This is a genomic window from Cognatilysobacter xinjiangensis, assembly GCF_014651995.1.
GTDB classification, from domain to species: domain Bacteria; phylum Pseudomonadota; class Gammaproteobacteria; order Xanthomonadales; family Xanthomonadaceae; genus Cognatilysobacter; species Cognatilysobacter xinjiangensis.
This window is the reverse complement of sequence record NZ_BMXY01000001.1, coordinates 790,879-845,964: the sequence shown is the minus strand read 5'-3', so window position 1 is coordinate 845,964 and position 55,086 is coordinate 790,879. Positions and strand designations below refer to the sequence as shown.

The window sequence follows — 55,086 nt, the reverse complement described above, 5'->3', positions numbered from 1 at the left end:
GTCGGAACTGGCGGCGGTGGCAGGGCTATCGCGGGCCGGCTTCGCGGAACGCTTCAAAGCCCGCATCGGAAGGCCGCCTATCGAATATGCCGCCGTCTGGCGCATGCGGATCGCCGCTCGCCGGGTGCTGGACGGACACCGCAGCGTCTCCGCCGTAGCACAGGAGCTGGGCTTCCTCTCCGACAGCGCATTCGGCGCGGCCTTTCGACGAGTCCACGGGATATCCCCTGGACGCTACCGGTCCGCCCGCGGGCGGACCGCCTAGCAAAGCTCGGCCACGCGGCGCGCGCCCTGTGCATGCGACTGCCCGCCGCGCCAGTCCGGCCGCGCCACGTCGCCGAACGACGTTGACGGGCCGGACGCACCATCGCGGTGCCGACGCCGAGCAACAGCGCGCCGGACGCGCCAGTGCATTCCTCTGCGGCGGACGGGCGGCAGTCTGCCGTCGAGGCCGTCATCGCATCGCGCAAGCTCGACGATCGATGGCACGCGCTCCAGCGACGCCGGCGCGTGCCACGCGGACGCTGCACGATCAGGCGCGGTTGACGAGCCGATGCAGCAGCAGCCCCGCGAGCAGCGCCGGCACGAACCACAGCGCTTCGATCGAGCCGACGCCGAGGCCCGCCAGGGCGGGCCCCGGGCAGTAACCGGCGATGCCCCAACCGATGCCGAAGATCGCCGCACCGCCGAGCAGGCGTCGGTCGACGCCCTTCAACGTCGACAGATGGAAGGTGTCGGCGAGCACTGGGCTGCCTCGACGCAGCACGAAGCGAAACAGCAGCATCGTGGTGGCGACGGCACCGCCGAGCACGAACATGAGCGTGGGATCGAAATCGCCGAACAGGTCGAGGAAGCCGAGCACGCGGCGTGGATCGGTCATGCCCGACATCGCCAGGCCGGTGCCGAACAGCGCGCCGGAGGCGAGCGCGGCGAGCGAAAGCTTCTTCATACTGGGCCCCCGATGACGTGACGAACCACGGATGTGGTCGCGATCGCGGTGGCCATGAACGTGACCACGGCGGCGAGCGACCGCACCGACAGCCGACCGATGCCGCAGACGCCGTGTCCGCTGGTGCAGCCGTTGGCCATGCGCGTACCGAAGCCGACCAGCACGCCGGCCACGACGAGTCCCGCGCGAGGGAAGTCCATGCGCGGCTGCGGCGCGCCTGGCACCAGCGCCATGTACAGCCCCGCGGCGACGATCAGGCCGAGCAGGAACGTCGTTCGCCACGCCACGTCGCCGCCGTGCGGTAAGAGCACGCCGTTGAGGATGCCGCTGACGCCGGCCACGCGACCGTTGAGCCAGAGCAACAGCGTGGCCGATAGACCGATCAGCACACCCCCGGTCACGGCGAGGAGCCACGTCGCGGTCACTTCGAACCTCCGAGCTGGTCGATCGGCAAGCGCAGGTAGCGGATGCCGTTGGCGTCGGGAGGCGGCAGCTCGCCGGCGCGGATGTTGACCTGCAGCGCGGGCAGGATGAGTTTCGGCGCGGGCAGGGTCGCGTCGCGGGCCGTCCTCATCTGCACGAAGGCTTCCTCGTCGGCATCGCCGCCAACGTGCACGTTGCGCCGGCGCTGCTCATCGAGCGAGCTTTGCGCGCGCGCCTGCCGTTCGGCCGGCGGATAGTCGTGGCAGAGGAACAGGCGTGTATAGGCCGGCAGATCGAACAGGCGACGGATCGAGTGGTAGAGCTTGCGAGCATCACCTCCCGGGAAGTCCGCGCGCGCGGTGCCGGTTTCCGGTGCGAACACCGTGTCGCCTACGAAGGCCGCATCGCCGATGACGTAGGTCAGGCTGTCATCCGTGTGCCCGGGCGTAGCGACGACGCGAGCCTCGAGCGCGCCAACCGCGAAGGTGTCACCGTCGGCGAAAAGGCGATCGAACTGGCGGCCGTCGGTCGCGAATTCCGGCTCCAGGCCGAACAGCGCCTTGAAGCGCGCCTGCACCTGCGTGATGCCACGGCCGATCGCGACCTTCGCGCCGGTTTCGCGCTTGAGGTACGCCGCCGCGGTGAGGTGATCGGCATGCGCGTGGGTCTCGAGGATCCAGTCGACGGTGAGACCGTGCCCGCGTATGAAGCCGAGGACGCGGTCGGCGGACACCGTCGATGTGCGCGCCGACGCCGGATCGAAGTCGAGGACGGGGTCGACGATGGCGGCGCGTCCACCGTCGCGGTCGTAGACGACGTAGCTAAGGGTGAACGTAGCCGGGTCATAGAAGCTTTCGACGTTCGGGTTCATGCCGCTATCCCTTGCCGGGTACTTTAGGCGCACCTAAAGTACGTTCGTCACTACCCCTTGTCAAGCAATAGCTAAAATACTGCCGCCATGCCTCGTTCAGCGAAAGAGTCCAGCGCCCGCATCCTCCCCTCGCCCGAGGAAATGTCGCGTCATGCCGACGAAGCGGCCGCACTGCTGAGGGCGCTTGCCCATCCAGCACGGCTGCTGGTGCTGTGCCAGCTGGTGGAGGGCGAGGCGTCCGTGGGCGAGCTGCAGCCGATCACCGGCCTCAGCATGTCGGCGCTCTCGCAGCACCTCGCCGTGCTGCGCGACATGGCGCTGGTGGAAACGCGACGCGAGGCGCAGACCATCTTCTATTCGCTCGCCGAAGGGCCGGCCGCCAGCGTGCTCGACGCGCTGTACGCCGCCTACTGCGGCAGCCAGGAGGTCGACCGGTGAGCCTGCTGCAGATCCTGCTCGGTGTGCTGGCCGGCAGCGCGGTCGGCTTCACCCTCGGGCTGGTCGGCGGCGGCGGCTCGATCCTCGCCGTGCCGCTGATGGTCTATCTGGTCGGGGTGCACGACCCGCACGTCGCGATCGGCACCAGCGCGCTCGCGGTCGCGGCCAATGCACTGATCGGGCTCACGACGCATGCCCGCAAGCGCAACGTGAAGTGGCGCTGCGCGGCGACCTTCGCCACGGCCGGTGTCGTGGGCGCGTGGTCCGGTGCGCTGCTCGGCAAGTCGATGGACGGGCAGAAACTGCTGGCGTTGTTCGCGCTGCTGATGCTCGTGGTCGCCGGGCTGATGTTCCGCTCGCGCGGGCGCGAGGGCGATCCGACGGTGGTGCTCAACCGCGGCAATGCACCGAAGCTGCTGGGCTCGGGCTCCGCACGATAGGTCTGGAACATACCGAGCGCGATGACGGCCAGCACCGACACCGCAAGAACCGCGGCCTCGGTGGGTTCCCCAAGCGCGAAGTAGAGCGCGACGGCGCCGATCAGGAGCAGCACCATGGGCTCGCGCACTGCGGCCCTAAGCGCCGTGACAAACGGCATCGATGCATCACTCTCGACCCGGTTGGGTCCGTCGGTGATCAGCCGCTGCGCGGCCTGTTCCGAAGAAAGGCCTCCATGCGGCGAATAAGGGTCGGAGCTCGCCTGTGCAGGCACGTCGTCACGCCGAGGTCGGGAGCAGCGGGATCGCCATGTGCGTCGAAGACGGCAAGCGCGCCGAGGGCTGCGGATCAGTGGCGCATCAGCACCGGCCGATTCGTGCACTGCAGGACGTGCCGGGTGACACCGCCGAGAACCCACTCCGAGAATCGGCTGTGGCCGTACGCGCCCATGACCAGCAGGTTGGCGTTTTCCCTATCCGCCGCATCCAGCAGTCGCGCACCGGTCTGGCTCCCGCCGTCCCCGATATCGCCCAGATCGACCACCTCCGCATTCGGTACGTGTCGCTGCAGCCAATCCTGCAGACGGAAGGCCGGCCGCAACTGCGGCGTTTGCCGGCATCCGGACAGGACCACAACTCGCTCGGCTCGCTGGAGAAAGGGGCGCGCGGCGTGAATGGCCCGGGCTGCACCCGGGGAGTCGTTCCAGGCAACGGCGACCGTCGGGAAGTCTTCCTCAACGCCGCACGCCGCCGGCAGTACGAGCGTCGGCAGGCGTGTCGTCACCACGATGCGCCCGACACCACTGGCATTGGCCGACGGGTCGTCGTCGCCCTCGTCCAGGCGGGTCACCAGCAGGTCGTGCCAACCCGCGACGTATTCCAGGGCCGCTGCGGCGTCCCCCGTGGAGGCCAGCCATACGGGATTGGCCGCGCCCATCTGGAGCGCCCACGCACGGAACCGATCCGCATACCCTTCGGCTTCTTGGACCTGCCTGCGCGCCTCCAGAGCGGCTGCGGCGGCCAGCAGGCCGGGGTCATAGGGCGTCACCGGCGGCAGTCCGAGCGGCACGACGTGAAGACCCGTAAGGTTTCCCCGGAACGACGCCGCGATACGAGCAGCGGTTTCGACACTTTCGTCCCAACGCGCCAGCGTTTGGGCTCGGATCAGAACGTCCTGCATGGCTGCACTCCCGGTGGTGACAACGTCACGTTGCCATGCGGCCGGCATCCGGCCTTGACCTGGATCAATCTTGCGAACGCTGCAGACAAACGGCGATTCACCGAGGAGCTCCCGGGTTGGCGCACTGCATTACCCTGCCTGCAGCGACCTGATCGGCTGAACCCACATGACCAGCGAACACCACGAGCAGGCGGCCCGCCACTGGTTCGGACGCGACTACGCGGACCTTGATGACGCGCAACGCAGCGCCGTTGCACGAGCGGCCGCGCGTCGGGTGCTGAGCTCGGATACCAACGCTGCGTTTTCGGAAAGCCTGACGCTCGGCGAGCGCCTCGCCGATCGGGTCGCGCGATTTGGCGGCTCCTGGACCTTCATTGCGCTGTTCAGTGGCGGCCTGGCCGCATGGGCGCTGCTCAACGTCAGCGTCCTTCGCCACCCCTTCGATCCCTACCCTTTCATCTTCCTCAACCTGCTGCTGTCCATGCTCGCGGCCGTGCAGGCGCCCGTGATCATGATGAGCCAGAACCGGCAAGCGGCTAAGGATCGACTCGATGCCGCCCATGACTACGCGGTCAACCTGAAGGCCGAGATGGAAATCATGGCGCTGCACGACAAGCTCGATGCATTGCGCACCGAGCAGCTTCAGCTCCTGATCGAGAAGCAGAGCGATCAGATCAGGTTGGTCGAGGCGCTCGTCGAGCGCCTCGGCGCCGGGCCTCGCGAGTGACGAGGCGCACGCCATGCCCACCGGTCAGTAGCGCAGCGCGAGGCCGATAGCGGGACCGCATGCTGTCGCGAGCAGCACCAGCGGCCACAGATTGCCGTCGTGAAAGCGGTACGCATTGAAGATCTCGGCCCATGACCTACGCCGGGCGCGGCCCAGGCCGCACTCGAACGCGATCGTCATCAAGACCCAACCGACCCCTACGCCGATCGCCTGGACGCCCGTACGGATATCGATCCAAGGGACAGCGAGACAAGCGACGGCCAGTACGACACCGGTGAGGAGCAGGCCGCTGATCGCGAACGCGGTCCGTTTGCCTAGAGCGCGGACCAGCACCGTCTCGCGCAGAGTCCCGTTGGCGAATGCGAGCACGAGTATCCCCGTCCAGACGGCCACCGCACGCATTGCGAGTTCGCTCACGGGAGCCTCCGGCTAGGATGCAGGTGGTACCACCGTTTCGACGTCGATCTGCTGGCGCTGGACGTCGTCGCCGATCGGTTCGTCGGTAAGGACGACCGTCGCGCCAGGACGCAGAAGCGCGTCGATCTCCATGGCGACGCCCTTGGGCACCGTAAGGCGGCCGTCCTCGATGGCGGCACGGACCACGCGCTCGTCGTCCCCTGCGTTCATCAGGTCGATGGCCATCCAGCGGCGGGCGGGGCGCTCGGGCAGTACGGGATTCCGGCCCTCGCCCTGCCCCTCGAGCAGGACATAGGCATGGGTACCAATGCTGAGGCCGGGCGCGACGGTCACCGCGGCCTGTCCAATGCGACGGCCGGCACGGGTGACGACCAGGTGCCTGTCGGAGGTGCTGACCACGACACTGACCGGGCCGTCCGGCGCCTGAGCGGGCAGCCAGTAATCGCCCTCGGACGGTAGCTCACTGCCCTTGCCCAGCGCACGGAGCAGTCCAGTGCTGGCCGCGATCCCCGGTTGGCTGGCCTGGTCGGTGACGATTACGACGTCGCCTGCCCGCGTCGTAGCAAACAGCGCCTTGGCGAAGGCATCCGGTAGACGAATGCAGCCATGTGAAGCCGGATGGCCCGGCAGCCGACCGGCATGCAGCGCGACCCCGTCCCAGGTCAGCCGCTGCATCCACGGCATCGGGGCATTGTCGTACACGTTCGAGTAGTGCTCGGCCTCCTTCTGCAGGATGGTGAACAGGCCGACAGGCGTCTCGTGGCCGGGCTTCCCGCTGCTGATGCTCGAGGCGCCTATGCGCACGCCATTCCGATAAACATGCAACTGCTGCAGCGGCAGGTTGACCACGATGACCAAGGGGCCAGACGGAGCCACCGCGGGCTGCCAGACGTATTCGCCCGGCTTCGGAGTCCAGCGCTCCGGCACGACGGCGAGAGCCACGACCGAGGCGGCCGCGAGAACGGCGAAGGCGACGGCGCGGATGAACGGAGGAAGACGGTCGGTCATGGCGACTGATACTGCTCCCCGCCCCGGGCCGCGACTTGACCCACGTCAATTCGACATCGGCTTGCCCGATCTAACGTAGGCACGACACTCGGAGCCCCTCATGTCGCCACTCGCCTCCACGGTCCAGTTCCTGGGTGCCACCGGCACGGTGACGGGCTCGCGTTACCTGATCGAAAGCGGCGGCGCCCGCATCCTCGTCGACTGCGGCCTCTTCCAGGGCTACAAGGTGCTGCGCGAACGCAACTGGCGGCCGTTCCCCGTCGCTGCGGCGTCCATCGATGCGGTCGTACTGACGCACGCGCATCTCGATCACTCGGGCTACCTGCCACGGCTCGTGCGCGAAGGCTTCCGTGGACCGGTGTATTGCACGCGCGCCACGAAGGACCTTTGCGGCCTTCTTCTGCCCGACAGCGGGAGGCTGCTCGAGGAGGAAGCGCGTTTCGCCGCCTTGAAGGGCTATTCGCGGCATGCCCATCCCGAACCGCTCTACGACGAGGCGGCCGCGCGCGCTGCGCTGCGGCACCTGAAGCCGGTAGCGTTCGAGCAGCCTTTCAACCTGCCGGGTGGCGCCACCGCAAGCTTCATTCCGGCGGGCCACATCCTTGGTGCAGCCCAGGTAACGCTCCGACTCGGCGATCGCCGCCTGCACTTCACCGGCGATCTTGGCCGCCCGCTGGATCCCTTGCTACCGCCGCCCGCCCCGCTTCCGCCCTGCGATGTGCTGGTGTGCGAGTCCACCTACGGCGACCGTAGCCACCCACGCATCGATGGGGAAGCCGAGATTGCGGAGGTCGTCAGGCGGGTGGCTGCGCGCGGCGGCGTCGCCATCGTTCCCGCCTTTGCAGTCGGACGTGCACAGGAGCTGTTGCTCCACCTCGCGCGGCTGCAGCAGCAGGGCACGATCCCGCGCATGCCCGTTTACCTGAACAGCCCGATGGCCGCCAGCGCGACAGGCCTCTATCAGCGCCATGTCGGAGAGCACCGGCTGAGCGCCGCCGAATGCGACGAATTCTTCGGCATCGCGAAGGTCGTCGAGAGTGTCGAGGACTCCAAAGCCCTCAACCGGCGCCATGGGCCAATGATCATCATTTCCGCGAGCGGCATGCTGACCGGCGGACGGGTCCTTCACCATATCGAGGCCTTCGCTGGCGATCCGCGCAACGCAATCCTTCTCTCCGGCTATCAGGCCGGCGGCACGCGCGGCGCCGCGCTTCGAGATGGACAAAGGGCGCTGCGAATGTTCGGAAGAAGCGTCGCAATCCGCGCAGAAGTCGTGCAGCTGGAGTCGTTCTCCGCGCATGCCGACGCAGAGGAAATCCTCGACTGGCTCAGGCGCTCCACCGCACCACCCGAACAGGTCTTCGTCACACACGGTGAGCCCGCGGCGGCGGACGCGCTTCGTGCACGGATCAAGCGGGAGCTCGGCTGGGCCGCGCGCGTGCCCGACCAGGCCGAGACCGTGACCGTATAGATGGCCGGTCAAACTGGGCCGCCGCTCGTTCACTGACGGCATTCCAATCCTGCAAATCGACCGGACCCCGCCAATGCCACCCTCGCACACGGAACGACACAGGACCGCTCATATCGGATGGCTGCGCGCGGCCGTCCTCGGCGCGAACGACGGCATCATTTCGACTGCCAGCCTGATGGTCGGCATCGCCGCCTCGGGTGCGTCCCCGGGGGTAATCCTGACCGCGGGGGTTGCCGGCCTTACCGCCGGGGCCATGTCGATGGCGGCCGGCGAGTACGTCTCCGTCCAAAGCCAGGCGGACACGGAGCGCGCGGACATCTCGCGGGAGAAGCGCGAACTCGAGACCCAGCCGGAATTCGAACGTGCAGAGCTCGTACAGATCTATCGACAGCGCGGCCTAGATGCCGAACTCGCGGCCCGTGTCGCCGACCAACTCATGGCGCACGACGCCATCGGGACGCACGTACGCGATGAATTGGGTATCACCGAGACGCTTCGCGCTCGTCCCGTGCAGGCGGCGCTGGCCTCGGCAGGTTCATTCGCCGCCGGAGCCCTGCTTCCGATTCTCGCGGCGACCTTGGCGCCCGAGACCGCTACCGCCTGGATTACGGGGCTGAGCCTGGCGACCCTCACGACGCTTGGCGGCCTGGCCGCCTATGTCGGCGGCGCCTCGGTGCCGAAGGGAGCGATCCGCGTGGTTGTCGGGGGCGCACTGGCAATGGCGATCAGTGCAGCGGTAGGGCGACTATTCGGTGTAACCGCGTGATCGAGCGCCCGCCCGCAACGATCCGGGTGCGGTGCCCCGTGCAGAGATCGCGTCGTAAACCCAGTTTCCATATTTCAGACCACGACGTTTGCCATCAGGCGCGAAACAGGACTCGCCGCATGTTGCGGCGCGGAATTCCCCTCTGCCCAGAATCACGAGGCACTTTCTAAACGGAAGTTGACCGGCCATTCCGCCCGGGGCTAGCGTAGGCACCGGGATCGAATGGCCGATTTGCCGTGTGGATCCCGTTCGCGATGTCGCACTACGGAGCGCGGCCGGTGCCGCGCGGCACATTTCGCAAGGGATTCCACTCATGACTCGCTCCATCGGCAGGTTCGCGGGCACTCTGCTTCCCGCGCTCGCACTCGGCGTCGTCGCCATGCAGGCCGGCGCCAACACGCTCAACCAGAACGTCTCCTGGACGATCGATCGCAGCGGCACCAGCACCAAGTACCGCGTCGTGGCCTACGGCGATTCGATCTTCGCCGGCTATAACGGCTCCACGCTCAATGCCGCCAAGTATGCGGCGCCCACCGTGCAGGCCGAATACCTCGCGGCGCTGTGGAACGCCGATGTCGAGAGCGTCCGCCGCACCAAGAGCGGCGCCGTGGCCTCGGACGTCTACAACAACAAGATCGTCGCCGAGAAGTCGTACATGCAGGCCAGCTCCACGCGCGTGGTCGCCTTCGAGATGTGCGGCAACGACGGCCTGCAGGCGCGCTCGAGCTTCAAGGGCCAGACGGGGACGTGCAACTACGGCGTGCTGAGCACCGCCGAGAACAACTGCAAGACGTACGTCGCGCGCGCGATGGATTTCATCAACGCGAATGCCTATGCGGGCACGCGGCTCAAGGCCGTCGGCAACCTGTACTACCCCGGCTACAACGCCGACAACGTGCAGAGCTCCTGCAACGACCCCACCACGGGCGCCAAGGTCAACATGCGTGACAAGTTCCTGCCGTCGCTGGCGCGCATGAACTACTGGATGTGCGAATACGCGCGCCAGAAGGGCTTCCAGTGCGTGGACAACTTCGCCGACTACATGGGCGCCGACTACGACACCAACGGCGACGGCAGGATCGATTCGCAGGCCCTGCGATACGTCGCCGGCGAAAGCGAATCGAGCTACGTCACCCGCATCACCACGACGCTGCGCTCGACGCTTCGCGACGCGAACACGCATTTCGTGTCCTCGTCGAGCAGCTACGACTACATCCAGTCGGACGACACGCATCCGACCTACAGCGGCGGCACCGTCACGGCCGGTCTGTTCGGTGGCACCACGGGCTCGGGCGCCGCGCGGTACACGTCGTTCACCAACGGCCGCAACTCGATCTGGAACCAGTTCGGCCACGAACGCATGGGCTGGCTGCTGTCGGCGCTCACGCCCTCGAGCCCCTGAAGCCGGCGTAGAGTCCTCCCATGACCGGACCGGGCGATCGCGGGAACGATGACGGCGTACGCGTCGTCGAACACCCGCGCCGCCCTGTCCGGCCCTGGGTGCTGGCGGTGCTCGCCGCGGTGATCGCGGCGGGCACCGTTTACCGGGTCACGATGCACCGGGCCGGGGGCCTGGGGGCCGCGGCCGACAACGAGGCCTCATCCCCCGGCACGCCGCCGACGGCGCGCGACGCCACTCTCGGCGACCGGAGCGCAGGCGCCGCAACCGCGACCGGCGCTACACCCGTGACGCACGTCGCCCCGCGCGACGGCGAGGATCCGACCCGCGATCTTTCCGACTACGTGCTGCCGGGCGAGGCGCCCTCCATGGCGGAGGTGATCGCGGCGCTGCAGGCACGCGGCATCCGTACCGGCCTCGGCGCGTTCCAGCCCCCCGGCACCAGCCCCCCGCTGCGCGGGCTCGAGGTGCCCGAGGGCTTCGAGTTGCCGCCCGGCTATGTGCGCCATTTCCAGGCGACCGACGACGGCCAGCGCATCGCACCGATCCTGATGTTCTCGCCCGACGTCACACCCCTCGACGCGAGCGGACGTCCGCTGACCATTCCGGCCGACCGCGTCGTGCCGCCCGAACTCGCGCCGCCGGGCATGCCGCGACGGTGGGTGCGCATTCCGCCGCCACGCGCCGGGGGCACGTCCTGACGCACGCCGGTCGTGGGCGCGGCGTCGCCCTGCTCCTCCTCGCCACCGCCGCCAGCGCGCTGCTGGTGGCGCTGTACGCCCGCGGTGCGTGGGCGCTCGGATTCGTCGCCCTCCTGCCGTGGCTGCTCGCGCTGGACCGAGACATGTCCGTGGCGCGCACGCTGGCTGCCGCACTGGCGATGTCGGCCGCGTTCGTGCTGGCGGCGTTCGGCTGGTTTGCCCCGGCGATATCCGCGTACACCGGAACGCCTACGACGGCCGCTTTCGCGCTGCTGGTGGCCGCGAGTCCCGTGCTGCAGCCGCAGATCCTCGCCTACGCGATCGCTAGGCGCCTCGCGCATCGATACGCACCGGCCCTCCGCGCCGCGCTCGCCATCGCGGCATGGCTGGCAGTGGAGTGGGTCATGCCACGTCTGTTCGGCGATACCTTCGGCCACGGCGTTTATCCGGCCCGTCAGCTGCGACAGCTTGCCGATCTCGGCGGCGCGGGCCTGCTGACGCTGCTCCTGCTCGCCGTCAACGAAGCACTCGCCATTGCGCTTCGGAGCCGCGGGCGCGATGCCATGGCCCCTGTCGCGGTCGCCCTCGCCCTGCCTCTGCTCGTCGCCGGTTACGGCGCATGGCGCATCGCGTCGCTGCACGCCGAGCCGGCCGGGCCCCGCCTGCGAGTGGGCCTGGTGCAGGCCTCGATCGTCGACTATGAGCAGCGACGCCGGGAGCACGGCGCGTATGCGGTCGTCCGCGACGTGTTGGACACGCACTTCGCGCTCTCGACCGACGCGGTCGCCGAGCAAGGTGTCGACGCGCTGATATGGCCGGAAACGGTCTATCCGACCACCTTTCGCCAGCCGCGCAGCGCAGGCGGCGCGGCGCTCGATGCGGAACTCGTGGCGTTCACCGCGCGTGCCGGCGTGCCGCTGGTGTTCGGCACCTACGAGCGCGATTCCAACGGCGAGTACAACGTTGCGGCGTTCGTCGACCCGCTGCGCGGCCCGCTCGGCGCGTATCGCAAGACGCGCCTGTTTCCACTTACGGAGTACGTGCCGCCTGCGCTGGACACGCCCGCACTTCGCCGTGCCCTGCCCTGGTCCGGCACCTGGCGCCCGGGCGACGGCGCACGCGTGTTTCCACTGCGCAACGGCGACGACGAGATACCGGTCGTGCCGCTGATCTGCCGCGACGACGTCGACCCGCGACTCGCGATCGACGGTGCGCGGCTCGGTGCGCGTCTCATCGTCGGGTTGTCGAACGATGCGTGGTTCACCGATCACCCTCGCGGTGCGGAGCTGCACCTTGTCGTGGCCGCCTTCCGCAGCATCGAGACGCGGCTGCCGCAGGTGCGCGCGACCACCAACGGCATCAGCGCGGTGATCGACGATACCGGCGAGGTCATCGCGCGTTCTCGGATGGGCGAGCGGACGGTGCTGACGGGCGACGTGCAGCTGCGCGAGCACGCCGCGCCGCCCGCCGTGCGCATGGGGACATGGCCGGGCCCGCTCGCGCTGGCAGCGCTGGCCGCCTTTCTCGTGTCCCGATGGCTGGGGATCTTTCGACGGAAACGCCGCCCCTCGACGCCCACTAACGACACGCCCGTCGTGCATCGGGCGCTGCTGCTCGGCACGCCGCAGCGCCTCGCGGTCGGCGCGTTGCGGGCCTGCTCGCGCATCGGCGTTCTCGCACTCGGCGCGGTGGCGCTTGCGCGCCTGGACAATCCGGCCGGCATGCTCGCGCAGCTGCGGCAGTTCGCGTGGGTGGTGCTGGTGCCGGAACTCGCCGCGTTCGTCGTCGCGTGGTTCGCAGCCGCGCGCGTCCGTGTCGATGGGGGCGCGCTGGTTATGGACACGCGCCGCCGACGAATCGAGATCCCGCTGCGCAGCCTCGTCGGCGCAAGGCTGTGGCGCCTGCCGTGGCCACGTCCGGGCATGCGTCCCGTGCTCGCATCGGGCGGCGCCTGGCCGCAGGCGATCGCGACGGACGGCGCAGTGGCGCTTGCGGGCGCCATCACGCCTGTCATCGACCCGCCGCTCGGCCCGCGTTCGCTGCAGTGGCAGCGCGCGCTCGCACTGCCGGGCTGGCGCATCGACCATCCGCTGATCAAGTTCGTGCTGTTCCCGTTGGTACCCGCCCTGCCCGCGTTCCGGCTCCACCAGCACATCGCCTATGGCGGCACGTTCGGCGAGTACTACACGTTCGGGCTGCAGGCCTACCTCGGCGCGCTGCTGCTGTGGTGGGCGTCGTGGGCGGTGTCGCTGGTGCTGATCGCCGGTGGGCTGCGTGCGATCGCGGAAATTCTTTCGGCTGCGGTCGTATTGCTCCGCCCGGTCGCCGCAGTCGAGGCACGACGCGGCCTGCTCGGCGTCGCACGCATCCTGTATTTCATCGGTGTACCGCTCTGGCTGCTGTCGCGCCTGCTAGGTGGCTGACGCGAGTCGTATTGCGGCATTGCACATGGATGCGGACGAAAAAGGGCCGACCGTTGCCGGCCGGCCCCGCATTCAAACCTCGCCGCGTCGATCAGCGGCCGTCGCGGTCCGCGTCGCCGGGGATGATCCGCTCGACGCCATGCCACGCATCGCGCACCGCGCCCTTGGCATCCGTCCACGCCAGGCGAGACGTGCCGCGCGCCGAGTCCCAGCCGCGCTCGAGTTCGCGCTCGGTGGTCTCGTCCCACTGGCCGTTCGCCGACTGGCTGCGTGCATACGTGCCATAGCGGTACGCGGGACGGTAGTCGTCGAAGCTGTAATCGGCCTTGTAGTAGTCCGCCTGGTTGTAACGGTCCTCGAAGTGGCGATCGGTCGCGTCGTAGGTCTTGTAGGTGCGGTCGCTGCGGTCCCACGCGTCGCGCACGGCATCGCGTGCCTTGTCCCATGCCAGGCGCGACTCGCCCTTTGCGTTGTCCCAGCCTGACTGCAGGCGGGTTTCCGCGTTGCTCCAGGCCTCGCCGTGGTTCTCGTTGCGCGCCTCGGTGCCGTAACGATAGGCCGGCGCATAGTCGCGGTCGTAGTCCATGGTGTTGTCGTAGTACGGCCGGCTCGCCGACTCGCTGCGCCAGGCCTCGGTTTCGCCGGTCGGGTCGACGCGCTCGGCGGCGGAGTGGCCCACGGCGGCACCGGCGATCGTGCCGATCGCACCGCCTACCAGCGTTCCGATCGGGCCGAAGGCGCTGCCCACCGCCGCGCCGACCGCCGCACCGCCCACGCCACCGACACCGGTGCCCACCGGATGCGAGCCGGGCGCGCCGCTGATCGGATCGCGGTTCATGTCTCTCGTATCGTTCGTGTTGTTCGCCACGGCACTGCTCCTTGGGGGATGTGGAAACCGCACTCTGGAACCGGCTGCGTGTAGCGACGGTCCAAGCGGCCGTTCGCGTGCATTTGGCGTTCAGCCGGCTGCGGCAGGACAATTGCGGCTGCTGAACGGATCGAAGCAATGACCGAATTCATCCCGCCCGGAACGCGACACGTCGACCTGCCCTCGCCCTTCCAGACGCGCCGCGACGGCGCGCTGCACGGCGCGCGGATGGCCTACGAAACCTGGGGGCGCCTGGATGCGGACGCATCGAACGCCGTGCTGATCCTCACCGGGCTGTCGCCGGACGCCCACGCCGCCGCGAGCGCGGACGATCCGTCGCCGGGCTGGTGGGAGGCCATGCTCGGCCCCGGCAAGCCCATCGACACCGACCGCTGGTTCGTCGTCTGCGTCAACACGCTCGGCAGCTGCAAGGGCTCGACCGGCCCGGCGTCGATCAACCCCGATACGGGCGAGATGTATCGCCTGGAGTTCCCGCCGTTGTCGGTCGAGGACTGCGCCGATGCGGCTGCGCACGTCGTGCGCGCGCTCGGCATCGACCGGCTCGCCTGCGTGATCGGCAACTCGATGGGCGGCATGGTCTCGCTCGCCTTCCTGCTGCGGCACCCGGGCCTGGCGCGCAACCACATCAATATTTCCGGCGCGGCCCGCGCGCTGCCGTTCTCCATCGCCATCCGTTCGCTGCAGCGCGAGGCGATCCGGCTCGATCCGAACTGGAACGGCGGTCATTACGACGACGCCACGTATCCCGAATCGGGCATGCGCATGGCACGCAAGCTGGGGGTGATCACCTATCGCTCCGCGCTCGAATGGGACGGCCGCTTCGGTCGCGTGCGGCTCGATTCCGACCGTCAGGACGAGGATCCGTTCGGCCTCGAGTTCGAGGTCGAGAGCTATCTGGAAGCACACGCGCGCCGGTTCGTGCGCCGCTTCGACCCCAACTGCTACCTCTACCTCAGCCGCGCGATGGACTGGTTCGACATCGGCGACTGCCTGGGCGAGCGCGGCGGCCAGAACCGCGACGGCACGCTCGATGCACTCGCGTCCATCCGCATCGAGAAGGCGCTGGTGATCGGCGTGCAGACCGACATCCTGTTCCCCCTGCAGCAGCAGGAAGAGATCGCGACGGGCCTGGCGCAGGGCGGGGTCGACGCGCGATTCCTGCCGCTGGAATCGCCGCAGGGTCACGATGCCTTCCTCGTCGACATCGCGCGCTTCGGCCCCGCCATTCGTGGCTTCCTGGACCAGCTGCCGACGGCCGCGGGCTAGAATCGGGCACATGAACATCGCGACGCTGCCTGACATCGACTTTCCCGGCCACGACCGGCTCATCGCCGCGATCGACGCAGCGGTGACCGCCGGCGACGACCAGACGGTGACCCGCTCCGTGCGTAACACGCTGTGCGAGCTGATCCGCGACCGCGGCGTGCGCCTGCCCGACTGCGTCTACGAGCCGATCACGGATCACTACGCGCGGCGCGAGCTCTACCGCAGCCCGCAGCACGGCTACAGCGTCGTCGCCATGACATGGGGCCCGGGCCAGGGCACGCCGGTGCACGACCATTCGGGTCTCTGGTGCGTCGAGGGCGTCTGGGACGGCGAGCTGGAGATCACCCAGTACGAGCTACTGGAGCAGGACGGTGATCGTTTCCGCTTCCGTCCCGCAGGCGGCATGCAGGCCGGCCCCGGCAGTGCGGGCAGCCTGATCCCGCCGCACGAGTACCACACCATCCGCAACAACAGCGACGACCAGGTCGCCGTCTCGCTGCACATCTACAAGGCCGAGATGCAGTGCTGCTCGACCTTCGCGCCGGTCGGGGGCGAGTGGTACCAGCGCGGCGCCAACGTGCTGCGCACGGACGAGGCCGCCTGACATGTGGCGCGACTTCGCGCTCGCCTCGCTGCACCATGTGCTGGTGGTCGGGCTGATCGCGATGCTCGCGAGCGAGATGGCACTGCTGCGTGGCCGTCCGGATGCCACCGCACTGCAGCGCCTCGGCCGCCTCGACATCGGCTACGGCCTTACCGCCACCGCCCTGCTGGTCGTCGGCCTGCTGCGCGTGTTCCAAGGCCTGAAAGGCGCGGACTTCTACCTGCACAACCCGTGGTTCCACGCCAAGGCCGGCGCGTTCCTGCTCGCCGCCCTCCTCTCGCTTGTCCCGACTCTGGCCTACGCGCGCTGGCGCCGCGCCCTGCGCGACGACGCAGGCTTCGTGCCCGACGCCGCCGCATGGGCACGCGCCGCACGCCTCGTGCGCGTGCAACTCGCGCTGATTGTGGTCATTGTGATCGCCGCCGCGGGCATGGCGCGCTACGGCGGCCTCTGACAGCCGGCTATACTTCGCGTCCGCGCCGGAATGGCGGAATCGGTAGACGCAGCGGACTCAAAATCCGCCGGCCTTAAAACCGTGTGGGTTCGAGTCCCACTTCCGGCACCATGATCAGGTCGGCAGTTTCCTTTCGCCGTTGACGAAAGCCCCGCGGCAGCCCGCGGGGCTTTTGCTTTTGCGAGCGTCGGACCGCGTGCGAACGACACGCTTACGGACACGGCCGAGGACGTGCCGGGCGACGCCGAAACCTAGACGTACCGTCGACCGGGCTTAGCCACTCAGCGTCACGGATCGGCCGACGCCCGCCCTTCGCACCGGCTGTACGGCGATCTTCCCTAAGCTCCGGCGCAAGTCTTCGACGGAGTTCCTCCATGTCCAGGGTCGTCTCCCGGCATGCAGTGCGCGACAGCTTCCTTGGCCGCAACGGTCTGACGCTGGCGTTCCTCGCTTTGATGCTCCTGTCGATTCTCGGCCATGCGCTGACCGGCTGGCGGTTCGACAACGAGGAACGGCGCGAGCATGGCCAGGCGGCGGAATCGCTCGCCGAATACGTCACGGGTGAAGACTTCCTCTCGACGCTGTTCGAGAACTGGGAGAGCGAATTCCTCCAGATGGGGCTGTTCGTGCTCGGCACCGCCTTCCTGCGTCAGCGCGGCGCGTCCGAGTCGCGCCCATTGGACCCCGAGCAGGAGCCCGACCCCGAGCCGGTGCCGTTCGCGCAGCGCCCATGGCCGGTTCGTCGTGGCGGCGGCTGGCGCAGGGCCTACGAGCATTCGCTGTCCGGTGCGTTGCTGCTCCTGTTCGCGCTCAGCTTCGTGGGGCATCTCTACAACAGCTGGCGGCAGCACCTCGGTGAGCAGGCGATGCACGGGCAGGCTGCGACCACCACCCTGTGGGAACACCTGTGGAGCGCCCCGTTCTGGTTCGAGTCGTTCCAGAACTGGCAGAGCGAGTTCCTGGCGGTGATCTCGCTGGTGGTGCTTTCGATCTTCCTGCGCGAAAAGGACTCGACCGAGTCGAAGGACGTCGAGGCGCCTCACGCGAAGACCGGCGCCTGACGGCGGCCGCTCCGGGTCAGACCGCCTGCGGCGTCGGCGTGTGGCGGATCAGGTATTCGCCGGTGTTGCGCCGAACGACCGCGTAGGACTGCCGATCGATGTCGGCAAGGACGCGGCGCCAGACGGGATCGTCCGGTGCGCACGAGGCCTCGAAGCGGGCGACGAGCACGAGCGGACCGTGGCGCGCCTGGGCGTCGCGCGACGCGACGAGGCAATCGGGCACCAGGACGTACGCCCCGTCCGGCCGGCGATATGCCTTGAACTCCATGCCGCCTCCCTGTCGCTCGCGCGACTCGCAGCCCCCATCCGCTCGACACTAGCCCAGTGCCAGCGCATCGATTTACCGCTCGTCGGCCGTCCGCGCGGGTGCTCTGGGCAATGGTGGCGCCGGCCAGGGCCACCAGCCGCGACCGGTCGCGGCATAGCGATCCGCCGCACGCTCGAAGCGGTTGCGCACGCCGATGCCGCCGCAGGCGAGATACACGGGCAGGAACAGCGGGCCCAGCGCGAGGTACTGGTACACGTGGGCGCGTTCGTGCAAGGCGAGCGTCACCGCGGGCTCCTCGCCGAGCCCGGCGGCGTGCGCGTAGGTCGCACAGCTGACGTCGAGGTCGCTCCCGGTGTGAAGGATCACGTTTCCGAGGGTCATCGCGCCGCCCGGCCCCCATGGCCACCGATGGAAAACGCAGGCGAGGTCGTGGCGGCGCAGACGCGGGCGTGCGCCGAAGCACATGCCGAGAGCGCCGAGCAGCAGGCCGACCAGCGTATTAGGCAGTGCCCACAGCACGCCTAGCGCGACCAGCAGCGCCGGAATCCGCTGCACCTGCGTGGGACGGGTCGAGCCGACCGGCGCGGGCACCGATGTGCGCCGGCCCTCTGCGGTCTTGGCGGGGCGCGGCATCGCGTGCTCAGTCGCCTTCGGGAATCAGCAGCCAGGCGATCAGGTAGACCAGGATGCCGGGGAACGCGGCCGACGCGATGGAGACGATGACGTACAGCACGCGGAGCATCGTCGAGCTCCAGCCCAGGCGTTGGGCGAGCCCGCCGATCACGCCGGCGATCATGCGGTCATGCCGCGAGCGATGGAGTCCGGAAGTGGCCATGTCGCACCTCGTTTTCGATGCGGCGGCAGTCTAGCGGGCGGACGTGAGCGCCCCGTCGCCGCTTCAGCGCACGGGACGCGTCAGCGGCGGCGCTTCGCGCTGGCGATCGTACGCACGCAGCTCGTCGCGGATATGCGCGATGCGCTGGCGGCCGATGGCGTTGCGCTGCTCGTCCAGCACCACGCCGTCGAGCAGCTCGGCCATGCGCTGCGCGGTCGGCAGCATGGTGTCCCATGCATCGAGCGCGGCGACCGGCGCAGGCAGCGTCAGGAAGAACGCGATGGCGGGCGTCTGCAGCTCCTGGATCGCGGCCATGTCGAAGCTGCCGGGCTTCATGATGTTCGCGACGCTGAAAACCGGCCCGCGTTCCGGGCGTCCCTCGACCAGTCGATGGAACACACCCATGTGGCCGTAGACCAGCCCGGCGCGTTCGGCGGCGACCACGATGTCGGGCCCATGCAGCATCTGGCCCGCGCGCGCGGCGAGGTAGAGCGTCACGATCTTGTCGAACTCGTCGGTGGTGCGCTTGCCGAGCTCGTCCTTCGGCGCGCCTGAGGGCCGCGGCTCGAGGTCGAGCGACTCCTGCGTCGGCACCGCGTCCGCATCGGTCGCGAGTTCGGATTCGAGCTGCTCGCCCAGCGTGGGCTCGACGCGACCGGCTTCGCCTTCGCGCGGGAGACGACGCCCCTGCCCCGCCTTCTTCGGCCGACCGAACAGCAGGATGCAGGCGAAGAGCACGACGCCCGCGACGAGGATCAGGATCCTCAGCATCATCCCGTCGGAAATGGTCGGCATCGAGGGCTCCTTGGCGTCAGGCGGCGCCGGCGAGACGCGCGGCTTCGGCGAGGTCGACGGACACGAGGCGGCTGACGCCCGGCTCGCGCATGGTGACGCCCATGAGCTGCTTCGCGGCTTCCATCGTGACCTTGTTGTGGGTGACGAACAGGAACTGTACCTGCTCGCTCATCTCGTTGACCATCGCCGTAAAACGGCCGACGTTCGCTTCGTCCAGCGGCGCATCCACCTCGTCGAGCAGGCAGAACGGCGCCGGGTTGAGGCGGAAGATCGCGAACACCAGCGCGACCGCCGTCATCGCCTTCTCACCGCCGGACAGCAGCGAGATGTTCGACACGCGCTTGCCCGGCGGGCGGGCCATGATCGCGACGCCGGTGTCCAGCAGGTCGTCGCCGGTGAGTTCCAGGTAGGCGTGGCCACCGCCGAACAGGCGCGGATACAGCTCCTGCATGCCGGAATTGACGCGGTCGAACGTGTCCTTGAAGCGGCCGCGGGTCTCGCGGTCGATCTTGCGGATCGCGTCTTCGAGCGTTTCGAGCGCGGTGGTGAGGTCGGTGTTCTGTGCGTCGAGGTATTCCTTGCGCTGCGCGGCCTCGGCGTGTTCCTGGATCGCGGCGAGGTTGACCGGCTCGAGGCGGCGCAGCCTGGCGTCGAGCTCGGCGACCGTGCGCTCCCACGCCTGCGGCTCCATGTCCTCGGTCAGGGTGGCGGTGACCTCGTCGAGCGCGAAGCCGGCCTCGGCGACGGCGACGGTGAGCTGCTCGGCCTTGAGTGTCAGCGCCTGCAGCTCGAGGCGGCGTTGGCCGATGGCCTCGCGCTGCTGCAGGGCCTGCTCGTCGCGCTGCTGGCGGATGAGCTCGAAGCCGCGCAGCTCGTGGTCGATACCGTCGAGCGCGGTGCGCGCGGCGGTGAGATTCTGCTCCGCGAGTACACGCTGCTCCAGCGCGACCTGCCGCTGCTCCTCGAGTTCGCGCACGGGCGCGTCGCCGTCGGCGAGCTGCTCGGAAAGCTCGCCCAGCCGCGAATCGAGCTGGCCGCGCTGGCCGGTCATGCGCTCCAGCGCCTGCGTCAGGCCGGCGAGCTGCGCACGCTGGCTCTCGACGGTGAGCGCGAGCGCATGCGCGGCGTCGCGCGCCTCGCGCGCGGCGTTGCGGGCGGCATCGCGCATCTCGGTGAGGCGGCGACGCTCGTTCTCCAGTTCCTCGCGCACGTCCTCCAGCTCGGACATGCGGACGACCGCGTCCTCCTGGTTGCTGCGCGCCAGCCGCGACTGCTCGCGGGCGGACTCCAGCGTCTCGCCGAGCTGCGCCAGCTCGGCGTCGATGCGATCGATGCGGGTGCGCGCGGCGTCGACTTTGCCCTGCTGGCTCTGCAGCTGGCCGCCGAGTTCGCTCACGGTGCGGTGCGCCATGTAGAGCTGGCGCTGCGCGTCCTCGCGCTGCTGCTCGGCCGCGAGCAACTGGTCGCGCAGCTCCACCAGCAGCGCTTCGAGCTCGCGCTCGCGCGTCACCAGCGACTCGATCTCCTCGCGCAGCGACTGGATTTCGCGCTCGCGAACCAGCGCGCCCTGCGTACCGGCGCTGGCGCGCACCACCTGCACCCAGCCGGCACCGAGGCGCTCGCCGCCGCGGCTGATGACGACGTCGCCTTCCGGCAGCGACGGCAGCAGGCGTACGCCCGCGTCGAGATCCTCGGCGACGTGCACGCGCGCCAGCAGGCGGCGGATCGCCGCAGGGCCCTGCACGTACGACGCGAGCGACGTCGCCGCGAAAGACGCCCCATCGCTCGCGCCGTCGACCAGTGCCAGCCGGCCTTCGGCCAGACCGCCGAGATCGGCAGCGAGGCGTCCCGGTTCGTCGACCAGCACGCCTTCGATCAGCTGGCCCAGCGCGACTTCGACGGCGGTTTCCCACCCGCCCTCGACGCGCAGCGCCTCGCCGACGCGGGTGGCGTCGCTGAGGCCGTGCGATCGCAGCCAGTCCATCGCTCGGCCCTGCTCCTGGCCGAGCGCGGCGGCTTGAAGCGTTTCCAGGCCCGACAGGCGGCCGCGTGCGGCCTGCGCCTGCTTGCGAACGTCGGCGAGCTGCGTCTGCGTCTCGCGCTGGCGTTCCTGCATCGCCGACACGGCCTGCTTGCGTGCGTCGAGTTCGACGCTCAGCGTGTCCACGGCGAGCTTCTGCGTTTCCAGCTGCTCCACGATGGCGGAAGCGGACTCGGCCAGCGCGTCGACATCGAGGCTGGCGCGTTCGCCCGACAGTGCCTCGCGGCGGCGCTCCGCGTCCAGCGCGATGCGGTCCAGGCCCTCGATGCGCGCGCGTTCGACATCCGCCGCACGCGAGGCTTCGGCCTGCGAGCGTGCATGCGTGTCCCAGCGCTGCTGCCAGTCGGCGAGCTTCTGCTCGGCATCGCGCAGCGCATCGCCGCGGGTGAGTTCCTCGTCGCGCAGCGCTTCAAGGCGCGGCTCGTCGTTCTCGAGCGCGTTGCGCAGCGCATCCAGGCGCGCCTGGTCGCTGCCGATGTGGTTGGCGATCTCCGACAGCTGCGCAAGCGCTTCGTCTCGCGCGCGCTGCAGGCGCGAGGACATCTCGCGCTGGTGCTGGATCTGCTGCTCGACGCGCGCGAGCACGCCGCTGACCTCGTAGCTCTCGGCCTGCGCGCGCGACAGGTGCTCGGCGGCTTCCTCGCGCTTGACGCGGCCTTCCTCCAGCTGGCGCTCGGCCTCTCGCTGCTCGGCGATCAGCTGCTGCAGGCGCGTCTCGAGCTGCGAGAGCTTCTCGCGCTGGCCCTGCAGCTTGCGATCGAGCGCGCGGTATTCGAGCGCCTTCCATTCCGCGTCGCGCACCTTCCGCTCGGCCTGGATGGCCTGGTACTGCTCGGCCTGCCGCGCCTGCCGCGCGAGGTGCTGCAGCTGCTTTCCGACTTCCTCGCGCAGGTCGTTGAGGCGGTCGAGGTTCTCGCGCGTATGGCGGATGCGGGTTTCCGTCTCCTTGCGGCGCTCCTTGTACTTGGAGATGCCGGCGGCTTCCTCCAGGTACATGCGCAGGTCCTCGGGCTTGGCGTCGATGACCTGGCTGATCATCCCCTGCTCGATGATCGAGTAGCTGCGCGGGCCGATGCCGGTGCCGAGGAACAGGTCGGTGATGTCGCGGCGGCGGCACTTCGTGCCGTTGAGGTAGTACTGGCTCTGGCCGTCGCGCGAGACCACGCGCTTGATCGAGATCTCGTTGAACGCGGCGTACTCGCCGGTGATCGTGTGGTCCGAATTGTCGAAGATCAGCTCGACCATCGCCTGCGACACCGGCTTGCGCGCCGAGGAGCCCGCGAAGATCACGTCGGTCAGCGAATCGCCGCGCAGGCGGCTGGCCGAGCTCTCGCCCATCACCCAGCGCACGGCATCGATGATGTTCGACTTGCCGCAGCCGTTGGGGCCGACGACACCGGTCATGTTGCCGGAGAGATGGACGGTGGTCGGGTCGACGAAGGACTTGAAGCCCGACAGCTTGATCGTGGAAAGACGCATTCGGCGAGGCGGCCTCTGGCGCGGCACGGGGCACGCTTGGGGCGCCGGCCGGTCGGCCGGCGCGCGGTCCGCGAGTATAGCGGCGTGAAGGAGACGCCAAGACGTGCGCAGCCGGCACGGAGCCTGCATGATCCCCGCATGCGCCCCGGAGCGACCGCCGCCCGCCCCCTGACAGACCGCCTGGACCATGCGCCCGGTGGCTGGCCGGTGCATCGGCACCGGGACGCGCTCGTATGGACCTGGGCCGCCGCGGTGATGATCGCCGGTGAACTGCGCCGCCACCTGCAGGCCCGACCCCGCGCACGGCTACTGGCGTCGCCCTCGGACACGATCGCGCCCGTCCTGCGCGCGCTGGCGGGCGCGCCGCTCGACTGGGAGCGCGTCGACGTCGGCCTGGTCGACGAGCGCTGGCTGCAGCCCGACGATCCCGACAGTCATGCCGCCGCCCTGCGCCGCCACCTGCTGGTCGACCGGGCTGCCGAGGCACGGCTGGAACCACTGACGCTCGCCGGGCGGCGGCTTGAAGATGCGGTGGCCATCGCCAATGCCCATGCCCGCCATGCCGCGGACGTGCTGGTGATGTCGATGGGCGACGACGGGCACGTGGCCGCGCTGTTCGCCGATTCGCCCGACTTCCCGCGCGCGATCGTGGCGCAGCAGGACTACACCGCGCTGGACGCCTCGTTCAGCCGCGCCCGAAGCGCCTGGCCGCGGCGCATCACCGCCACGCCGCTCGGACTGTCGCGCGCATCCTGCCGCCTGCTGCTCCTTCGCGGCGACGAACAGCACCGGCACTTCGAGGCGGCGATGACCGGCGAGGAGCCGCTGGCCTCGTCGCTCGCGGCGGTGCGGCTCGCCGGCGGTACGCCGGTCCACGTGCATTGGTGCCCCTGAGCGGCCGACCGGCCTCCGATCAGGCCTGACCGGGCGTGCGTGCGTCGATCGAGAGCGCGTGGATGTCGGTGGCCATGAGTTCGCCCAGCGCCGCATAGACCGCGCGGTGCCGCGCCAACGCCCCCATGCCCTCGAACGCCGCGCTGACCAGCGCGACCCGGAAGTGGCCGCGGCCGTCACGCGCGCCGGCGTGGCCGGCATGACGGTGGCTGTCGTCGATTACGTCGAGCGAGAGCGGCGCGAACGCCGCCTCCAGCGCCGAGCGGATGGCCGCGACGCGCTGCTCGGGCTTCACGGCAGGACCTTGCGGAACGGGCGCACGTCCACCGAGGCATAGACGCCCGCTTCGACGTACGGGTCCGCGGCGGCCCAGGCGCGGGCGGCGTCGATCGATTCGAACTCGGCGACGACCAGGCTCCCCGAGAAGCCGGCCGGGCCCGGATCGTCCGCATCGATCGCCGGACACGGTCCCGCGAGCAGCAGGCGGCCGGCGTCGCGAAGGGCGTGGAGGCGCTCGAGGTGGCGCGGCCGCGCCTCGAGCCGGCGCGCCAGCACGTTCTCGCCGTCGCGTGCATCGATCACGTACCACATGGCCCGCTCCTGTCTGGAAAGGCGGCAATTCTAAAGGGCGACCGGCCGCTCGCTGGACAGGCCCTTGCGCGGCCCGTACGCTAGCCCCGTCCGTCGACCTGTCCCACCGTCGACAGCCGCGGTGGAGCCCCCGCTCCCACGTCCGGCATCCCGATCGCGAAACCCGTCGCCGCGCCCCGTGCGCGCGCCGTCCGCATCGTTGTCCGCATCACCGAGGGGCCGCCCGGCCCGATCCGCAGTGAGCTGTGCCAGGCCCGGAGGGGCCGGTCCCGAATGACCGACGATCTCGCGCCGCAGGCGACCGAGGACAATCCGCCAAGCCCGGCATCCCCGGGCCATCCGCAGCAGCAGGAAATGCCGCTGGCGGTGGTGCATGGCCAGCCGGTGCTGCAGATCCCGCAGGACCTCTACATCCCGCCGGACGCGCTCGAAGTGATCCTCGAGGCGTTCGAAGGCCCGCTGGACCTGTTGCTGTACCTGATCCGCCGGCAGAACCTGGACATCCTCGACATCCCGGTCGCCGACATCACCAAGCAGTACGTCGAGTACATCGCCGCGATGCACGAGATGCGGTTCGAACTCGCCGCGGACTACCTCGTGATGGCCGCGATGCTCGCCGAGATCAAGTCGCGCATGCTCCTGCCGCGCGTGGTCAATGACGAAGGCGATGAAGAGGACCCGCGCGCGGAACTGGTGCGGCGCCTGCAGGAATACGAGCGCTTCAAGAAGGCGGCGGAGGACATCGACACCCTGCCCCGCCTGGAGCGCGACACGTCGACGGTGCAGGCGCACGTGCCGGAGCGGTCGATCGTGCGGTTGCCGCCGCCGGTCGACCTGAAGGAAATGCTGCTGGCGCTGCGCGATGTGCTGACGCGCGCCGAGCTGTTCACCCAGCATGCGATCAAGCGCGATGCGCTGAGCGTGCGCCAGCGCATGGGCGAGCTGCTCGAGCGCCTGTCGGACGGCGGCTTCCACCGCTTCGAATCACTGTTCGATGCGTCGGAAGGCCGTCTGGGCGTGGTGGTGACCTTCCTCGGCATGCTCACGCTGGCCAAGGAACAGCTGGTTGAGATCGTGCAGGAGGCGCCGCTGGCGCCGATCTACGTCAAGACGCTGGCGCTCACCAACGCGGCGGAGATCGAGCTGTCGAGCGAGTTCGACGACGACGCGGCGAACGACGCCGCGTGACCGCAACTGGACGCGGCGCCGCGAGGCGTCGCAGGGGAAGAGCCACGGCCCGCGCCGTGGCGCGTGATACGGGAATTCGATGGACCAGACGCTGATCAACCGGATCGTCGAGGCCGCCCTGCTGGCCTCCAGCCAGCCGCTGTCGCTGGCCCAGCTGCGTGAGCTGTTCCCCGAGGACGAGCCGTCGCCGCCGGGCGCCATCGAGGCGGCGATCGAAGCCTTGCAGGCCGCCTGCGCCGAGCGCGGCGTCGAGCTGGTCGAGGTCGCCACCGGCTTCCGCTACCAGGTCAGGGCCGAGGTGCACGGCTGGGTGACGCGCCTGTGGACCGAGCGCCAGACGCGCTATACGCGCGCCACGCTCGAAACGCTCGCGCTGATCGCCTACCGCCAGCCGATCACGCGCGGCGAGATCGAGCAGGTGCGTGGCGTGTCGGTGAGCAGCAACATCATCAAGGCGCTGGAAGAGCGCGAGTGGATCCGCGTGGTGGGCCATCGCGACGTGCCGGGCCGCCCGGCGCTGTTCGGCACCACCAAGGCGTTCCTCGACTACTTCGGCCTCAAGCGCCTCGACGAGCTTCCGCCCCTGTCGGAACTCAAGGACATCGGCGACCTGGAGCCGCAGTTGCAGTTCGAGGACACCACGGGCGTCGCGCCCGCGCTGGCGGTGGGCGGCGTTGAATCCGCCGACGCGCTGGCGGCGGGCGACTCCGCGGCCCCGCTGGAAACCGACGCAACCGGCGCGGACGCCGGCGACGACAACGATTACCAGGACGACCCGCAGGACGGGGAGGAAGACGAGGACGGCGACGACCTCGATTTCCGCACCGAACGTCCGGTCGTCTTCACGGACGATGGGCTGGACGACACGGACGATGACGAAACCCCCGACGGCGCGAACGCCGCCGTCGATCCCGAAGCCGCGCCGGGAGAGCGCGCGGCGGACGAGAACGATCACGAGCAAGACAACGCCGTCGAGACGACGACCGTTCCCGACATGACGACCGCATCGAGCGATGCGGCGGAGTCAAACGAAAATGAGTGAAGAAAAAAACCGCAAGCTCACGCTGCGGCGCGAACAGCCGGCGGCCCCCGCCCCGCGCATGGAAGAGCGCCTGCACAAGGTGCTCGCGCAAGCCGGCCTCGGCTCGCGCCGTGCGCTGGAGCAGCGCATCGCCGACGGCATGGTCAAGGTCAACGGCGAAGTCGCGCAGGTGGGCATGTCCATCGGCGGCGGCGATCGCATCGAGATCGACGGCCGCCAGTTCGTCGCGACCGCGCTGACCGAGCCGGCGCGCGTGCTGGTCTACAACAAGCCCGAAGGCGAAGTGACCACCCGCGAGGATCCCGAAGGCCGGCCCACGATCTTCGAGGCACTGCCGCCGCTGAAGGGCGCGCGCTGGATCGCGATCGGCCGCCTCGACATCAACACGACCGGCCTGCTCCTGCTGACCACCGACGGCGAGCTGGCCAATGCGCTGATGCATCCGTCGAAGGAGGTCGAGCGCGAGTACGTCTGCCGAGTGCGCGCGCCGGAAGGCGAGGAACACGTGCCGGACGAGCTCATCGCGCGGCTCGCCAAGGGCGTGCAGCTCGACGACGGCCCGGCGAAGTTCGACGAGATCGAGAAGATCGGCGGCAGCGAGTCGCACGACTGGTATCGCGTCGTCGTCAAGGAAGGCCGCAATCGCGAGGTGCGTCGCCTGTGGGAATCGCAGGGCTGCCAGGTCAGCCGGCTCAAGCGCGTGCGCTACGGCGGCGTCGAGCTGCCGCGCGAGCTGCTGCGCGGGCATTCGCAGGAACTGCCGACCGCGCGCGTCGAACAGCTGCGCACCGATCTCGGCCTCGAGGACGGCGCGCCGTCGGCGCTGACGCTGCAGCCGGTGATCGGCCAGCGCCGCGCAGCGAAGTCGACCATCCATTTCAACGGGGAGCGCAGCCAGGGCGGCTACGTTGGCGGCCAGAGCACGGCCGATGAAGGGCGTGAGCTGCGCCGCTTCGACAACGTGCGCGAGGACCGCGGCCGTGGCCGCGGCGGCCCACGCAAGCCGGGTGGGCTGACCGTGAGCGGCGAGATGGCCGCGCGCCAGGCCAACAAACCGTTCAAGCAGCGCAAAGAGAAGGGCCCGAAGCCCCTGCCGGACGGCAACCCGGCCGCGTTCCGCACGTGGTACGTGCCCGACGGCGTCGAGACCGGCCCGTCCGGTCACCGCAATCCCGATGGCCGCGGCCGCAAGCCCTTCGGCGGCAAGCCGGGTGGCGGCGGTCCTCGTCCGGGCGGCGCGGGCGCGGGTCCGCGAGGCGGCCGCCCCGGTGGCGGTGCGGGTGGTGGCTTCCGTGACGACCGCGCCGGTGGCGCGGGCCCCTACGGTGCCGGCGCGGGTCGCAAGCCCGGCGGCGCCAAGCCGGGTGGCCAGCGCTCGCATCCGTACGGTCACCCGGCCAATGCGCCGTCGTTCCCATCCGACCACGCGAATCCGGGCGCCGGCGGCTACGACCGTCCGCGCAGCCCGCGTCCGCAGCGCTCGGGCCCGCCGGGCGCCGGTCCACGCGGCCCGCGTCCGGGAGGCGGTGGTCGTCCCGGTGGCGGCGGTCGCCCGGGTGGCGGCGGCAATCGCGGCCCGCGCACCTGATCGGTCGCGCGCGACGACGATGAAATGAAAACGGCCGCCCCAGGGCGGCCGTTTTCTTGGGTGCTCTAGGGTTTCGCGCGTCGCTGCATCCGGAACTTCGTGGGTGGCAACGGCGACCTCGCGGTGGCGTCCCGCAAGCGCGCTCGACGTCAGCGAACCGGAATCGCGAGATGTTCCGCGGTCAGCGTCGCATCCGAGCCGCGCGTGCGAGTCGCGATCGTCGCATCCACAGGCATAGGTGCCCCTTCGTAGAGGTGTGCCCAGGTGCGGTCGAGCGCGGCATAGACGTATGGCAGCAGCGGCACGTAGCCGGCGCCTACCGGCGGGAGCTGCAGGAAGGCGTCGAAGTGCTGCGCGTGGCCGACACGCCAGTAGGTGATCTCACGCCCCGCCTTGCGCGCGAAGTCGACGTAGGGCGCGCTGGTGAACGCGACCGGGATTAGGCCGTCGTCGGTGCCGTGCACGATCGTGATCGGGATACCGGCGCGCGGCAGCGCGGCTCGCGTCTCGCGGATCCCGGCGCGGACGTGGTCCGCCGCCGCGCCCGTGTCGGTCCACAGCCCGCGCAGGCAGCGCAGTGAATCCAGGGGGGCGCCGGAGGGCGGCAGCATCATGACGCCTGCGCCCGGCGGAATGCCGGCGGCGTCCGCCCACCACGCGGCGCGCTCCACGTCGGTCGCGGCGCGCGGCGCGCCCGCCGCGTCGACCGTCGCGAAGCGGAAGCCACACGGATGCGCGTTGGGCTCGAAACGTCCGTAGGCGGATGCATACGTCGCGGCCACCGAACGCCAGAGGTCGAACGCGACGCTGAGCGAGCCCGCGCGCAGCGCCTCGTCGGTCCATCCGCGTGCGCGCAGGCGGTCGTATGCATCGCGAGCGCGCTCGGCATCGTTCCCGCCCGTGACCAGACCCGTTTCCGCGAGTTCACCGCACTTCGGGCCCGCGGTCGGCGGCAGCGGCACGCCCAGATGGCCGAGCGCACAGGGCATCAGCAGCGCGGCCTCGGTCGCGACGTCGTAGAGCGGCGGCGCGTCGGGCGCGTTGATGTTGGGCTCGCCGGCGACGACGGCATCCAGCCAGTCGCCGTCGAGCTCGGCGGCGCGCAGCACCGCGCCGCCGCCGTTGGAGATCGAAACGGCGATCACGCGCGTGTTGTCGAAACGGAACGGCGCCTGCTGCGGAAAGGCCTCGTCCAGCGCCTGCAGCGCGAACTCCGCAGCCTGCTTCACGTGGCGGCCCCAATCCTTTTCGGGGTTGTCGCCCGAGTGCGCATGCTTGAACGCGATGCCGCTGCCGGTGCGCTGCGCGGGCTCGAACGCGAGCGGCGCGCTGCCGGCGGGCTGCACCGTGCCGTCGAGCGCAATGCCCTGTCCCGCGTCGAGATCAAAGTAGTCGCTGCCCGCGCCCTTGTCGGTGTAGGCCACCGCGCAGCCGCGCGGCAGGCCCCAGGCGCCGGCCACGCTGATCGCGCCGTAGACGCCGCGCGAACCCGATGACGGGGCGACGAGAATGCAGCGCCGCTGCGTGTCGAAGCCGTCCGGCACCTGCACGGTGACGCGATGCGGCTGCGACGCACCCGGCAGACGCGCGAGCGTCGAGAACTCGCGGCCCGGCACGGTGGCCGTCGACCCGTACAACGTGCCGTAGCCGCCCGCGGGCGTGAGGTCGGCGATGCCGCGCCAGCTCGACCAGATCGCGCGCCGGCGCAGTTCCGATGGCGTCGGCTGCGCGGGATCGGCGAACGCAGGCGTGGCGCCATGCAGGCCCGCCAGCCCGAGGCCGGCGGTCAGCAGGTCGTCGCCGTCGCGATGGACGGTGACGCGGGGCGTGGCGAAGGCATCCATTCGCGAATCCGTCGGAAGGCTCGCGCAGCCGCCCATCGCGGCGGCGCACGTCAGCAGGGCAAGGGATCGGAGCATGTTCATGCATGCACCCTAGCAAGCGGCCGACGCCGCGGCATCGTACGTTGGTACCACGCGCGCCGCGGGCGGCATTGGTAGTCTGCCGGCAGGAGGATTCCATGACCCAGCTCATCTCGACCCCGCGCTGCGTGCTCGTCACCGGCGCCGGCAGCGGCATCGGCGCCGGCATCGCGACGGAACTGGCGCGCGACGGGCACCACGTCGTCGTGACCGACCTGTCGGCCGATGCGGCGCGGACCGTCGCGCAGGCCATCCGCGACGAGGGCCACAGCGCCGAGGCGCATGCGCTCGACGTCACGTCCGACGACAGCGTGTCGGCGGTGCTCGCCGCTCTCTCGCGTCCCGTCGAGGTGCTGGTCAACAACGCGGGCCTGCAGCACGTGTCGAAGCTCGAGGACTTCCCGATGGAGAAGTGGGAGCTGCTCGTGCAGGTGATGCTGATCGGCGTGGCGCGGCTGACCCGCGCGGTGCTGCCGGGCATGCGCGAGCGGGGCTTCGGGCGCGTGGTCAACATCGGCTCGATCCATTCGCTCGTCGCAAGTCCGTTCAAGAGCGCGTACGTCGCCGCCAAGCACGGTTTGCTAGGCTTCTCGAAGGTCATCGCGCTGGAAACCAGCGATGCCGACATCACCGTCAACACGATCTGCCCCACGTACGTAAAAACGCCGCTGGTGGATAAGCAGATCGCGGACCAGGCCAAGACGCGCGGCATTCCCGAGTCGCAGGTGGTCAGCGAAGTGATGCTCAAGCCGATGCCCAAGGGCGTGTTCATCACGTTCGAGGAACTCGCCGGCATCACCGCGTTCCTGATGTCGCCGGCGGCGCGCAACATCACCGGCCACACCATCGACGTGGACGGGGGCTGGACGGTCCAGTAATGCCCGCGCTTCTCGTCGCCGACGACCACCCGCTGTTCCGTGCCGCGCTGCGCGGCGCGGCGCGCGATGCCGTGGACGATCTCGTCGTGCACGAGGCCGATTCACTGGACGGGGTGCTGTCGGTGCTCGACCGCGAGCCCGACATCGACCTGGTGCTGCTCGACCTGCACATGCCGGGCAACCACGGCCTGGCCGGCCTCGCTGCCGTGCGCGCGCAATACCCCCATGTCGCGGTGGTGGTGGTGTCCGCCAATGACGACCCGCGCGTGGTGCGGCGTGCGCTCGACCATGGTGCCGCCGGCTACCTGCCCAAGAGCGCGGGGCTCGATGAACTGCGGGATGCGATCCGCGCGGTACTGGCGTGCGAGCAGTGGCTGCCCGGTTCGCTTCGTGCGGCAGTCGCGCGCACGCAGAGCTCCAACAGCGATGCCGACCTCGCGGCGCGCCTCGCCAGCCTGTCGCCGCAGCAGTTCCGCGTGCTCACGCTGGTGGCGCAGGGCCTGCTCAACAAGCAGATCGCCGACCGGCTCGACGTGCAGGAGCGCACGGTCAAGGCGCATCTGTCCGCGATCTTCGAGCGCCTGGGCGTGCGCAACCGCACGCAGGCCAGCGTGGTGCTTCGCGAGCTCGAACTGGCCGACCCGGCGCGTACCCTCGAAGCCTAGTCGGCACCCGCCGCAACCGCGTCAGTCGGTCGCCGACGCGATGTGACGCTCGGCGACGAGCATCCGGTCGAGCATCGACTTCAGCGCGAGCGGCTTGAGCGGCTTGGGCAGCAGCAGGCCGCCCGCCTCCAGCACGCGACTGCGCACTTCGGCGCTGGCGTCGGCGCTCATCACCACCATCGGGCGCCGGCCGAAGCGCTGCGTCAGCGCCTCCGCGACACAGGGGCCGGTGTCGCCTGCGTCGAGGTGATAGTCGAAAAGCCAGAGCGACGGCGCCGCGCGCTCGCAGGCTGCGAGGGCCTCATCGCGGTCGCGCGCGGGCACGACGCCCCAGCCCCAGCGCTGCAGCAGCGCGCAGGCCGCTTCGAGTGCGACCGGGTCGTTGTCCAGCACCAGCACGCGTGCGCTGGCGAGCGCGGTCGGAGCTTCGGGCTGGCTGACGGGCGCCGCGGTACGACCGATGCGCAACGCGAACGTCGTGCCCCGCCCGGGACGGCTGCGCAGCGTGATCGGCGCGCCCAGCAACGTGGCGATGCGTTCGGCAATGAACAGACCGAGGCCCAATCCCTGCCCCACCGCATCCTCGCCACGCCGGAACTCCTCGAAGATCGCGCGCTGCTTGTCGGGCTCGATGCCGGGGCCGGTGTCGTGCACCTCGATGCGTAGGCCGTCGCCGTCGCGGCGCACGCCCAGCAGCACCGTGCCCGCGTTCGTGTACCGCATCGCGTTGGCGAGGAAGTTCTGCAGCACGCGGCGAAGCAGCTGCGCGTCCGTATCGACCCAGGCGCGCGTGCCGACGAAGCGGAAGCGCAGGCCGCGTGCGGCGGCGATCGCGCCGAACTCCGAGGCGAGTGGCTCCAGCACGTCGGCGAGCGCGAACGCGCGCGGCTGCGGCACGAGCCCGCCGGCCTCCAGCCGCGACATGTCGAGCAGGCCGGTGAGCAGGTCCGCGGTCGAATCCAGCGCGCCGCGGATCTGTCGCACGGCGGGCTGCCGGGCGGCGCCGACGCCGTCGGCGAGCGCATCGGTGAAAAGCTGCGCGGCATGCAGGGGCTGCATGAGGTCGTGGCCGATCGCCGCGAGGAAGCGGCTCTTTGCATGGTTGGCGCGTTCGGCCTCGCGCGTGGCGACCTGCAGCTCGGCGGTGCGTTCGGCGACGCGCTGCTCCAGCGTTTCGTTGGCGAGCAGAAGGCCCGCCTGCGCGCGGCGGAACGCGGTGACGTCGGTGAAGGTGGCGACGAAGCCACCGCCCGGCATCGGGTTGCCGCGGATCTCGATGATGCTTCCGTCCGGCAGCACGCGCTCGGACAGATGCGGCGTGCCGGCGCGCATGAACGCCAGGCGGCGGTCCAGCGCGCGATCGAGGTCGCCGCCGAGGCCCGCGCGCGGCATCGCGTAACGCGCAAGGTCGGCGATCGGGCGGCCGACCTGCAGCAGCTCGTCGGGAAAACCGAACAGTTCGGCGTAGCGGCGGTTCCACGCGACGAGGTGCAAGCCGGCATCGACCACGCTGATGCCCTGGCTCATGTTCTGTAACGCAGCTTCGAGGACACGCTGGTTGAAGCGAAGGTCGGCCGAGGCCTCGCCGACGATGGTCGCGACCGTTTCGAGATCGCGCGATTCGCGCCGCGCCGCATCGAGCAGCACGCGGGCGGACGCCGAACCGAGAACGCCGGCGAGCTCGCGCTCGACGCGGGCCTCGACCTCGGCGCTGACGGGCCCCGTGCCGCTGCCGTCGCGCAGCAGTTCGGCGACGCGCTCCCGCGGCAGGAAGCGCACGGCCGCCGCGCGTAGCGTCGCCGCGTCGAGCCCCAGGTAGGCGCGCCGCGGCGCCGCCGACCACGAGGCCGCGAGCACCAGCGTCGTGCTTGCGCCGAGAAACAGGCTCGCGCCCACCGCGCGTCCCAGTCGCGACCAGCCGGTGAGGCCGAAGAAACCGTCGGGCGACAGCCAGGCGAGTCCGAATGGACCGGCGTGCAGCCACCCGGCGCTAGATAGCGTCGGCGCGACCAGGATCCACGCCCACGCCGCGAAACCCACCAGTACGCCGACCAGCGCCGCGCGCGCCGGCGTCTGCGGCCGCCACACGGCGAAGGCGAGTGCCGGCGCGAGCGTGGCGAGCGCGGAGAAGGACACCGCGCCGACGTCCGCCAGCGCCTCGCTGCCAGCGATGACCCGGCTGTACGCCCACGCCAGCAGCATCACGACGACGATGCCGGTGCGGCGCAAGGCCAGTACATTGCCGCTGAGGTCACCGTTGCGGTTGCGGTTCCACGCACCACGCAGCAGGCCCGGCGCGAACCAGTGGTTGCCGATCATCAGGCTCAGGCTGAGCGTGCTGACCACGACCATACCCGTCGCCGCGCTCAGGCCGCCGAGGAATGCGAGCAGCGCGAGCGCGCTCTGCCCCTGCGACAGCGGCAGCGCGAGCACGTAGAGGTCGGACGGCACGCTGTCGCCGAGCAGGCGCGTGCCCGCCTGCGCGAGCGGCAGCACCGGCAGCGCGATCAGCACGAGGTAGAGCGGAAACAGCCAGCGCGCCGTGCGTATATGGCGCTCGTCCACACACTCGACCACCGCGACGTGGAACTGGTGCGGCAGGATGAACATCGCCAGCGCGCCGAGGAACGCGAGCGGTGCGAAGCTGCCGGGCAACGGGGGCGCGACAGGCGCCGCGGCAGGCGCGGCGTCGAGGCCGAACATCACGAATGCGCCGACGGCGAGCATCGCGCCGAGCTTGAACACGGATTCCAGCGCCATGGCGAACACCAGGCCGCGGTTGTGTTCCGTGGCCCCGGCGCGCCGCGTGCCGAACAGGATCGCGAACGCCGCCAGCACCATCGCGACGTAGAGCGCGCTGTCGCGCCACGGTGCCGCCGCGCCCGCGACGCTGCCCGAGGACAGGATCGAGAAGCTCATCGCGACCGCCTTCAGCTGCAGCGCGATGTAGGGAATGAGGCCGAGCGCGACCACGAGCGTGACCGTCGCGGCCAGCCATGCGTCCTTGCCGAGCCGCGTGGCGATGAGGTCCGCGAGCGACGCGGCATTGGTGTCGCGCGCGAGACGCGCGAGACGCAGCATCACGCCGATGCCGACCGCGTAGAGCAGGATCGCGCCGACGAAGGTGGGCGGCACCGGCCAGCCATAGCGCGCGGCCTGCGTCACCGTGCCGTAGAACGTCCACGACGTGCAGTGCACCGCCAGCGACAGCGCGTAGACGATGCGCCAGTGGCGTGCGGCCAAGGCGGGCCGCCGCTCGGCCTGCAGCGCCGCCATGAACATCAGGGCGAGCCAACCCAGGCTCGCGGTCGCGACGATGCCCGCGTTCAGCACCGCACGTCACTCCGATCGACCATGGACCTGCGCCCCACCCGCCCCGTCTACGGCCAGCTTACCCACTGCACCCTGCTTGACGTAAAGACGGCGGCGGGCCCTAGCCCGCCGCCGTGGTCCGACCGCCCTTGGTTCGGTCAGAAGTCGTAGCGCGCGGTCAACGAGTACTGGCGCGGCGGGCCGTAGAAGCCGGTCAGCACGCCATAGGCGGCGATGTTGTAGCCCGTCGTGCGGTAGGACTCGTCGGTCAGGTTCGAGCCCTGCAGGGAGAACGACCAGGCGTCGTTGGCGCGCCAGATCACGCCGGCATTGAGCAGGCCATAGCCGTCCTGGCGGATGGCCGGGCTGAGGTCCGTCGTCGGCCACACCTCGCTCTGGTAGGCGTAGCCCACGCGCGCCGAGAAGTTCCCGCCGTTCGCCAGCGCCGTGCGCCATTCGACGTTGAGCGCGCCCGAGAACTCCGGCGCGTTGGTGAAGCGCTGGTTCGCGGCCACGTTGACGCCGGCATCGAGGAACTCGTCGTACTTGGCATCCAGCCAGGCGAGATTGCCGCTGATCACCCAGTGCTCGTTCGGCAACCACTGGTACTCGGCCTCGACGCCCTGCACGGTGCCGCGGCCGGCGTTGGTGAAGTCGCCGAAGAAACTCTGGCTCCCGTTCGGCAGCGTGTACGAGGTGAAGACCGAGAGCTGGATGTCCTTGTACTTGTTGTGGAAGTAGGCAAGGTTGAGGAACAGCGTGTTGTCGGCCAGCGACATCTTGCTGCCGATCTCGTAGCTGTCGACCGACTCGTCGTCGAAGGGCTCGCCGGATCGCGGCACCGACGTCGTGTTGGCGCGGATGTTGTAGCCGCCCGACTTGAAGCCGCGCGACGCGAGGCCGTACACCATCACCTCGTCCGAGATCCGGTAGTCCAGCGAGACCTTCGGGGAGACGTTCTTGAAGTTGACCGTCTTGTCGAAATTTGCCGCGGTGCCCCAGGACGTCGTGTAGCTGTTGCTGGTGTAGAAGCGATTGAGCGCGACCGCGTGCTTGTCCTCGTCCGTGTAGCGCGCGCCCACGTCCAGCGTCAGGCGCTCCGTGAGGTCGAACGTCCAGTCGGCGTAGACCGCGATTGAACTGGTGTTCACGTAACCCTGCGTGTCGCCGAACAGCGGGTTGGTGAGCGAGACGGGAAGCAGCGGGTTGTAGAAGTAGTTCAGCACCTGGCCGCCGGCATCGCCATCGAACCAGTACACGCCCGCGACGCCGCGCGAGCGACCGCCGGCGTCGTAGTTGAGCTGCAGCTCGTTGCTGACCTGCTGGTCGCTGTAGAACGCGCGCACGTCCACCAGCGGCAGCGGCGTTGTATCGAAATCGATGGTGGTCTCGGTGTCGGACTCGCGCTTGGCCAGCACGTACTTCAGGCTGAAGTCGTCATTGAGGTCCCAGTTCACCGTCATCGATGCGCCCTTCATGAGCGTGTCGTTGACGTTGCCCATGCCGCTGCGGATGTCGTAGCGGTCGTCCATCGGCGGATACGCGGGCGAGAGCGGATTGGGCGCCAGCATCTTCGCGCCGCGCACGCCGGACTGGTCGTCCATCCAGTCGAAGGCGAAGCGGACGTCGAAGTTCTCGCCGGCGAACGCGCCCAGCTCGAAGCGGGCCGCATTTATTTCCTTGTCGCTGACGTCCTGGCCGTTGTACAGGTTGGTGCCGAAGCCGTCGCGGTTCATGCTGGCGACCGACACCCGACCGCGGAGGCCGCTGTCCTCGCCGCCGATCGGCCCGCCGACGGCGGCCTTCACGTCGAGCTGGTTGTAGTTGCCGACCGTGATCGAGCCGAAGCCGTCGAGCTGCTTGGGCAGACCCTTGGAGATGTACTTGATCGCGCCGCCGATCGTGTTCTTGCCGTACAGCGTGCCCTGCGGGCCGCGCAGCACTTCGATGCGCTCCACGTCGAACACGTCGAGCAGAGCGCCCTGCGGGCGGGCAATGTAGACGTCGTCGAGATAGATGCCTACGCCGGGATCGACGCCCCAGAGCGTGTCGGACTGGCCGACGCCGCGAATGTAGACGGTGGCGGCGCTGCTGGAGCCTCGCGCGGCGTAGATCGTCAGGTTCGGCACCTGCGCGTCGAGGTCGGACAGGTCGCGCACGTTGAGCTTGTCCAGCGCTTCCGGCGTGAATGCGGTGACGGCGACCGGCACTTCCTGCAGCGTCTCCTCGCGCTTGCGCGCGGTGACGGTGATGCGGTCGAGCGCGCGGTCGCTGCTGGCGGTTTCGGTGCCGGCATCCCCCGATGCGCTGGCGTCCTGCGCCCACGCCGCGGGCGCGGCGAGCGCGCAGGCGATGGCGAGACACAGGTGGGTACGACTGACGTTCTTGCGCATCGCGGAACTCCCCGGTGAACGATGTGATCGCACGGCGCGGTGGGCCGTGATGCGCCGCACGTTAGGCGAGGTCAAGCGTGGCCGGCAGATGTACCTTCGGACAATGCCCCGGCCGGCGGGCGTGCGGATACTGGCCGCCACTCCGGGGACGAGAGCCGTGATGGCCTTCCTGATCGTGCTGGCCGCGCTGGCCTTCCTGATGTACGTGGCCTACCGCGGCCATTCGGTGATCCTGTTCGCGCCTGTGGCCGCACTCGGCGCGGTGCTACTCACCGATCCCGCGCTCGTGCCGCCGATGTTCACCGGCTTGTTCATGGACAAGATGGTGGGCTTCCTCAAGCTCTACTTCCCGGTGTTCCTGCTGGGCGCGGTGTTCGGCAAGCTCATCGAGCTATCCGGTTTCTCGCGCTCGATCGTCGCCGCGACCATCCGCCTGGTCGGCGCCAAGCGCGCGATCCTGTCGATCGTGCTGGTCTGCGCGCTGCTCACCTACGGCGGCGTGTCGCTGTTCGTCGCGGTGTTCGCGGTCTATCCGTTCGCCGCCGAGCTGTTCCGCCAGAGCGACATTCCCAAACGCCTGATTCCAGGCACGATCGCGCTCGGTGCGTTCACCTTCACCATGGACGCGCTGCCGGGCACGCCGCAGATCCAGAACATCATCCCCACCACGTTTTTCGGCACGACCGCGTGGGCCGCACCGGTGCTCGGCACGCTGGGCGGCGTGTTCATCCTGATCGTGGGCCTGCTCTACCTCGAATCGCGCCGTCGCAAGGCCGCGGCGGCCGGCGAAGGCTATGGCGATCCGGCGACGCTGGTGAACGAGCCCGCGTCGTTCTCGGGCGACAGGCTCGCCAGCGCGTGGAGCGCGCTGCTGCCGCTCGTGCTGGTCGGCGTGTCGAACCGGCTCTTCACCGCGTGGATTCCGCGTTTCTACGGCGAGTCGAGCAGCTTCGATCCCGCCGTGATCGGCGACGCCGCGCCCGTGGTGCAGGAAACCGCGAAGGTCGCCGGCATCTGGGCGGTGGAAGGCGCGCTGCTGATCGGCATCGCGAGCGTGCTGCTGCTGGCTTGGCGGCCCGTGGTCACCCGATTCGTCGAGGGCAGCCGCGCGGCCATTTCCGGCGCGCTGCTCGCGTCGATGAACACCGCGTCCGAGTACGGCTTCGGCGCCGTCATCGCGGCGCTGCCGGGGTTCCTCGTGGTGTCCACCGCGCTGTCGTCGATCCCCGATCCGCTGGTCAACACCGCGGTCACGGTGACCTCGCTCGCCGGCATCACCGGCTCCGCCTCCGGCGGCATGGGCATCGCGCTGGCCGCGATGGCCGAGCAGTTCATCGCGCAGGCCGATGCCGCGGGCATACCGATGGAGGTGCTGCACCGCGTGGCGTCCATGGCCTCCGGCGGCATGGACACCCTCCCCCACAACGGCGCGGTGATCACCGTGCTCGCCGTCACCGGGCTCACCCATCGCCAGGCCTACCGCGACATCTTCGCGGTGACGTTGATCAAGACCGCGGCGGTCGCGGTCGTCATCGGGCTGTACTACCTCACCGGCCTCGTCTGAGGCCGGCCGCGCTCAGAGCAGCTCGAAGCGGTCGGCATCGAGCATCGCTGGGAAGCGCTCGCGGTGCGCGCGGAGTTCCTCGAGGAACAGCGTCGTGGTGCTGACGACCTCCATGTCCGTGCACTCGCTGACGGGATTCCCGAGGTAATCCATCACCGCGCTGTCGCCCGCATACACCAGGCCGTTGCCGTCGGTGCCGACGCGATTGACGGCCGCCGTGTAACAGAGGTTCTCGATCGCCCTGGCGCGCATCAGCGTGCGCCACGCATGTGCACGCACGCCCGGCCAGTTGGCGACGTAGATCAGCAGGTCGTAATCGAGATCGCCCTTGCGCTCGACGTCGTAGCGGTTGCGCGAGAACACGGGAAAGCGCAGGTCGTAGCAGACCATCGGGCAGATCCGCCAACCGCGCCACTCGAGCGTCAGGCGCTCGCGGCCGGCCGCATAGCGCTCGTGCTCGCCGGCATAGCGGAACAGATGGCGCTTGTCGTAGTAGCGCACCTCGCCGTCGGGCGTGACGAACAGCAGGCGGTTGCTGACACCGGCATCGGTGCGCAACTGCACGCTGCCGGTGATCGCCGCATCGAGGTCGCGTGCATGGCCGCGCATCCACTCGACGGTCGGGCCGTCCATCGTCTCCGCACGGTCGATCGCCTCGTTGGAGAAGCCGCTGGTGAAGGTCTCGGGCAGCACCACCAGGTCGGTGATGCCGTGCAGTGAGCCGATGAGGTCGCCGTAGTACTCTCGGTTGGCGTCCGGGTCGTGCCAGCGGGTGTCGCCCTGGACCAGGCTCACGCGCAGCGGGGTGCGGATCTCGGTGACGGCGTATTCGGTCGACATGGGGTCCTCGTCAAAGTGCCTGCAGGCGCGCGATCGCCGCGTCGAGCGTGGCCTCGTTCTTGGCGAAGCACAGGCGCGCGAGGCGCTGGCCGGCGGGCGGCACGCCGTAGAACGGCGACAGCGGGATCGCCACCACGCCCTTCTCGATCGCCAGCCAGCGGCAGAACTCGGCGTCCGGAAGGTCGCTGATCGCGGAGTAGTCGACCAGCTGGAAGTACCCGCCCGGCACCGGCAGCGGGCGCAGTTTCGTGGTGAGCAGCTGCTCGCGGAAACGGTCGCGCTTGGCCTCGTAGAAGGCGCCAAGCTGCTCGTAGTGCTCGGGCTCGGCCTCGATCATCTCGGCGAACGCGAACTGCGCCGGGGTGAACGTGCAGAAAGTGTTGTACTGGTGGACCTTGCGGAACTCGGCCGAGAGCGCCGGCGGCGCGATGCAGTAGCCGACCTTCCAGCCCGTGCAGTGGTAGGTCTTGCCGAAGCTCGACACCACGAACGCACGCTCGCGCAGCTCGGGATAGCGCAGCGCCGACTCGTGCCGGCGACCGTCGAAGATGATGTGCTCGTAGACCTCGTCCGACAGCAGGTAGATGCCGGTGCCGTCGAGCAGCGCGATCAGCTGGCGCATGTCGTCGGCCGTCCACATCGCGCCGGACGGGTTGTGCGGCGAATTGGTCATGATCATGCGCGTGCGCGGCGTAACCGCCGCGCGGATCGCCGCCCAGTCGGGCGCGAACGTTTCCGGATCGAGCGCGACATGCACCGCGACGCCGCCGGCGAGGTCGATCGCCGGCTCGTAGCAGTCGTAACAGGGGTCGAGAACGATGACTTCGTCGCCCGGGCGCACCACCGCGTGCACGGCGTCGAGGATGGCTTCGCTCGCGCCGGAGGTGACCGTCACTTCGGCGTCAGGATCCGGCCGGTATCCGTAGCAGCGCTCGGTCTTGTTCGAGATGGCGAGGCGCAGCGGAGGCACGCCCGTCATCGGCGAGTACTGGTTGCGACCCTCGCGCATCGCGCGGTCGAGCGCCTCGACCAGTCGCGCGGGCACGTCGAAATCGGGAAAGCCCTGCCCGAGGTTCACGGCGCCGTGCTCGAGCGCGAGCTGCGACATCACGGTGAAGATGGTCGTGCCGACCTTGGGCAGCTTGGTCTCGGGCGTCATCGCGCGGGCCGTGTCGAAGGGGCCACGAGTTTACGTAAGCGACGCGGAGGACGGGATGAGCGGGAACGGGACGCAGGACGATGCGCGGCAGGACGATCCGGTCGCGCTGGCGCGCGCCTTCGCGAGCGCCCGTTACCACGCCGAGCTCGGCGGCGAGCCGCTCGACTTCGGTGTCGGCGAGTGCGTGCCCGAGATCGAGGAGCGGCTGCCCGCGTCGGAGTACGCCTTCATCACCGCGTGGAACCCGGATGCCGAATCGCAGCCGTTGGTCGAGAACACGCGCTCGGACGATGCGCTGGTCGCGCGGCTCGACGCGACCGGCGCGCCGTACCGCCGCACCTGGGCGCAGGCGCCCGACGGCGGCCATCGCGAGGCGGGCTGGCTGGTCGCCGGGCTGACGGCGGAGCGCGCCGACGCGATCGGCCGCGATTTCGCCCAGGCCGGCATCCTCGCCTGGCGTGCGGCCGAGCCCGTCCGCCTGCACATGCTGATGCCGCGCCCCGACGGCGCGGACCTGCCGCATGTCGACTGGATAGAATGAGCGCGATCGGCCACCGGCCGTCGTAAGCGCCGATGCCCGACTCCCCGACGTCCACCCCGCCGCTGCTCGAGGCCACCGGTCTGCGCTTCTCGCGTGACGACGAGCCCGTCTTCGGGCCGCTCGACCTGTCCGTCGACACCGGCGAGGCCCTGCTGGTCCAGGGCGAGAACGGCGCCGGCAAGACCACCCTGCTGCGCGTGCTCGCCGGCCTGCTGCGTGCCGACGCTGGCGAAGTCCGGATCGCCGGCCAGCTCGCCACGCCCGCCGAGCGCGCGGGCGTGCTGGGCTACGTCGGCCACCTGCCGGGGCTCAAGGGCGATCTTTCGACGCTCGAGAACCTCGATTACCTGGGCGGCCTGCAAGGCCGGCGCGACGCATCGACGGCGGAGGCGGCGCTGGAGCTCGTCGGGCTCGCGGGTTACGAGGACCAGCTCGCGCGCCAGCTTTCCGCCGGACAGCGCAAGCGCCTCTCCCTCGCGCGCCTGTGGCTCGCGCCCTGCCCGCTGTGGCTGCTGGACGAGCCCTACGCCAACCTCGACCTCGAGGGCATCGAGCTGGTCAACCGGCTGATCCGCAGCCATCTCGACGAGGGCGGCGCGACCCTGCTGACCACCCATGGCGCCTACGCCGCACCGCCGGTGCGCACGCGCCTGCTGCAGCTGGAGCGGGCCGCATGATCGCCCGTAATGCCAGCCTCGCCGGCGCCGCCTCGGCGCTGGTCCGGCGCGATTTGCAGCTGGTCTGGCGCCGCCGCAGCGACGTCCTCCAGCCGGCGCTGTTCGCCGTGCTGGTGGTCGTGCTGTTCGCGCTCGCGCTCGGCGCCGAGGACCAGCTGCTGCCGAAGGTCGCCAGCGCGGTGCTTTGGCTGGCGGTACTGCTGGCCGGGCTTTTGTCGCTGGACGGTCTTTTCCGCGGCGACGCCGAGGACGGCTCGCTGGAGCAGTGGATGCTCGCGCCGGTCCCCCTGCCGTGGCTCGTGCTGGTCCGCACCGCCATGCACTGGGCGACGACCGCCGTCCCGCTGCTGGTCGCCACCCCGCTGCTCGGGCAACTGCTGGCCCTGCCGTCGTCGCAACTGCCGGTCCTGATGGCCTCGCTGGCGCTGGGCACGCCGTTGCTGAGCCTGATCGGAGCGGTGATCGCCGCCCTGACCGTCGGGATGAAGCGCTCCGGTATACTTGTGGCCCTGCTGGCGCTGCCGCTGTACGTGCCGGTACTGGTGTTCGGCGCAGGAAGCGTCGTCGCCGCCTCGCAGGGCCTCGATCCGAACGGTGCACTGCTGCTGCTCGGCGCCGGGCTCGTCGCCAGCCTGCTGCTGGCCCCGCTCGCTGCCGCCGCGGCGTTGCGCATCGCGCTGAACTGAGGCCCGTCAATTGAGTCAGATCAAGCGCCTGCCCGCGCCGTCGCGGGACACTGCCCCGCACGCCACGACGCTCAGATGAATCCGCTGGTCCGCTGGTTCCACCAACTCGGCTCGCCGCCCTACTTCGACCGCTTCGCGGCGCGCTGGGCGCCGTGGGCCTACGCGCTCGGCCTGCTGGTCATGTTGCCGGGGCTGTACGGTGCGCTGTTCCAGGTGCCGGCCGACTACCAGCAGGGCGACAGCTTCCGCATCCTCTACATCCACGTGCCGTCCGCGTGGATGAGCATGGCGGTGTTCGCGGCGATGGCCTTCTATGCCGCGATCGCGCTTATCTGGCGCATCAAGCTGTGCGAGATCCTGGCCATGGCCTGCGCGCCGATCGGCGCGGGTTACACGCTGATCACCCTGCTGACCGGCTCGATCTGGGGCAAGCCGATGTGGGGCACCTGGTGGGACTGGGACCCGCGCCTCACCACCGAGCTGATCCTGCTGTTCCTCTATCTCGGCGTCATGGGCATCTACGCCGCCATAGACGACCGCCGGATCGCTGCTCGCGCCGCCTCGTTCCTGGCGATCGTCGGCGTGGTGCTGCTGCCGATCATCCGGTACTCCGTGGTGTGGTGGAACTCGCTGCACCAGGGCCAGACCATCCGCATGTTCGGCGAGTCGTCGATGGATGCCTCGATGCGCGGTCCGTTGATCTGGATGGTCGTCGGCACCCATATCTGGTTCGTCGGCCAGCTGCTGGCGCGTGCACGCGCCGACAACCTTCGCCGCGAGGCCGGCAAGGCCTGGGTGGCCGACGTGGCGGGGGCGGGCCGATGAGCTACGCCAGTTACGTCATCGCCGCCTATGCGGTGTTCGCCATCGTGCTGGGCTGGGACTTCGTTTCCACCCGGCTGCAGATCCTCCGCCAGCTGCGCGCCGCGCGGCGGCGCCAGTCGCGCGACGCCGCCCGCGCGCGCCCGAAACGTTCCATGGAAGTGCAATGAACCCGATCCGCCGCCGCCGCATGCTCTGGATCCTCGCGCTCGTGCTGGGCGCAGGCCTTGCCGCATCGCTCGTCGCCATGGCGCTGCAGCGCAACGTCGCCTATCTCTACACGCCCTCCGAAGTGCTCGGCGGCCAGGCAGGCGCGCAGGTGCGCGGCGGCGACACCAAGTTCCGCCTCGGCGGCATGGTGGCCGGCGGCTCGTTCAAGCGCGCCGAGGGCTCGATGGAAGCGCACTTCACGGTCACCGACGGCGATCGCGTGATGCCCGTCGTCTACACCGGAATCCTCCCCGACCTCTTCCGCGAGAACCAGGCTGTGATCGCCACCGGCCGCATGCGGGGCGACCGCTTCGTCGCAGAAGAGGTGCTGGCCAAGCACGACGAGACCTACATGCCCAAGGAAGTCGCGGACAAGATGGGCAAGGCGCACAAGAAGCATGACGTCGCCAACGGCGCTTCGGCCGATGCCGCGCCTGCCGAAGGCGCCGCGCTGCCCGTCGGCGCGTCGCAGTAGCGGGGCCGCCGATGTTTCCCGAACTCGGCCAGTTCGCGCTGCTGCTGGCCCTCGTCGTCGCCTGCGTGCAGACGCTGCTCCCGCTGGTGGGCGCGCAACGCGGGATCGTGGCGTGGATGGACGTCGCCCGACCCGCCGCGTACGCGCAGCTGCTGTGCCTGGGCTTCGCCTTCGTCGCACTGACCCATGCGTTCGTGACGCAGGACTTCTCGCTCCGCTACGTTGCGTCGAACAGCAACTCGCTGCTGCCGATGGCCTACCGCTTCTCGGCGGTCTGGGGCTCGCACGAGGGCTCGCTGCTGCTGTGGGCGCTGGTGCTGGCGCTGTGGACGGGCGCCGTCGCCGCGTTCTCGCGGTCGCTGCCGCGCCACGTCGTCGCGCGCGTCCTCGGCGTCATGGGCGTGGTCGCCGTCGGCTTCCTGGCCTTCCTGATCTTCACCAGCAACCCGTTCGAGCGCCTGCTGCCGGCGGCCGCCGAGGGGCGCGATCTCAATCCGCTGCTGCAGGACCCGGGGCTGATCATTCATCCGCCCATGCTGTATGCCGGCTACGTCGGCTTTGCGGTGCCGTTCGCCTTCGCGATCGCCGCGCTGCTCGAAGGCAATGTCGACAACCGCTGGCTGCGCTGGACGCGGCCCTGGACGAACATCGCCTGGGCGTTCCTGACCTTCGGTATCGCGCTCGGCTCGTGGTGGGCGTACTACGAGCTGGGCTGGGGCGGCTGGTGGTTCTGGGATCCGGTCGAGAACGCGTCGTTCATGCCGTGGCTCGCGGGCGCCGCGCTCATCCATTCGCAGGCGGTGACGGAAAAGCGCGGCGGTTTCATCGGCTGGACGCTACTGCTCGCGATCGCCGCCTTCTCGCTGTCGCTGCTCGGCACGTTCCTGGTGCGCTCGGGCGTGCTGACCAGCGTGCATGCGTTCGCCGCCGATCCATCGCGCGGCACGTTCGTGCTGATCTTCCTCGGCATCGTGGTCGGCGGCTCGCTGTTGCTCTACGCACTGAAGGCGCCCGAGGGACCGGCGACGCGGGGCCGCTACTTCGCCCTGTTCTCGCGCGACACGTTGCTGCTGGTGAACAACGTGCTGCTCAGCGCCGCCTGCGCGATGGTGCTGCTGGGCACGCTGTATCCGCTGCTGGCGGACGCGCTCGAGCTCGGCAAGATCTCGGTCGGGCCGCCCTACTTCGCCGCGTTCTTCATCCCGCTGATGGGCCTGCTGGCGCTGCTGCTGCCGCTCGGGCCGCTGACGCGCTGGCAGCGCGAAGAGGCGTCGCGCCCTGCGCGCCTGTTGGCGCCGCTCGCGGTGCTCGCACTGATCTGCGGCGTCGCGACCTTCCTGATGTTGCCGCAGGGCGGCTGGAAGGCAGCGCTCGGTGTTCTCGGCGCGACCTGGGTACTGCTGGGCACGCTGCGTTTCGTCCTCCAGCGCGCGCGCAACGGCGGCCGCTTCACCGGAGAGATGACCGGCATGATCCTCGCCCACGCCGGCCTCGGCGTTTTCCTCGCCGGGGCGCTGCTCGTGGAAGGTCTGGCGCAGCAGCACGAGCTGGCGTTGCGAACCGGGCAGTCGGTGGAGCTTGGCGGCTACAGCTTCCGCTTCGAAGGCGTGAAGCACTTCCAGGGCCCGAATTACAGCGCCGACCGCGGCACCGTCGTGGTCCGCCGCGGCGATCGCGTGATCGACACCATGCATCCGGAAAAGCGCAGCTACGCCAGCGGCGGCCAAGTCATGACCGAGGCCGCGATCATTCCCGGCGCGACGCGTGATCTCTACCTCGCGCTGGGCGAGTCGCTCGGCGGCGAGGCCTGGGCCGTGCGCGTGCACGTGAAGCCCTTCGTGCGCTGGATCTGGCTGGGCGCGCTGCTGATGGCGCTGGGCGGCATCACCGCCGCGTTCGACCGCCGTTTCCGCACGCGTCGCATCGTCGCCGACGGCGCGCCTGCTGCCACCGCTGGAGCCTCGACATGACCCGCGCGCGCTGGATTCCCCTCGCCGTCTTCGGCCTGCTCGCGCTGCTGCTCGCCGCCGGCGTGTGGATGAGCCGCCGCCCCGACCGCGAGGCCCTGCCATCTCCGCTGATCGGCAAGCCGACGCCCGCCTTCGCGCTGCCGGTGCTGCACCAGCCCGATCGCACCGTGACCGCCGCCGAGCTGCGCGGTGCGCCCTACCTGCTCAACGTCTGGGGCAGCTGGTGCCCGGCCTGCCGCGACGAGCACCCGGTGATCACGCGCTTCGCCGAGACCAAGCGCGTGCGGGTGGTCGGCTACAACTGGAAGGACGCGCGCGAGGACGCCCTGCGCTGGCTCGAGCAGTTCGGCAACCCGTACTGGCTGGTGCTGGCCGACGAGCCCGGGAATACGGCGATCGACTTCGGCATCTACGGCGCACCGGAAACGTTCCTCATCGACGCCGAGGGCCGCATCCGCTGGAAGCACGTCGGGCCGCTGACCGATGCGATCCTGCGTGACGAAGTGCTTCCGCTTCTGCAGGCGCTGGATACCGAACATGGCGCGTAGGTTGCTCACGTTGGTGGCCGCGCTGCTGATCGCCGGCAGCGCGCTCGCGCAGGTCGCCGACCGCCGCCCGCTGCAGTTCCAGAGCGCGGTCGAGGAAACACGCTTCCACGCGCTGACGAACGAGCTGCGCTGCGTGATGTGCCAGAACCAGTCCATCGCCGATTCGGATGCGCAGATCGCGGTCGACCTGCGGCGCGAGATCCTGCAGCTGATCCGCGACGGCCGCAGCGATGACGAGATCCGCCGCTTCCTCGTCGACCGCTACGGCGAGTTCGTGCTGTACCGTCCCCACGTGGGGCCGGCGACGTGGCTGCTGTGGTTCGGCCCCGTGCTGGTGCTGCTCGCCGGTGGCGGCCTGGTCTGGCGCATCGTTCGACAGCGCTCGCAGGCGGCCCCCGCTGCCGCGCCCTCCGACGACGAATCCGGGGACTGGTAATGACGTACGGGTTCATCGCCGCGGCCCTGGCGCTCGGCCTCGTGGCGCTCGTGCTGGCGTTCTGGCCGCTGATCCGCCGCAGCCCCACCCTCGGTGGCCTACTGGCCGGCGCGATGCTGGTGGTCGTCACCGCGCTCTATCTTCTGGTCGGCACGCCCGCCGCGCTCGACCCGGCGAACGTGCGCGCGCCCGATACGCTCGCCGGCGCGATGGAGCGCCTCGAAGCGGAACTCGCACGCAAGCCCGACCAGCCGGAAGGCTGGCGTCTGCTCGCCGACGCCTACCGCGCGCAGGGCCGGCTGGTCGAATCGGCGCGCGCCTTCGAGCAGGCCGCGCGCTACGCGCCCAATGACGCCGATGTGCTGGCACAGGCGGCGGAGGCGCGCGCCTTCGCCGCGAAGGATCGACGCTTCGACGACGAAGCCGTCGCGCTGTTGCGCAAGGCGCTAGCGATCGACCCGAAGCACCAGCGCTCGCGCTGGTTCATGGGAGTCGCGCAGCGCCAGGGCGGCCAGCCCGCCGAGGCGGCCGCCACCTGGCAGGCGCTGCTCGCGGACGTCGAGCCGGGGACCGCCGGGCCGCTGCGCGCGCAGATCGATTCGGCACGGCGCGACGCGGGCCTGCCGGCACTCACAGCCGATGAACTGCCCGCCGCGACTTCATTGCTGGTGAAGCTCGACATCACGCCGGCCCTGCGCGAGCAGCTGCCGGCAGATGCGGCGGTGTTCGTGCTCGCGCGCGAGCCGGGCGGCATGCCGATGCCGGTGGCCGCCAAGCGGATCGCGCTGTCCGACCTGCCGGCAACCGTCCGCCTGTCCGATGCCGATAGCCCGATGCCCACGCGCCGCCTCTCGCAACTGGCGCGCGTGGAAGTACTTGCCCGCGTGTCGCGCACCGGCGTCGCCAATGCACAGGCGGGCGACCTCGAATCCAAGCCGGTCGAAACCGCTTCGAGCGGCGAAGTCGAACTCCTGATCGACCACGCGCGGCCCTGATCGCCTCCGCATCGCGAACGCGTCGCGCATGAAAAAGCCCCGCCGAAGCGGGGCTTTTTCTCATCCGGCCACGATCAGGACGCCTTGGCCTTCGCCAGGCGCAGCCAGGTGTCGACCACGGTGTCGGGGTTGAGCGACACCGACTCGATGCCCTCCTCCATCAGCCACTGCGCGAGGTCCGGATGGTCGCTCGGGCCCTGGCCGCAGATGCCGACGTACTTGCCCTTGGCGCGCGCGGTGCGGATCGCCATCGACAGCAGCTTCTTCACTGCCGGGTCGCGCTCGTCGAACAGGTTCGCAACGATGCCGGAGTCGCGATCCAGGCCGAGCGTCAGCTGCGTGAGGTCGTTCGAGCCGATCGAGAAGCCGTCGAAGATCTCGAGGAACTCTTCCGCCAGCAGCGCGTTCGACGGCACCTCGCACATCATGATGACCTTCAGGCCGTCCTTGCCCTGCTCGAGTCCGTTGGCGCGCAGCACTTCGACAACCTTGCGGCCCTCGTCCAGCGTGCGGACGAACGGGATCATGACCCAGCAGTTCTTCAGCCCCATCTCGTTGCGGACCTTCAGCACCGCGCGGCATTCCAGCGCGAATGCGGCCGCGAACGACGGATCGACGTAGCGGCTCGCGCCGCGGAAGCCGATCATCGGGTTCTCCTCGTGCGGCTCGTAGCGCGCACCGCCGATCAGGTTCGCGTACTCGTTCGACTTGAAGTCCGACAGGCGCACGATCACGGGGTTCGGCGCGACCGATGCGGTGATCGTCGCGATACCCTCGGCGAGGCGATCGACGTAGAAGTCGACCGGGCTCGAATAGCCGGCCATCTTCGCGTCGATCTTCTTCTTCGTCTCGGCGTCCTGCTTGTCGTAGTCCAGCAATGCCTTCGGATGCACGCCGATGTGGCTGGCGATGATCATCTCCAGGCGCGCAAGGCCGACGCCTGCGTTCGGCAGCATCGCGAAATCGAAGGCGCGCTCGGGGTTGGCGACGTTCATCATCACCTTGAGTGGCGCCGGCGGCATGTGCTCGAGGTCGGCCACGTTGCGGTCGAACGGCAGCTCACCCTCGTAGATGAAGCCGGTGTCGCCCTCGGCGCAGCTCACGGTGACCTGCTGGCCATCCTTGATCGTGTCGAGCGCGTTGCCCGTGCCGACCACGGCCGGCACGCCCAGTTCGCGCGCGATGATCGCCGCGTGGCACGTACGACCACCGCGGTTGGTGACGATCGCCGCCGAGCGCTTCATCACCGGCTCCCAGTCGGGGTCGGTCATGTCGGCGACCAGCACGTCGCCCGGCTGCACCTTGTGCATGTCTTCGAGGTTGCGCACCACGCGCGCGACGCCGGTGCCGATCTTCTGGCCGATCGCGCGGCCTTCGCAGACCACGTTGCCGCGCTGCATCAGCTGGTAACGCTCGATCTGCGTTGCATGCGCCCGCGATTTCACCGTCTCCGGGCGCGCCTGCACGATGAACAGCTTGCCGCTGACGCCATCCTTCGCCCACTCGATGTCCATCGGGCGGCCGTAGTGCTGCTCGATGACCAGCGCCTGCTTCGACAGTTCCTCGACGTCCGCATCCGTCACGCAGAACCGGTTGCGCAGCTCGGCCGGCGTTTCCTCGGTGCGCACGCGCTCGCCCGGCACGTCGGAATAGACCATGCGCAACTGCTTGGCGCCGAGCGTGCGGCGCAGGATCGCCTTCTTCCCCTCGCGCAGCGTGGGCTTGTAGACGTAGAACTCGTCCGGGTTCACCGCGCCCTGCACCACCATCTCGCCGAGGCCGTAGCTCGCGGTGACGAACACGACGTTGCGGAAGCCCGACTCGGTGTCCAGCGTAAACAGCACGCCCGAGGAACCGACGTTCGAGCGCACCATCAACTGCACGCCTGCCGAGAGGAACACGTCCTCGTGCTTGAAGCCGTGGTGCACGCGATAGGCGATCGCGCGGTCGTTGTAGAGCGAGGCGAACACTTCCTTCACCTTGTGGACGACGTCGTCCTCGCCGGTCACGTTGAGGAAGGTCTCCTGCTGCCCGGCGAAGCTCGCGTCCGGAAGGTCTTCCGCAGTCGCCGACGAACGCACCGCCACGGCCACGTCGCCGCCGCCGTTCTCGGCGCACAGCTGCCGGTAGGCCTCGCGGATCTCACGGTCGAGGTCGGGCTGCAGCGGCGCGTCGATCACCCAGCCGCGGATCTCGCCGCCGGCGGCCGTCAGCGCCTGCACGTCCTCGACGTCCAGCGTCGCCAGCCGGTCGAAGATGCGCTGGTGCAGGTCGTTGTGCGCGATGAACGCCTTGAAGGCCTCGGCCGTCGTCGCGAAACCGCCGGGCACGGACACGCCGAGACCGGCGAGGTTGCCGATCATCTCGCCCAGCGAGGAATTCTTGCCGCCGACGCGCGCCAGGTCCGACAGGCGCAGCGCGTTCAACCACAGGATGTTCTCGTTCAAGACCTTCTCCGAGGAGGATTTCCGGGCGCGAATCGCCGGCGATTACGGATATGATCGCCGCTGCGACCCGCGCATACAAGCTTGATTTGCCGGGGTTTTCTGGTTCCGCCACCGCCCAGCGTGCACGCCGATGACCGAGCTTCGCCCCGTTTTCTACGTCTCCGACGGCACCGGTATCACGGCCGAGACCATCGGCCACAGTGTGCTGACGCAGTTCACCGAGACGCGCTTCGAAAGCACCCGCATCTCGTTCGTGGATACGCTGGAACGGGCGAGCGAGACCGTCGCCCGTATCCGCGAGGCCGGCGCGCGGCATGGTGTCCGACCCATCGTGATCAATTCGTGCGTGGATCCCGAGATCAGTGCGGCGCTGGTCGAGAGCGGCGCGCTGATGCTCGACGTGTTCGCGCCCTTCATCGAGCCGCTGGAGCGTGAGCTCGGGCAGATCCGCCAGCGCCACATCGGCCGCGCCCACGGCATGGTCGACTTCGAGCGCTACCACCGCCGCATCGACGCCATCAACTTCACGCTGACGCACGACGACGGCCAGAGCCTGGACTACGCCGATGCCGACGTCGTGCTGGTGGCGGTGTCGCGCGCCGGCAAGACGCCGACGTGCATCTACCTCGCGCTGCATTACGGCGTGCTGGCGGCGAACTACCCGCTCACCGAGGAAGACCTCGAGCACGACCGCCTGCCGCCGCGGCTGCGCCCGTACCGCAACAAGCTGTTCGGGCTGACGATCGACCCGGCGCGGCTGCAGCAGATACGCCAGGAACGTCGCCCGAATTCGCGCTACGCGCAGCTGGAAACGTGCAGGCGAGAAGTCGCCGCGGCGGAGGCGATGTTCCGCGCCGAGCGCATCCCGACCCTCAGCACGACGCACACGTCGATCGAGGAAATCGCGAGCAAGGTGCTGACCACGCTGGGCCTGCAGCGCGAGATGTTCTGAGCCGTACCACGGCGGCGCGTGTCCGCCGCTGAACGGGTCGGGCACCGTCGCACCGGCGTGGACAGGCGGCGTGTAGAGTCGATCCATGTCCCAGCTCGCCGCCCGCAAACGCCTCGTCCCGCGCCTCGGCCGCTTCGCCTGGCTGATGGCCCTGTATGCCGAGAACCACGGCCGCCTCGCGCGGCTTTTCGATATCCGCGGGCTACGCGAAGGCCGGTGGATCTCGGACCTCGGCGACGGCGTGCCGCTGCGCGTCGACGTGATCGGCCAGCACCCGTACACCACCGAGATCCGGCTCACGTATGCGATGCAGGACCCGGTTACGGGCGAGTCCGATCCGTCCGCCTACGTGCGCCTCTATCACGACGCCCGGCAGGCGGAGGCGACGCACTGCTATGTCGGCCGTCGCTGGCAGGACGTCATCGGCCTGAATCCGACGCCGGAACGGCTGCTTGGTCACCGCATGAGGATGAACACGTTCCTCGGCAAATGGCTGCAATACCTGGGCGAGCGCGGACACGACACGTCGACGTTGCGCTTCGACGGCCCCATCCCGATTGAAGATCGTGAAGAAGTCGTAGATAACGCTTGACGGACCAATGTCCGCTCCCTAATATGCCGGCTCTCCAGCGCGTGGGGCCATAGCTCAGCTGGGAGAGCGCTACAATGGCATTGTAGAGGTCGCCGGTTCGATCCCGGCTGGCTCCACCAACGTTCCGGTTCGTCGATTCATCGACAACCACGACGTCCCCATCGTCTAGAGGCCTAGGACATTACCCTTTCACGGTAGCGACCGGGGTTCGAATCCCCGTGGGGACGCCACTCTTCGAAGGCCCGCGAAAGCGGGCCTTCTCTTTTTCTCGGTTCAGTCGACACTACGACGCAGGGCCTCGTCCTGCGCGTCCTGGCCGTGCAGCGGCAGGCAATCCGGCCGACGCAGGCGCATCTCGATTTCGCTGCAGTGCCGGTGCGGGCCGCCGAATAGGCTGAGCGCCGTCCCCACCGCCTTCGAACGGAAACGCGCCTGCTGCAGGGCGTCGCCGGCCGGCACCCAAGCCTGCTCGAAACGTGTGCGATGCACAGCGATCGGCGCCTCTCGCTCGAAGGGATCGCGATGCTGAAATGGTGCGTGCGTTTCCGGCGGTCGCAAGTCCATCCTGGCCGCACCTGCGCGCTCGCGTGCGACCGCCCGGCGTTCGTCGTCAGTGGAGATGGGCGCCTGCGCGATGTTCCGCCGCGCTTGCCGCCCGCCTCGTGCAGTGCGTGCAAGCGCCGCGACTAGTCGGCGTTGCCGTTGTTCGCGAGCTTCGGGCCGTTGGATGAATTCGACCTGCAATGCAACGTCGTCATTCGCCGACGCGCGTGTCGCCGTCACGGGCCGCGACAGCCAGATGCCAATGAGCGTATGTACGATCGCGACGACGACCCATGCGATCGCCGAGAACCACCTGTCCCTGTCTGCCATCCCTGCCCGTCCCGTTGTGGACGGAAGACAGGACCGTCGAAGCGGCTCCGGGTTCCCGCGCTGTGTCAGCCCGCGTTCGCGCCGCCGAGCTCGCCCATGAAACGCCGGTAATGGCGCAGTTCCGCGATCGAATCGCGCACGTCGCTGAGCGCCGTATGCGCCGACGCCTTGGCGACGCCCGAGGCCACCTGCGGCGCCCAGCGTCGTGCGAGTTCCTTGATCGTGCTCACGTCCAGATTGCGGTAGTGGAAGTGCTTCTCCACGCGCGGCATCAGGCGGTGCAGGAAGCGGCGGTCCTGGCAGATGGAATTGCCGCACATCGGCGACGCCCCGGCGGCGAGCCATTCCTGCAGGAACGCCACGGTGCGCGCTTCGGCGTCGACCATCGCCACACCCTCCTTCAGCACGCGATCCCACAGGCCCGACTTGCGATGCTGGTTGCGGTTCCAGTCGTCCATGGCCTCGAGCTGCTCGACCGGATGCGCGATGGCCAGCTCCGGGCCTTCCGCGAGGATGTTGAGCTCGGCGTCGGTCACGACGGTGGCGATCTCGAGGATCGAATCGTTGTCGGTATCGAGCCCCGTCATTTCGAGATCGATCCAGACGAGGCGGTTCCGCGTGTCACTCATGCGCATGCTTCCTGCTGTGTCGGGGCATCATAATCGAGCGACCACATGGGCGATGCGATGAACCCGATCCTCGGCGCCGGCCACTACGCGATCCTGACCTCGATGCTGGCCCCAGCGCTGCTGATGGCCGCGACGGCGTCCCTGCTCGTGTCCGCGAATGCGCGGCTCGCGCGAGTGGTGGACCGGCTGCGGACGTTGATCGAGGAGTGGAAGCACGTGGCGCCCGACGCCGCGTCGCGCGACCTGCGCATCGCGCGCCACCGCCGGCGCGCGCACTTCGTGCTGCGTGCCTGCCAGATGCTCTATCTCGCGCTCGGCTCTTTCGTTGGCACGAGCCTGACGCTCGCGATCGATGCGTTCCTCGTATACCGGCTCGACATCCTTCCGACCGTACTGGCGGTGCTGGGCGTGGCCTTCCTGCTGGGCGCGAGCGCGCTCATGGGCGCGGAGGTCAGCCTCGCGGTGCGCAGCTTCGACGAGGAGCTGGACCACGAGATCCACCGCTACCGCAGCTAGCGTGGCGCGAGCCCGCGCTTGGTCCGGAAGTAGTTTGTGAGCATCGAACCCGCCTCTTCAGCCAACACGCCGCCGGTGATCGACACGCGGTGGTTATGGCGCGGATCGCCAAGCAGGTCGAACACGCTTCCGGCAGCGCCGGTCTTGGGGTCGTAGGCCCCGAACACGACACGTGAGACGCGTGCGTGGATCATCGCCATCGCGCACATCGCGCAGGGCTCGAGCGTGACGTAAAGCGTCGCGCCAATCAGGCGGTGGTTGCCGACCGCCCTGCCCGCCTCGCGCATCGCGACGATCTCGGCATGCGCGCTCGGATCCTGGTCGCCGATGTTGCGGTTCCACCCGCGGCCGATCACGTGGCCGTCCGCATCGACCACGAGGGCGCCCACGGGAATCTCGTCGTGCTCGTCGCGGGCATGAATCGCGAGCGCGAGGGCTTCGCGCATGAGGTGGTTGTCGGTGTCGGTGATATCGGACATGCGATCGGGCTGATGTCGCGTTGCAAAGCGATCAGTCGCGCCTCGGACGCTGCGAACGCCCGGCCGCGCCCAGCGGGCGCGGCAATGAAGACGGCCGCGCGGCAGTGCCGCGCAAGCGGGCCCTCTTCATTCCCACTCGATCGTGGCCGGCGGCTTGCCGCTAATGTCGTAGACCACGCGTGACACGCCGCGCACCTCGTTGATGATGCGGTTGGACACGTGCCCGAGGAACTCGTGCGGCAGGTGCGCCCAGTGCGCGGTCATGAAGTCGATCGTCTCGACGGCGCGCAGCGCGATCAC

General features: G+C 69.5%; 55 protein-coding genes, 3 tRNA genes and 3 pseudogenes (2 of these 61 cut by a window edge). 36 read left to right on the top strand and 25 right to left on the bottom strand.

Annotation, left to right across the window (positions count from 1 at the left end; genetic code table 11):
• Positions 1-265 carry the end of an AraC family transcriptional regulator gene (locus IE066_RS04005; protein ID WP_189447058.1) on the top strand. Its footprint begins 659 nt before the window's first position, so only the last 265 of its 924 coding nucleotides appear in the window; its start codon lies beyond the left edge, outside the window; its stop codon occupies positions 263-265.
• Positions 266-532: 267 nt separating this feature from the next.
• Here IE066_RS04005 and IE066_RS04000 read toward each other — a convergent pair whose 3' ends face one another.
• The 3 genes from IE066_RS04000 to IE066_RS03990 are packed head-to-tail and all read right to left on the bottom strand — an operon-like array spanning position 533 to position 2,243.
• Complete coding sequence (locus tag IE066_RS04000) at positions 533-949, bottom strand: DUF6691 family protein (protein WP_189447057.1); 417 nt, start codon at positions 947-949, stop codon at positions 533-535.
• A complete protein-coding gene (locus IE066_RS03995) occupies positions 946-1,374 on the bottom strand; it encodes a YeeE/YedE family protein (RefSeq protein ID WP_189447056.1) in 429 nt (142 codons plus the stop codon). Before IE066_RS03995 ends, IE066_RS04000 begins: the two co-directional genes overlap by 4 nt.
• Positions 1,371-2,243: an MBL fold metallo-hydrolase gene (locus tag IE066_RS03990; RefSeq protein WP_189447055.1), complete on the bottom strand. Its 873-nt coding sequence runs from the start codon at positions 2,241-2,243 to the stop codon at positions 1,371-1,373. The genes IE066_RS03995 and IE066_RS03990 overlap by 4 nt, the downstream gene beginning before the upstream one ends.
• Before the next feature lie 141 nt (positions 2,244-2,384).
• Here IE066_RS03990 and IE066_RS03985 point away from each other — a divergent pair, with 141 nt between their 5' ends.
• Together IE066_RS03985 and IE066_RS03980 are read left to right on the top strand one after the other, a co-directional pair.
• On the top strand, positions 2,385-2,681 hold the full coding sequence (locus tag IE066_RS03985; protein ID WP_229790652.1) for an ArsR/SmtB family transcription factor: 297 nt from the start codon (positions 2,385-2,387) through the stop codon (positions 2,679-2,681).
• A 2-nt stretch (positions 2,682-2,683) separates the two neighbouring features.
• Positions 2,684-3,112: pseudogene (locus IE066_RS03980) on the top strand (sulfite exporter TauE/SafE family protein); the annotation flags it as partial.
• A gap of 104 nt (positions 3,113-3,216) precedes the next feature.
• On the opposite strand, the pseudogene IE066_RS14975 reads toward IE066_RS03980, so the two are convergent.
• Together IE066_RS14975 and IE066_RS03970 are read right to left on the bottom strand one after the other, a co-directional pair.
• Positions 3,217-3,393, bottom strand: a pseudogene (locus IE066_RS14975) (cation-transporting P-type ATPase); the annotation flags it as partial.
• A gap of 74 nt (positions 3,394-3,467) precedes the next feature.
• On the bottom strand, positions 3,468-4,298 hold the full coding sequence (locus IE066_RS03970) for a universal stress protein (RefSeq protein ID WP_189447053.1): 831 nt from the start codon (positions 4,296-4,298) through the stop codon (positions 3,468-3,470).
• 166 nt (positions 4,299-4,464) lie between these two features.
• On the opposite strand from IE066_RS03970, the gene IE066_RS03965 reads away from it, so the two are divergent.
• Complete coding sequence (locus IE066_RS03965; RefSeq protein WP_189447052.1) at positions 4,465-5,025, top strand: DUF1003 domain-containing protein; 561 nt, start codon at positions 4,465-4,467, stop codon at positions 5,023-5,025.
• 24 nt (positions 5,026-5,049) lie between these two features.
• Here the strand turns inward: IE066_RS03965 and IE066_RS03960 are convergent, their stop codons facing one another.
• Both IE066_RS03960 and IE066_RS03955 read right to left on the bottom strand, forming a co-directional pair.
• Positions 5,050-5,442 (bottom strand): hypothetical protein, encoded by a 393-nt coding sequence (locus IE066_RS03960; RefSeq protein ID WP_189447051.1) that lies wholly within the window; start codon positions 5,440-5,442, stop codon positions 5,050-5,052.
• A 12-nt stretch (positions 5,443-5,454) separates the two neighbouring features.
• Complete coding sequence (locus IE066_RS03955; protein WP_189447050.1) at positions 5,455-6,450, bottom strand: L,D-transpeptidase family protein; 996 nt, start codon at positions 6,448-6,450, stop codon at positions 5,455-5,457.
• Positions 6,451-6,550: 100 nt separating this feature from the next.
• Between IE066_RS03955 and IE066_RS03950 the strand changes: the two genes are divergently transcribed.
• From IE066_RS03950 to lnt, 5 genes are all read left to right on the top strand, one after another.
• Complete coding sequence (locus IE066_RS03950) at positions 6,551-7,921, top strand: MBL fold metallo-hydrolase RNA specificity domain-containing protein (protein ID WP_189447049.1); 1,371 nt, start codon at positions 6,551-6,553, stop codon at positions 7,919-7,921.
• Between the two features lie 73 nt (positions 7,922-7,994).
• Entirely contained in the window at positions 7,995-8,687 is a 693-nt protein-coding gene (locus tag IE066_RS03945) for a VIT1/CCC1 transporter family protein (protein ID WP_189447048.1), read from the top strand.
• 313 nt (positions 8,688-9,000) lie between these two features.
• A complete protein-coding gene (locus IE066_RS03940; protein ID WP_189447047.1) occupies positions 9,001-10,089 on the top strand; it encodes an SGNH/GDSL hydrolase family protein in 1,089 nt (362 codons plus the stop codon).
• Between the two features lie 20 nt (positions 10,090-10,109).
• Positions 10,110-10,787: a hypothetical protein gene (locus IE066_RS03935; protein WP_229790651.1), complete on the top strand. Its 678-nt coding sequence runs from the start codon at positions 10,110-10,112 to the stop codon at positions 10,785-10,787.
• On the top strand, positions 10,745-13,210 hold the full coding sequence (gene lnt, locus IE066_RS03930; protein WP_229790650.1) for an apolipoprotein N-acyltransferase: 2,466 nt from the start codon (positions 10,745-10,747) through the stop codon (positions 13,208-13,210). Before IE066_RS03935 ends, lnt begins: the two co-directional genes overlap by 43 nt.
• 89 nt (positions 13,211-13,299) lie before the next feature.
• On the opposite strand, the pseudogene IE066_RS03925 reads toward lnt, so the two are convergent.
• A pseudogene (locus IE066_RS03925) lies at positions 13,300-14,048 on the bottom strand (hypothetical protein); the annotation flags it as partial.
• A 168-nt stretch (positions 14,049-14,216) separates the two neighbouring features.
• Here IE066_RS03925 and metX point away from each other — a divergent pair.
• The 5 genes from metX (at position 14,217) to IE066_RS03900 (ending at position 17,484) form a co-directional block, all read left to right on the top strand.
• On the top strand, positions 14,217-15,365 hold the full coding sequence (gene metX, locus IE066_RS03920; RefSeq protein ID WP_189447045.1) for a homoserine O-acetyltransferase MetX: 1,149 nt from the start codon (positions 14,217-14,219) through the stop codon (positions 15,363-15,365).
• A 10-nt stretch (positions 15,366-15,375) separates the two neighbouring features.
• Positions 15,376-15,969, top strand: a complete 594-nt coding sequence (locus IE066_RS03915) for a cysteine dioxygenase family protein (RefSeq protein ID WP_189447044.1) — start codon at positions 15,376-15,378, stop codon at positions 15,967-15,969.
• 1 nt (position 15,970) lies between these two features.
• A complete protein-coding gene (locus IE066_RS03910; RefSeq protein WP_189447043.1) occupies positions 15,971-16,423 on the top strand; it encodes a DUF2214 family protein in 453 nt (150 codons plus the stop codon).
• Positions 16,424-16,447: 24 nt separating this feature from the next.
• Positions 16,448-16,534, top strand: a tRNA-Leu gene (locus tag IE066_RS03905).
• A 263-nt stretch (positions 16,535-16,797) separates the two neighbouring features.
• A complete protein-coding gene (locus IE066_RS03900; protein WP_189447042.1) occupies positions 16,798-17,484 on the top strand; it encodes a DUF6766 family protein in 687 nt (228 codons plus the stop codon).
• Between the two features lie 16 nt (positions 17,485-17,500).
• Here the strand turns inward: IE066_RS03900 and IE066_RS03895 are convergent, their stop codons facing one another.
• The 5 genes from IE066_RS03895 to smc all read right to left on the bottom strand — a co-directional run bounded on the left by IE066_RS03895 (position 17,501) and on the right by smc (position 22,902).
• Positions 17,501-17,752, bottom strand: coding sequence for a hypothetical protein (locus IE066_RS03895; RefSeq protein ID WP_189447041.1), 252 nt, complete (start codon positions 17,750-17,752; stop codon positions 17,501-17,503).
• Between the two features lie 72 nt (positions 17,753-17,824).
• Positions 17,825-18,385, bottom strand: a complete 561-nt coding sequence (locus tag IE066_RS03890; protein WP_308427417.1) for a hypothetical protein — start codon at positions 18,383-18,385, stop codon at positions 17,825-17,827.
• A gap of 7 nt (positions 18,386-18,392) precedes the next feature.
• Entirely contained in the window at positions 18,393-18,587 is a 195-nt protein-coding gene (locus IE066_RS03885) for a PspC domain-containing protein (RefSeq protein WP_189447040.1), read from the bottom strand.
• Between the two features lie 63 nt (positions 18,588-18,650).
• Positions 18,651-19,373: a cell division protein ZipA gene (gene zipA / locus IE066_RS03880; RefSeq protein WP_189448790.1), complete on the bottom strand. Its 723-nt coding sequence runs from the start codon at positions 19,371-19,373 to the stop codon at positions 18,651-18,653.
• 25 nt (positions 19,374-19,398) lie between these two features.
• Positions 19,399-22,902 (bottom strand): chromosome segregation protein SMC, encoded by a 3,504-nt coding sequence (smc, locus tag IE066_RS03875; RefSeq protein ID WP_189447039.1) that lies wholly within the window; start codon positions 22,900-22,902, stop codon positions 19,399-19,401.
• A 138-nt stretch (positions 22,903-23,040) separates the two neighbouring features.
• Between smc and IE066_RS03870 the strand changes: the two genes are divergently transcribed.
• Positions 23,041-23,796 (top strand): 6-phosphogluconolactonase, encoded by a 756-nt coding sequence (locus IE066_RS03870; protein ID WP_189447038.1) that lies wholly within the window; start codon positions 23,041-23,043, stop codon positions 23,794-23,796.
• 19 nt (positions 23,797-23,815) lie between these two features.
• Here the strand turns inward: IE066_RS03870 and IE066_RS03865 are convergent, their stop codons facing one another.
• Together IE066_RS03865 and IE066_RS03860 are read right to left on the bottom strand one after the other, a co-directional pair.
• Positions 23,816-24,091 (bottom strand): BolA family protein, encoded by a 276-nt coding sequence (locus tag IE066_RS03865; RefSeq protein WP_189447037.1) that lies wholly within the window; start codon positions 24,089-24,091, stop codon positions 23,816-23,818.
• Positions 24,088-24,387 carry a YciI family protein gene (locus tag IE066_RS03860; protein WP_189447036.1) on the bottom strand — a complete coding sequence of 100 codons (300 nt, stop codon included), beginning with the start codon at positions 24,385-24,387 and terminating at the stop codon, positions 24,088-24,090. The genes IE066_RS03865 and IE066_RS03860 overlap by 4 nt, the downstream gene beginning before the upstream one ends.
• Before the next feature lie 273 nt (positions 24,388-24,660).
• Here IE066_RS03860 and IE066_RS03855 point away from each other — a divergent pair, with 273 nt between their 5' ends.
• The 3 genes from IE066_RS03855 (at position 24,661) to rluB (ending at position 28,205) form a co-directional block, all read left to right on the top strand.
• Positions 24,661-25,575: a segregation and condensation protein A gene (locus tag IE066_RS03855; RefSeq protein WP_189447035.1), complete on the top strand. Its 915-nt coding sequence runs from the start codon at positions 24,661-24,663 to the stop codon at positions 25,573-25,575.
• Positions 25,576-25,654: 79 nt separating this feature from the next.
• Entirely contained in the window at positions 25,655-26,617 is a 963-nt protein-coding gene (gene scpB / locus IE066_RS03850; protein WP_189447034.1) for an SMC-Scp complex subunit ScpB, read from the top strand.
• A complete protein-coding gene (gene rluB / locus IE066_RS03845) occupies positions 26,610-28,205 on the top strand; it encodes a 23S rRNA pseudouridine(2605) synthase RluB (protein ID WP_189447033.1) in 1,596 nt (531 codons plus the stop codon). Before scpB ends, rluB begins: the two co-directional genes overlap by 8 nt.
• 149 nt (positions 28,206-28,354) lie before the next feature.
• Here rluB and IE066_RS03840 read toward each other — a convergent pair whose 3' ends face one another.
• Positions 28,355-30,049 (bottom strand): 3-hydroxybutyrate oligomer hydrolase family protein, encoded by a 1,695-nt coding sequence (locus IE066_RS03840; RefSeq protein WP_189447032.1) that lies wholly within the window; start codon positions 30,047-30,049, stop codon positions 28,355-28,357.
• Positions 30,050-30,225: 176 nt separating this feature from the next.
• Here IE066_RS03840 and IE066_RS03835 point away from each other — a divergent pair, with 176 nt between their 5' ends.
• Together IE066_RS03835 and IE066_RS03830 are read left to right on the top strand one after the other, a co-directional pair.
• The gene (locus tag IE066_RS03835; protein WP_189447031.1) at positions 30,226-31,005 is read left to right on the top strand and encodes a 3-hydroxybutyrate dehydrogenase; all 780 of its coding nucleotides are present in this window, start codon (positions 30,226-30,228) and stop codon (positions 31,003-31,005) included.
• Complete coding sequence (locus IE066_RS03830; RefSeq protein ID WP_189447030.1) at positions 31,005-31,670, top strand: response regulator transcription factor; 666 nt, start codon at positions 31,005-31,007, stop codon at positions 31,668-31,670. Before IE066_RS03835 ends, IE066_RS03830 begins: the two co-directional genes overlap by 1 nt.
• Before the next feature lie 21 nt (positions 31,671-31,691).
• Here the strand turns inward: IE066_RS03830 and IE066_RS03825 are convergent, their stop codons facing one another.
• Together IE066_RS03825 and IE066_RS03820 are read right to left on the bottom strand one after the other, a co-directional pair.
• A complete protein-coding gene (locus IE066_RS03825; protein WP_189447029.1) occupies positions 31,692-35,003 on the bottom strand; it encodes a hybrid sensor histidine kinase/response regulator in 3,312 nt (1,103 codons plus the stop codon).
• Positions 35,004-35,140: 137 nt separating this feature from the next.
• Entirely contained in the window at positions 35,141-37,375 is a 2,235-nt protein-coding gene (locus tag IE066_RS03820; protein WP_189447028.1) for a TonB-dependent receptor, read from the bottom strand.
• A gap of 160 nt (positions 37,376-37,535) precedes the next feature.
• On the opposite strand from IE066_RS03820, the gene IE066_RS03815 reads away from it, so the two are divergent.
• Complete coding sequence (locus IE066_RS03815; RefSeq protein ID WP_189447027.1) at positions 37,536-38,939, top strand: GntP family permease; 1,404 nt, start codon at positions 37,536-37,538, stop codon at positions 38,937-38,939.
• Positions 38,940-38,951: 12 nt separating this feature from the next.
• Here IE066_RS03815 and IE066_RS03810 read toward each other — a convergent pair whose 3' ends face one another.
• A complete protein-coding gene (locus tag IE066_RS03810; RefSeq protein WP_189447026.1) occupies positions 38,952-39,779 on the bottom strand; it encodes an amidohydrolase in 828 nt (275 codons plus the stop codon).
• A gap of 10 nt (positions 39,780-39,789) precedes the next feature.
• Complete coding sequence (locus IE066_RS03805) at positions 39,790-40,938, bottom strand: pyridoxal phosphate-dependent aminotransferase (protein ID WP_189447025.1); 1,149 nt, start codon at positions 40,936-40,938, stop codon at positions 39,790-39,792.
• A gap of 55 nt (positions 40,939-40,993) precedes the next feature.
• Between IE066_RS03805 and IE066_RS03800 the strand changes: the two genes are divergently transcribed.
• From IE066_RS03800 to IE066_RS03755, 10 genes are all read left to right on the top strand, one after another.
• Positions 40,994-41,479, top strand: coding sequence for a DUF3293 domain-containing protein (locus IE066_RS03800; RefSeq protein WP_189447024.1), 486 nt, complete (start codon positions 40,994-40,996; stop codon positions 41,477-41,479).
• A gap of 32 nt (positions 41,480-41,511) precedes the next feature.
• On the top strand, positions 41,512-42,156 hold the full coding sequence (ccmA, locus tag IE066_RS03795; protein WP_189447023.1) for a heme ABC exporter ATP-binding protein CcmA: 645 nt from the start codon (positions 41,512-41,514) through the stop codon (positions 42,154-42,156).
• On the top strand, positions 42,153-42,842 hold the full coding sequence (gene ccmB, locus IE066_RS03790; RefSeq protein ID WP_189447022.1) for a heme exporter protein CcmB: 690 nt from the start codon (positions 42,153-42,155) through the stop codon (positions 42,840-42,842). Before ccmA ends, ccmB begins: the two co-directional genes overlap by 4 nt.
• A gap of 75 nt (positions 42,843-42,917) precedes the next feature.
• Complete coding sequence (locus IE066_RS03785; RefSeq protein ID WP_189447021.1) at positions 42,918-43,667, top strand: heme ABC transporter permease; 750 nt, start codon at positions 42,918-42,920, stop codon at positions 43,665-43,667.
• Positions 43,664-43,834: a heme exporter protein CcmD gene (ccmD, locus tag IE066_RS03780; RefSeq protein WP_189447020.1), complete on the top strand. Its 171-nt coding sequence runs from the start codon at positions 43,664-43,666 to the stop codon at positions 43,832-43,834. Before IE066_RS03785 ends, ccmD begins: the two co-directional genes overlap by 4 nt.
• A complete protein-coding gene (gene ccmE, locus IE066_RS03775; protein WP_189447019.1) occupies positions 43,831-44,349 on the top strand; it encodes a cytochrome c maturation protein CcmE in 519 nt (172 codons plus the stop codon). The genes ccmD and ccmE overlap by 4 nt, the downstream gene beginning before the upstream one ends.
• Positions 44,350-44,360: 11 nt before the next feature.
• A complete protein-coding gene (locus IE066_RS03770; RefSeq protein ID WP_189447018.1) occupies positions 44,361-46,319 on the top strand; it encodes a heme lyase CcmF/NrfE family subunit in 1,959 nt (652 codons plus the stop codon).
• Entirely contained in the window at positions 46,316-46,867 is a 552-nt protein-coding gene (locus tag IE066_RS03765) for a DsbE family thiol:disulfide interchange protein (RefSeq protein ID WP_189447017.1), read from the top strand. Before IE066_RS03770 ends, IE066_RS03765 begins: the two co-directional genes overlap by 4 nt.
• Entirely contained in the window at positions 46,857-47,303 is a 447-nt protein-coding gene (locus IE066_RS03760) for a cytochrome c-type biogenesis protein (protein WP_189447016.1), read from the top strand. The genes IE066_RS03765 and IE066_RS03760 overlap by 11 nt, the downstream gene beginning before the upstream one ends.
• Positions 47,303-48,298, top strand: coding sequence for a tetratricopeptide repeat protein (locus IE066_RS03755; RefSeq protein ID WP_189447015.1), 996 nt, complete (start codon positions 47,303-47,305; stop codon positions 48,296-48,298). Before IE066_RS03760 ends, IE066_RS03755 begins: the two co-directional genes overlap by 1 nt.
• A gap of 74 nt (positions 48,299-48,372) precedes the next feature.
• Here IE066_RS03755 and ppsA read toward each other — a convergent pair whose 3' ends face one another.
• Positions 48,373-50,745, bottom strand: coding sequence for a phosphoenolpyruvate synthase (ppsA, locus tag IE066_RS03750; RefSeq protein ID WP_189447014.1), 2,373 nt, complete (start codon positions 50,743-50,745; stop codon positions 48,373-48,375).
• Positions 50,746-50,875: 130 nt separating this feature from the next.
• On the opposite strand from ppsA, the gene ppsR reads away from it, so the two are divergent.
• The 4 genes from ppsR (at position 50,876) to IE066_RS03730 (ending at position 52,519) form a co-directional block, all read left to right on the top strand.
• On the top strand, positions 50,876-51,697 hold the full coding sequence (ppsR, locus tag IE066_RS03745) for a posphoenolpyruvate synthetase regulatory kinase/phosphorylase PpsR (RefSeq protein WP_189447013.1): 822 nt from the start codon (positions 50,876-50,878) through the stop codon (positions 51,695-51,697).
• Positions 51,698-51,782: 85 nt separating this feature from the next.
• The gene (locus tag IE066_RS03740; protein ID WP_189447012.1) at positions 51,783-52,289 is read left to right on the top strand and encodes a DUF1249 domain-containing protein; all 507 of its coding nucleotides are present in this window, start codon (positions 51,783-51,785) and stop codon (positions 52,287-52,289) included.
• Between the two features lie 43 nt (positions 52,290-52,332).
• Positions 52,333-52,408, top strand: a tRNA-Ala gene (locus IE066_RS03735).
• A 35-nt stretch (positions 52,409-52,443) separates the two neighbouring features.
• Positions 52,444-52,519, top strand: a tRNA-Glu gene (locus IE066_RS03730).
• A 43-nt stretch (positions 52,520-52,562) separates the two neighbouring features.
• Here IE066_RS03730 and IE066_RS03725 read toward each other — a convergent pair.
• Positions 52,563-53,162 (bottom strand): hypothetical protein, encoded by a 600-nt coding sequence (locus tag IE066_RS03725; RefSeq protein ID WP_189447011.1) that lies wholly within the window; start codon positions 53,160-53,162, stop codon positions 52,563-52,565.
• A gap of 65 nt (positions 53,163-53,227) precedes the next feature.
• Positions 53,228-53,791, bottom strand: a complete 564-nt coding sequence (gene orn, locus IE066_RS03720; protein WP_229790649.1) for an oligoribonuclease — start codon at positions 53,789-53,791, stop codon at positions 53,228-53,230.
• Positions 53,792-53,836: 45 nt separating this feature from the next.
• Here orn and IE066_RS03715 point away from each other — a divergent pair, with 45 nt between their 5' ends.
• Positions 53,837-54,307 carry a DUF2721 domain-containing protein gene (locus tag IE066_RS03715; RefSeq protein ID WP_229790648.1) on the top strand — a complete coding sequence of 157 codons (471 nt, stop codon included), beginning with the start codon at positions 53,837-53,839 and terminating at the stop codon, positions 54,305-54,307.
• On the opposite strand, the gene tadA is transcribed toward IE066_RS03715, so the two are convergent.
• Both tadA and guaA read right to left on the bottom strand, forming a co-directional pair.
• Positions 54,304-54,786, bottom strand: a complete 483-nt coding sequence (tadA, locus tag IE066_RS03710; RefSeq protein WP_189447009.1) for a tRNA adenosine(34) deaminase TadA — start codon at positions 54,784-54,786, stop codon at positions 54,304-54,306. The two genes, IE066_RS03715 and tadA, sit on opposite strands and share 4 nt — an antisense overlap.
• 126 nt (positions 54,787-54,912) lie before the next feature.
• On the bottom strand, positions 54,913-55,086 hold the 3' portion of the coding sequence (guaA, locus tag IE066_RS03705; RefSeq protein ID WP_189447008.1) for a glutamine-hydrolyzing GMP synthase. Its footprint extends 1,395 nt past the window's final position; only the last 174 of its 1,569 coding nucleotides appear in the window; the start codon falls outside the window, past its right edge — the gene reads right to left on this strand; it ends in the stop codon at positions 54,913-54,915.

Coding starts and splice junctions, on each gene's coding strand:
- IE066_RS04000 (WP_189447057.1), bottom strand. CDS start 949: ATGAAGAAGCTTTCGCTCGCCGCGCTCGCCTCCGGCGCGCTGTTCGGC.
- IE066_RS03990 (WP_189447055.1), bottom strand. CDS start 2,243: ATGAACCCGAACGTCGAAAGCTTCTATGACCCGGCTACGTTCACCCTT.
- IE066_RS03985 (WP_229790652.1), top strand. CDS start 2,385: ATGTCGCGTCATGCCGACGAAGCGGCCGCACTGCTGAGGGCGCTTGCC.
- IE066_RS03970 (WP_189447053.1), bottom strand. CDS start 4,298: ATGCAGGACGTTCTGATCCGAGCCCAAACGCTGGCGCGTTGGGACGAA.
- IE066_RS03965 (WP_189447052.1), top strand. CDS start 4,465: ATGACCAGCGAACACCACGAGCAGGCGGCCCGCCACTGGTTCGGACGC.
- IE066_RS03955 (WP_189447050.1), bottom strand. CDS start 6,450: ATGACCGACCGTCTTCCTCCGTTCATCCGCGCCGTCGCCTTCGCCGTT.
- IE066_RS03950 (WP_189447049.1), top strand. CDS start 6,551: ATGTCGCCACTCGCCTCCACGGTCCAGTTCCTGGGTGCCACCGGCACG.
- IE066_RS03945 (WP_189447048.1), top strand. CDS start 7,995: ATGCCACCCTCGCACACGGAACGACACAGGACCGCTCATATCGGATGG.
- IE066_RS03940 (WP_189447047.1), top strand. CDS start 9,001: ATGACTCGCTCCATCGGCAGGTTCGCGGGCACTCTGCTTCCCGCGCTC.
- IE066_RS03935 (WP_229790651.1), top strand. CDS start 10,110: ATGACCGGACCGGGCGATCGCGGGAACGATGACGGCGTACGCGTCGTC.
- metX (WP_189447045.1), top strand. CDS start 14,217: ATGACCGAATTCATCCCGCCCGGAACGCGACACGTCGACCTGCCCTCG.
- IE066_RS03915 (WP_189447044.1), top strand. CDS start 15,376: ATGAACATCGCGACGCTGCCTGACATCGACTTTCCCGGCCACGACCGG.
- IE066_RS03910 (WP_189447043.1), top strand. CDS start 15,971: ATGTGGCGCGACTTCGCGCTCGCCTCGCTGCACCATGTGCTGGTGGTC.
- IE066_RS03900 (WP_189447042.1), top strand. CDS start 16,798: ATGTCCAGGGTCGTCTCCCGGCATGCAGTGCGCGACAGCTTCCTTGGC.
- IE066_RS03895 (WP_189447041.1), bottom strand. CDS start 17,752: ATGGAGTTCAAGGCATATCGCCGGCCGGACGGGGCGTACGTCCTGGTG.
- IE066_RS03890 (WP_308427417.1), bottom strand. CDS start 18,385: ATGCCGCGCCCCGCCAAGACCGCAGAGGGCCGGCGCACATCGGTGCCC.
- IE066_RS03885 (WP_189447040.1), bottom strand. CDS start 18,587: ATGGCCACTTCCGGACTCCATCGCTCGCGGCATGACCGCATGATCGCC.
- smc (WP_189447039.1), bottom strand. CDS start 22,902: ATGCGTCTTTCCACGATCAAGCTGTCGGGCTTCAAGTCCTTCGTCGAC.
- IE066_RS03870 (WP_189447038.1), top strand. CDS start 23,041: ATGCGCCCCGGAGCGACCGCCGCCCGCCCCCTGACAGACCGCCTGGAC.
- IE066_RS03860 (WP_189447036.1), bottom strand. CDS start 24,387: ATGTGGTACGTGATCGATGCACGCGACGGCGAGAACGTGCTGGCGCGC.
- IE066_RS03855 (WP_189447035.1), top strand. CDS start 24,661: ATGACCGACGATCTCGCGCCGCAGGCGACCGAGGACAATCCGCCAAGC.
- scpB (WP_189447034.1), top strand. CDS start 25,655: ATGGACCAGACGCTGATCAACCGGATCGTCGAGGCCGCCCTGCTGGCC.
- rluB (WP_189447033.1), top strand. CDS start 26,610: ATGAGTGAAGAAAAAAACCGCAAGCTCACGCTGCGGCGCGAACAGCCG.
- IE066_RS03840 (WP_189447032.1), bottom strand. CDS start 30,049: ATGGATGCCTTCGCCACGCCCCGCGTCACCGTCCATCGCGACGGCGAC.
- IE066_RS03835 (WP_189447031.1), top strand. CDS start 30,226: ATGACCCAGCTCATCTCGACCCCGCGCTGCGTGCTCGTCACCGGCGCC.
- IE066_RS03830 (WP_189447030.1), top strand. CDS start 31,005: ATGCCCGCGCTTCTCGTCGCCGACGACCACCCGCTGTTCCGTGCCGCG.
- IE066_RS03820 (WP_189447028.1), bottom strand. CDS start 37,375: ATGCGCAAGAACGTCAGTCGTACCCACCTGTGTCTCGCCATCGCCTGC.
- IE066_RS03815 (WP_189447027.1), top strand. CDS start 37,536: ATGGCCTTCCTGATCGTGCTGGCCGCGCTGGCCTTCCTGATGTACGTG.
- IE066_RS03810 (WP_189447026.1), bottom strand. CDS start 39,779: ATGTCGACCGAATACGCCGTCACCGAGATCCGCACCCCGCTGCGCGTG.
- IE066_RS03805 (WP_189447025.1), bottom strand. CDS start 40,938: ATGACGCCCGAGACCAAGCTGCCCAAGGTCGGCACGACCATCTTCACC.
- IE066_RS03800 (WP_189447024.1), top strand. CDS start 40,994: ATGAGCGGGAACGGGACGCAGGACGATGCGCGGCAGGACGATCCGGTC.
- ccmA (WP_189447023.1), top strand. CDS start 41,512: ATGCCCGACTCCCCGACGTCCACCCCGCCGCTGCTCGAGGCCACCGGT.
- ccmB (WP_189447022.1), top strand. CDS start 42,153: ATGATCGCCCGTAATGCCAGCCTCGCCGGCGCCGCCTCGGCGCTGGTC.
- IE066_RS03785 (WP_189447021.1), top strand. CDS start 42,918: ATGAATCCGCTGGTCCGCTGGTTCCACCAACTCGGCTCGCCGCCCTAC.
- ccmD (WP_189447020.1), top strand. CDS start 43,664: ATGAGCTACGCCAGTTACGTCATCGCCGCCTATGCGGTGTTCGCCATC.
- ccmE (WP_189447019.1), top strand. CDS start 43,831: ATGAACCCGATCCGCCGCCGCCGCATGCTCTGGATCCTCGCGCTCGTG.
- IE066_RS03770 (WP_189447018.1), top strand. CDS start 44,361: ATGTTTCCCGAACTCGGCCAGTTCGCGCTGCTGCTGGCCCTCGTCGTC.
- IE066_RS03765 (WP_189447017.1), top strand. CDS start 46,316: ATGACCCGCGCGCGCTGGATTCCCCTCGCCGTCTTCGGCCTGCTCGCG.
- IE066_RS03760 (WP_189447016.1), top strand. CDS start 46,857: ATGGCGCGTAGGTTGCTCACGTTGGTGGCCGCGCTGCTGATCGCCGGC.
- IE066_RS03755 (WP_189447015.1), top strand. CDS start 47,303: ATGACGTACGGGTTCATCGCCGCGGCCCTGGCGCTCGGCCTCGTGGCG.
- ppsR (WP_189447013.1), top strand. CDS start 50,876: ATGACCGAGCTTCGCCCCGTTTTCTACGTCTCCGACGGCACCGGTATC.
- IE066_RS03740 (WP_189447012.1), top strand. CDS start 51,783: ATGTCCCAGCTCGCCGCCCGCAAACGCCTCGTCCCGCGCCTCGGCCGC.
- IE066_RS03725 (WP_189447011.1), bottom strand. CDS start 53,162: ATGGCAGACAGGGACAGGTGGTTCTCGGCGATCGCATGGGTCGTCGTC.
- orn (WP_229790649.1), bottom strand. CDS start 53,791: ATGAGTGACACGCGGAACCGCCTCGTCTGGATCGATCTCGAAATGACG.
- IE066_RS03715 (WP_229790648.1), top strand. CDS start 53,837: ATGGGCGATGCGATGAACCCGATCCTCGGCGCCGGCCACTACGCGATC.
- tadA (WP_189447009.1), bottom strand. CDS start 54,786: ATGTCCGATATCACCGACACCGACAACCACCTCATGCGCGAAGCCCTC.